At 45.1% G+C, this 57,671-nt stretch carries 47 protein-coding genes, 4 tRNA genes, 3 rRNA genes and 1 pseudogene (1 of these 55 cut by a window edge); 38 read left to right on the forward strand and 17 right to left on the reverse strand.

The window, feature by feature from the left end:
* Nucleotides 1-201 precede the first annotated feature (201 nt).
* The 5 genes from ACYRYY_RS12640 to ACYRYY_RS12660 all read left to right on the forward strand — a co-directional run bounded on the left by ACYRYY_RS12640 (nucleotide 202) and on the right by ACYRYY_RS12660 (nucleotide 7,308).
* Complete coding sequence (locus ACYRYY_RS12640; protein WP_460215963.1) at nucleotides 202-1,860, forward strand: Na/Pi cotransporter family protein; 1,659 nt, start codon at nucleotides 202-204, stop codon at nucleotides 1,858-1,860.
* 193 nt (nucleotides 1,861-2,053) lie between these two features.
* Nucleotides 2,054-3,577: a Ppx/GppA phosphatase family protein gene (locus ACYRYY_RS12645; protein WP_460215964.1), complete on the forward strand. Its 1,524-nt coding sequence runs from the start codon at nucleotides 2,054-2,056 to the stop codon at nucleotides 3,575-3,577.
* Nucleotides 3,574-5,091, forward strand: coding sequence for a Ppx/GppA phosphatase family protein (locus ACYRYY_RS12650; RefSeq protein WP_460215965.1), 1,518 nt, complete (start codon nucleotides 3,574-3,576; stop codon nucleotides 5,089-5,091). The genes ACYRYY_RS12645 and ACYRYY_RS12650 overlap by 4 nt, the downstream gene beginning before the upstream one ends.
* Nucleotides 5,084-7,096 (forward strand): polyphosphate kinase 1, encoded by a 2,013-nt coding sequence (ppk1, locus tag ACYRYY_RS12655; protein WP_460215966.1) that lies wholly within the window; start codon nucleotides 5,084-5,086, stop codon nucleotides 7,094-7,096. The genes ACYRYY_RS12650 and ppk1 overlap by 8 nt, the downstream gene beginning before the upstream one ends.
* Before the next feature lie 80 nt (nucleotides 7,097-7,176).
* On the forward strand, nucleotides 7,177-7,308 hold the full coding sequence (locus tag ACYRYY_RS12660) for a hypothetical protein (RefSeq protein ID WP_460215967.1): 132 nt from the start codon (nucleotides 7,177-7,179) through the stop codon (nucleotides 7,306-7,308).
* 54 nt (nucleotides 7,309-7,362) lie between these two features.
* On the opposite strand, the gene ACYRYY_RS12665 is transcribed toward ACYRYY_RS12660, so the two are convergent.
* From ACYRYY_RS12665 to potA, 4 genes are read right to left on the reverse strand one after another with little or no spacing between them, the layout of a single operon-like run.
* A complete protein-coding gene (locus ACYRYY_RS12665; RefSeq protein WP_460215968.1) occupies nucleotides 7,363-8,391 on the reverse strand; it encodes an extracellular solute-binding protein in 1,029 nt (342 codons plus the stop codon).
* A complete protein-coding gene (gene potC / locus ACYRYY_RS12670) occupies nucleotides 8,388-9,155 on the reverse strand; it encodes a spermidine/putrescine ABC transporter permease PotC (RefSeq protein WP_460215969.1) in 768 nt (255 codons plus the stop codon). Before potC ends, ACYRYY_RS12665 begins: the two co-directional genes overlap by 4 nt.
* Nucleotides 9,152-10,015, reverse strand: coding sequence for a spermidine/putrescine ABC transporter permease PotB (potB, locus tag ACYRYY_RS12675; RefSeq protein WP_460215970.1), 864 nt, complete (start codon nucleotides 10,013-10,015; stop codon nucleotides 9,152-9,154). The genes potC and potB overlap by 4 nt, the downstream gene beginning before the upstream one ends.
* A complete protein-coding gene (gene potA / locus ACYRYY_RS12680) occupies nucleotides 10,008-11,108 on the reverse strand; it encodes a spermidine/putrescine ABC transporter ATP-binding protein PotA (RefSeq protein WP_460215971.1) in 1,101 nt (366 codons plus the stop codon). Before potA ends, potB begins: the two co-directional genes overlap by 8 nt.
* Before the next feature lie 590 nt (nucleotides 11,109-11,698).
* Between potA and ACYRYY_RS12685 the strand changes: the two genes are divergently transcribed.
* The gene (locus ACYRYY_RS12685) at nucleotides 11,699-12,007 is read left to right on the forward strand and encodes a hypothetical protein (protein ID WP_460215972.1); all 309 of its coding nucleotides are present in this window, start codon (nucleotides 11,699-11,701) and stop codon (nucleotides 12,005-12,007) included.
* A gap of 120 nt (nucleotides 12,008-12,127) precedes the next feature.
* Here ACYRYY_RS12685 and ACYRYY_RS12690 read toward each other — a convergent pair.
* From ACYRYY_RS12690 to ACYRYY_RS12700, 3 genes are all read right to left on the reverse strand, one after another.
* A tRNA-Lys gene (locus ACYRYY_RS12690) sits at nucleotides 12,128-12,200 on the reverse strand.
* A 69-nt stretch (nucleotides 12,201-12,269) separates the two neighbouring features.
* A tRNA-Ala gene (locus ACYRYY_RS12695) sits at nucleotides 12,270-12,342 on the reverse strand.
* A 93-nt stretch (nucleotides 12,343-12,435) separates the two neighbouring features.
* Nucleotides 12,436-13,956: a sigma-54-dependent Fis family transcriptional regulator gene (locus ACYRYY_RS12700; RefSeq protein ID WP_460215973.1), complete on the reverse strand. Its 1,521-nt coding sequence runs from the start codon at nucleotides 13,954-13,956 to the stop codon at nucleotides 12,436-12,438.
* Between the two features lie 178 nt (nucleotides 13,957-14,134).
* On the opposite strand from ACYRYY_RS12700, the gene ACYRYY_RS12705 reads away from it, so the two are divergent.
* Genes ACYRYY_RS12705 through ACYRYY_RS12720 form a run of 4 tightly spaced genes read left to right on the forward strand, consistent with a single transcriptional unit; the run spans nucleotide 14,135 to nucleotide 18,950 of the window.
* The gene (locus tag ACYRYY_RS12705) at nucleotides 14,135-14,767 is read left to right on the forward strand and encodes an NAD(P)H-dependent oxidoreductase (protein ID WP_460215974.1); all 633 of its coding nucleotides are present in this window, start codon (nucleotides 14,135-14,137) and stop codon (nucleotides 14,765-14,767) included.
* 13 nt (nucleotides 14,768-14,780) lie between these two features.
* Nucleotides 14,781-16,214: an efflux transporter outer membrane subunit gene (locus tag ACYRYY_RS12710; protein WP_460215975.1), complete on the forward strand. Its 1,434-nt coding sequence runs from the start codon at nucleotides 14,781-14,783 to the stop codon at nucleotides 16,212-16,214.
* Nucleotides 16,215-16,232: 18 nt separating this feature from the next.
* Nucleotides 16,233-17,381 carry an HlyD family efflux transporter periplasmic adaptor subunit gene (locus tag ACYRYY_RS12715; protein WP_460215976.1) on the forward strand — a complete coding sequence of 383 codons (1,149 nt, stop codon included), beginning with the start codon at nucleotides 16,233-16,235 and terminating at the stop codon, nucleotides 17,379-17,381.
* An 18-nt stretch (nucleotides 17,382-17,399) separates the two neighbouring features.
* Nucleotides 17,400-18,950 (forward strand): DHA2 family efflux MFS transporter permease subunit, encoded by a 1,551-nt coding sequence (locus tag ACYRYY_RS12720; protein ID WP_460215977.1) that lies wholly within the window; start codon nucleotides 17,400-17,402, stop codon nucleotides 18,948-18,950.
* 17 nt (nucleotides 18,951-18,967) lie between these two features.
* On the opposite strand, the gene ACYRYY_RS12725 is transcribed toward ACYRYY_RS12720, so the two are convergent.
* Nucleotides 18,968-19,633 carry an ABC transporter ATP-binding protein gene (locus tag ACYRYY_RS12725; RefSeq protein ID WP_460215978.1) on the reverse strand — a complete coding sequence of 222 codons (666 nt, stop codon included), beginning with the start codon at nucleotides 19,631-19,633 and terminating at the stop codon, nucleotides 18,968-18,970.
* A 3-nt stretch (nucleotides 19,634-19,636) separates the two neighbouring features.
* Nucleotides 19,637-20,869 carry an efflux RND transporter periplasmic adaptor subunit gene (locus ACYRYY_RS12730; RefSeq protein ID WP_460215979.1) on the reverse strand — a complete coding sequence of 411 codons (1,233 nt, stop codon included), beginning with the start codon at nucleotides 20,867-20,869 and terminating at the stop codon, nucleotides 19,637-19,639.
* A gap of 178 nt (nucleotides 20,870-21,047) precedes the next feature.
* On the opposite strand from ACYRYY_RS12730, the gene thrS reads away from it, so the two are divergent.
* The 5 genes from thrS (at nucleotide 21,048) to ACYRYY_RS12755 (ending at nucleotide 25,432) form a co-directional block, all read left to right on the forward strand.
* Nucleotides 21,048-22,967, forward strand: coding sequence for a threonine--tRNA ligase (thrS, locus tag ACYRYY_RS12735; RefSeq protein WP_460215980.1), 1,920 nt, complete (start codon nucleotides 21,048-21,050; stop codon nucleotides 22,965-22,967).
* A 3-nt stretch (nucleotides 22,968-22,970) separates the two neighbouring features.
* Complete coding sequence (infC, locus tag ACYRYY_RS12740) at nucleotides 22,971-23,510, forward strand: translation initiation factor IF-3 (RefSeq protein ID WP_460216496.1); 540 nt, start codon at nucleotides 22,971-22,973, stop codon at nucleotides 23,508-23,510.
* Nucleotides 23,511-23,527: 17 nt separating this feature from the next.
* A complete protein-coding gene (gene rpmI, locus ACYRYY_RS12745; protein ID WP_460215981.1) occupies nucleotides 23,528-23,725 on the forward strand; it encodes a 50S ribosomal protein L35 in 198 nt (65 codons plus the stop codon).
* A 17-nt stretch (nucleotides 23,726-23,742) separates the two neighbouring features.
* A complete protein-coding gene (gene rplT / locus ACYRYY_RS12750; protein WP_460215982.1) occupies nucleotides 23,743-24,090 on the forward strand; it encodes a 50S ribosomal protein L20 in 348 nt (115 codons plus the stop codon).
* Nucleotides 24,091-24,655: 565 nt separating this feature from the next.
* Complete coding sequence (locus ACYRYY_RS12755; RefSeq protein ID WP_460215983.1) at nucleotides 24,656-25,432, forward strand: enoyl-CoA hydratase/isomerase family protein; 777 nt, start codon at nucleotides 24,656-24,658, stop codon at nucleotides 25,430-25,432.
* Nucleotides 25,433-25,511: 79 nt separating this feature from the next.
* Here the strand turns inward: ACYRYY_RS12755 and ACYRYY_RS12760 are convergent, their stop codons facing one another.
* Entirely contained in the window at nucleotides 25,512-27,419 is a 1,908-nt protein-coding gene (locus tag ACYRYY_RS12760; protein WP_460215984.1) for a metallophosphoesterase family protein, read from the reverse strand.
* Between the two features lie 211 nt (nucleotides 27,420-27,630).
* Here ACYRYY_RS12760 and pheS point away from each other — a divergent pair, with 211 nt between their 5' ends.
* The 8 genes and pseudogenes from pheS to ACYRYY_RS12800 all read left to right on the forward strand — a co-directional run bounded on the left by pheS (nucleotide 27,631) and on the right by ACYRYY_RS12800 (nucleotide 35,652).
* Complete coding sequence (gene pheS / locus ACYRYY_RS12765; protein ID WP_460215985.1) at nucleotides 27,631-28,644, forward strand: phenylalanine--tRNA ligase subunit alpha; 1,014 nt, start codon at nucleotides 27,631-27,633, stop codon at nucleotides 28,642-28,644.
* Nucleotides 28,645-28,653: 9 nt separating this feature from the next.
* A complete protein-coding gene (gene pheT, locus ACYRYY_RS12770; RefSeq protein ID WP_460215986.1) occupies nucleotides 28,654-31,029 on the forward strand; it encodes a phenylalanine--tRNA ligase subunit beta in 2,376 nt (791 codons plus the stop codon).
* Between the two features lie 220 nt (nucleotides 31,030-31,249).
* Nucleotides 31,250-31,441 (forward strand): MoaD/ThiS family protein, encoded by a 192-nt coding sequence (locus ACYRYY_RS12775; RefSeq protein ID WP_460215987.1) that lies wholly within the window; start codon nucleotides 31,250-31,252, stop codon nucleotides 31,439-31,441.
* Nucleotides 31,441-32,334, forward strand: coding sequence for an ATP-binding protein (locus ACYRYY_RS12780; protein WP_460215988.1), 894 nt, complete (start codon nucleotides 31,441-31,443; stop codon nucleotides 32,332-32,334). Before ACYRYY_RS12775 ends, ACYRYY_RS12780 begins: the two co-directional genes overlap by 1 nt.
* A complete protein-coding gene (locus tag ACYRYY_RS12785) occupies nucleotides 32,331-33,182 on the forward strand; it encodes a tRNA (adenine-N1)-methyltransferase (RefSeq protein ID WP_460215989.1) in 852 nt (283 codons plus the stop codon). The genes ACYRYY_RS12780 and ACYRYY_RS12785 overlap by 4 nt, the downstream gene beginning before the upstream one ends.
* Nucleotides 33,183-33,249: 67 nt before the next feature.
* Entirely contained in the window at nucleotides 33,250-34,377 is a 1,128-nt protein-coding gene (locus tag ACYRYY_RS12790; protein WP_460215990.1) for a class I SAM-dependent methyltransferase, read from the forward strand.
* A pseudogene (locus tag ACYRYY_RS12795) lies at nucleotides 34,374-35,358 on the forward strand (DUF4910 domain-containing protein); the annotation flags it as partial. The gene ACYRYY_RS12790 and the pseudogene ACYRYY_RS12795, both read left to right, overlap by 4 nt.
* Entirely contained in the window at nucleotides 35,341-35,652 is a 312-nt protein-coding gene (locus tag ACYRYY_RS12800; RefSeq protein ID WP_460216498.1) for a winged helix-turn-helix domain-containing protein, read from the forward strand. The pseudogene ACYRYY_RS12795 and the gene ACYRYY_RS12800, both read left to right, overlap by 18 nt.
* Before the next feature lie 7 nt (nucleotides 35,653-35,659).
* Here the strand turns inward: ACYRYY_RS12800 and ACYRYY_RS12805 are convergent, their stop codons facing one another.
* The 4 genes from ACYRYY_RS12805 to ACYRYY_RS12820 all read right to left on the reverse strand — a co-directional run bounded on the left by ACYRYY_RS12805 (nucleotide 35,660) and on the right by ACYRYY_RS12820 (nucleotide 39,217).
* Nucleotides 35,660-36,862: an AAC(3) family N-acetyltransferase gene (locus ACYRYY_RS12805; RefSeq protein WP_460215991.1), complete on the reverse strand. Its 1,203-nt coding sequence runs from the start codon at nucleotides 36,860-36,862 to the stop codon at nucleotides 35,660-35,662.
* Entirely contained in the window at nucleotides 36,862-37,089 is a 228-nt protein-coding gene (locus ACYRYY_RS12810) for an acyl carrier protein (protein WP_460215992.1), read from the reverse strand. The genes ACYRYY_RS12805 and ACYRYY_RS12810 overlap by 1 nt, the downstream gene beginning before the upstream one ends.
* Entirely contained in the window at nucleotides 37,082-38,887 is a 1,806-nt protein-coding gene (locus tag ACYRYY_RS12815) for an HAD-IIIC family phosphatase (RefSeq protein WP_460215993.1), read from the reverse strand. The genes ACYRYY_RS12810 and ACYRYY_RS12815 overlap by 8 nt, the downstream gene beginning before the upstream one ends.
* 75 nt (nucleotides 38,888-38,962) lie before the next feature.
* Nucleotides 38,963-39,217, reverse strand: coding sequence for a hypothetical protein (locus tag ACYRYY_RS12820; RefSeq protein WP_460215994.1), 255 nt, complete (start codon nucleotides 39,215-39,217; stop codon nucleotides 38,963-38,965).
* Nucleotides 39,218-39,305: 88 nt separating this feature from the next.
* Here ACYRYY_RS12820 and crcB point away from each other — a divergent pair, with 88 nt between their 5' ends.
* From crcB to ACYRYY_RS12865, 9 genes are all read left to right on the forward strand, one after another.
* Nucleotides 39,306-39,674: a fluoride efflux transporter CrcB gene (gene crcB / locus ACYRYY_RS12825; RefSeq protein WP_460215995.1), complete on the forward strand. Its 369-nt coding sequence runs from the start codon at nucleotides 39,306-39,308 to the stop codon at nucleotides 39,672-39,674.
* Between the two features lie 11 nt (nucleotides 39,675-39,685).
* A complete protein-coding gene (gene aroC, locus ACYRYY_RS12830) occupies nucleotides 39,686-40,747 on the forward strand; it encodes a chorismate synthase (RefSeq protein ID WP_460215996.1) in 1,062 nt (353 codons plus the stop codon).
* Nucleotides 40,748-41,172: 425 nt separating this feature from the next.
* Nucleotides 41,173-42,724, forward strand: a 16S ribosomal RNA gene (locus tag ACYRYY_RS12835).
* Between the two features lie 154 nt (nucleotides 42,725-42,878).
* Nucleotides 42,879-42,952: transfer RNA gene (locus ACYRYY_RS12840), tRNA-Ile, on the forward strand.
* A gap of 66 nt (nucleotides 42,953-43,018) precedes the next feature.
* Nucleotides 43,019-43,091: transfer RNA gene (locus tag ACYRYY_RS12845), tRNA-Ala, on the forward strand.
* Nucleotides 43,092-43,283: 192 nt separating this feature from the next.
* A 23S ribosomal RNA gene (locus ACYRYY_RS12850) occupies nucleotides 43,284-46,173 on the forward strand.
* Nucleotides 46,174-46,378: 205 nt separating this feature from the next.
* Nucleotides 46,379-46,496: ribosomal RNA gene (rrf, locus tag ACYRYY_RS12855) — 5S ribosomal RNA — on the forward strand.
* The 16S, 23S and 5S rRNA genes sit together here with 2 tRNA genes alongside, the layout of an rRNA operon.
* A 431-nt stretch (nucleotides 46,497-46,927) precedes the next feature.
* A complete protein-coding gene (locus tag ACYRYY_RS12860) occupies nucleotides 46,928-47,668 on the forward strand; it encodes a gluconate 2-dehydrogenase subunit 3 family protein (protein ID WP_460215997.1) in 741 nt (246 codons plus the stop codon).
* Nucleotides 47,669-47,688: 20 nt separating this feature from the next.
* A complete protein-coding gene (locus ACYRYY_RS12865) occupies nucleotides 47,689-49,398 on the forward strand; it encodes a GMC family oxidoreductase (RefSeq protein ID WP_460215998.1) in 1,710 nt (569 codons plus the stop codon).
* A gap of 55 nt (nucleotides 49,399-49,453) precedes the next feature.
* Here the strand turns inward: ACYRYY_RS12865 and ACYRYY_RS12870 are convergent, their stop codons facing one another.
* Nucleotides 49,454-50,065, reverse strand: a complete 612-nt coding sequence (locus ACYRYY_RS12870) for a class I SAM-dependent methyltransferase (protein ID WP_460215999.1) — start codon at nucleotides 50,063-50,065, stop codon at nucleotides 49,454-49,456.
* A 200-nt stretch (nucleotides 50,066-50,265) separates the two neighbouring features.
* Between ACYRYY_RS12870 and phnD the strand changes: the two genes are divergently transcribed.
* From phnD to phnE (ACYRYY_RS12895), 5 genes are all read left to right on the forward strand, one after another.
* A complete protein-coding gene (gene phnD, locus ACYRYY_RS12875) occupies nucleotides 50,266-51,231 on the forward strand; it encodes a phosphate/phosphite/phosphonate ABC transporter substrate-binding protein (RefSeq protein ID WP_460216000.1) in 966 nt (321 codons plus the stop codon).
* A gap of 121 nt (nucleotides 51,232-51,352) precedes the next feature.
* Entirely contained in the window at nucleotides 51,353-51,781 is a 429-nt protein-coding gene (gene tnpA, locus ACYRYY_RS12880) for an IS200/IS605 family transposase (RefSeq protein ID WP_460213496.1), read from the forward strand.
* A gap of 69 nt (nucleotides 51,782-51,850) precedes the next feature.
* A complete protein-coding gene (gene phnC, locus ACYRYY_RS12885; protein WP_460216001.1) occupies nucleotides 51,851-52,681 on the forward strand; it encodes a phosphonate ABC transporter ATP-binding protein in 831 nt (276 codons plus the stop codon).
* Between the two features lie 2 nt (nucleotides 52,682-52,683).
* A complete protein-coding gene (gene phnE, locus ACYRYY_RS12890; protein WP_460216002.1) occupies nucleotides 52,684-53,493 on the forward strand; it encodes a phosphonate ABC transporter, permease protein PhnE in 810 nt (269 codons plus the stop codon).
* Between the two features lie 2 nt (nucleotides 53,494-53,495).
* Nucleotides 53,496-54,311 (forward strand): phosphonate ABC transporter, permease protein PhnE, encoded by an 816-nt coding sequence (gene phnE / locus ACYRYY_RS12895; protein ID WP_460216003.1) that lies wholly within the window; start codon nucleotides 53,496-53,498, stop codon nucleotides 54,309-54,311.
* Here phnE (ACYRYY_RS12895) and ACYRYY_RS12900 read toward each other — a convergent pair.
* Nucleotides 54,304-55,161: an epoxyqueuosine reductase gene (locus tag ACYRYY_RS12900; RefSeq protein ID WP_460216004.1), complete on the reverse strand. Its 858-nt coding sequence runs from the start codon at nucleotides 55,159-55,161 to the stop codon at nucleotides 54,304-54,306. The genes phnE (ACYRYY_RS12895) and ACYRYY_RS12900 overlap by 8 nt on opposite strands.
* 140 nt (nucleotides 55,162-55,301) lie before the next feature.
* On the reverse strand, nucleotides 55,302-56,342 hold the full coding sequence (locus tag ACYRYY_RS12905; protein ID WP_460216005.1) for a cytochrome-c peroxidase: 1,041 nt from the start codon (nucleotides 56,340-56,342) through the stop codon (nucleotides 55,302-55,304).
* Between the two features lie 374 nt (nucleotides 56,343-56,716).
* Here ACYRYY_RS12905 and ACYRYY_RS12910 point away from each other — a divergent pair, with 374 nt between their 5' ends.
* Nucleotides 56,717-57,671: the 5' portion of a hypothetical protein gene (locus tag ACYRYY_RS12910; RefSeq protein ID WP_460216006.1), read on the forward strand. It continues 53 nt past the right edge of the window; 955 of the gene's 1,008 nt are visible here — the first part of the coding sequence; its start codon is at nucleotides 56,717-56,719; its stop codon lies off the right edge, out of view.

Raw genomic sequence — 57,671 nt, forward strand, 5'->3', positions numbered from 1 at the left:
TTTTTAATTAATAATTGATTTTCGTAAGCCTACATTGAAAATGTCAGAAATATGTCAAATCTCCTTGCGCCACTTTTTTGTTCAGGGTATATTTTCTATTAAATAAGCAAATGCTAAAAATTATAATATTTAATATGCCGGCTTATTATATATGGAAAACGGAGGCGCTGTTGCTGTTTTAAAAGGCTGAAGGAGGTTTTCATGGGAATAAAAGTTCTGCTTAATCTCACTGGCGGAGTTGCTCTTCTTTTATGGGGTCTTCATATGGTTCAGAGCGGTGTGATCAGGGCTTTTGGTGCAGATTTGAGAAGATTTTTAAGTCGTGTTCTCAGAAACAGGATCAGTGCTTTTTTTGCCGGCATAGGCGTTACGGCAGTTTTACAGAGCAGCACGGCTGTGGCAATGATGCTTGCCTCTTTCTCCGCTTTCGGACTGATTCCCCTTGCACCTGCAATCGCAGTTATGCTTGGAGCGAATGTGGGCACAACTCTTATTGTTCAGCTGCTTTCCTTTGACACTTCTGCATTTGCTCCTGTTTTTCTTGTTATCGGCGTTTTGGCATTCAAGCGCAGCACAAGGACGTTAGTGAAGGATCTGGGGCGTGTTTTTATAGGTCTGGGGCTGATGCTTCTTTCTCTTCATATGCTTTTGGATGGGTTTGCCCCTGCGGAGCATGCGCCGCTTATGAAGGAACTGCTGCACAGCGTAACGGACGAACCGGTACTTACCTTGCTCATTGGCGCTGTCATCACTTGGGCGGCTCATTCCAGTGTTGCCACTGTTCTTCTCTCAATGTCTCTGGCGTCCTCAGGTTTCATAAGCGGAGCTGCGCTTTTTGCTCTTGTGCTTGGAGCCAATCTTGGCAGTGCGCTCAACCCGCTGCTGGAGGGTGTTTCAAAGGGGAATCCCGCAGAGAGCAGGCTGCCCGCAGCCAATCTTTTTACACGTATTGCAGGCTGCGTAATTTTCCTGCCGCTGATTGAGCCCTGCATAAGCTTTTTAAGCATGCTTGATCCTGATTCTGTACGGCTTGCAGCAGATTTTCATACTTTCTTCAATGTAATGACGGCAGCTTTTTTCATCATTCCTCTCAATGGCTTTGCAAAATTAACTGAACGACTTCTGCCGGAGAAAAAGGTCAGTGCCGACCCGCATGCCCCGCTTTATCTGGACGAGGCGAGCCTGTCTATGCCTTCTGTTGCGCTGGCTTGTGCGGCAAGAGAAACACTGCGCATAGGAGATATAGTAGAGAGCATGCTGAAAAACGGCATAAAGGCACTTTTCAGCAACGACAGGAAGCTGGCGGCTGAGGTGTGCCGGACAGACAATATAGTTGACAGCCTGCACGAAGCAGTGAAGCTGTATGCTGTCCGCATAACAGGGGGAGCTCTGGAGGACGGAGAGAGCAGGCGGGCGTTTGAGATAATGACCTTTTCCGTTAATCTGGAGCATATAGGTGATATTATCGACAAAAACCTCATGGAGCTTGTTCAGAAGAAGATAAAGCACCATCTGAGATTTTCGGAGGAAGGGGCATCAGAACTGAACGAGCTTTACCGCATGGTGGCTGAAAGCCTGCGGTTGTCCTTCGGGGTTTTTCTCAACGGGGATGTGAGATCCGCCGAAAAGCTTCTTGAAGAAAAAATAAAGGTCAAAGAGCTTGAAATATCCGCTTCCGAGAATCATATGCGCAGGCTGAGAGAGGGAAGGCAGGAAAGCATAGAAACAAGCTCTCTCCATCTTGATGTTCTGCGGGATCTGAGGCGCATCCATTCACATATATGCGCTGCCGCTTATCCTGCCCTTGAGGCTGCGGGAAGACCGTTTAAACAGGCGCACCAAGAAGATGCCACTGTTTGAATGGGTTAACCTTCCTTGCGGATAAAAGCTCAAAGGTTATAATTTGTTATGAGAGGTATGTCTTCTCTTTGTGCGGTTGCAAAGAATTTGTCAAATTGTGCTTTGAGGTATTACAAACTTTTCAGTTGTGTTGTAGACTCAAAATTGACCGGAAGGATGACAGCACGTCTCCCCGGAAACACGGAGTATTTTGATGCTGGGGAACGGAATAAACATAGCCGTGGTGGATATAGGAAGCAACACTGTCCGCCTTCAGGTTTCACAGGTTAAAGATAAAAGCTACAGAGTTCTTGAGGAATATAAGGAGTCTGTCCGCCTTGGTGACGAGGTTTTTGAATACGGCATGATCACAGAACCTGCGCTGAACAGGCTTTTGCAGAGTCTTAAAGAGGTGCGGGCAATCATTGATAACTGGAAAGTTCATCAGGTGAGGGCTGTTGCTACAGCGTCTTTCAGGGGCGCATCCAACTACAGTGAAGTGATTCAAAAGGTGACGGATGTCTGCGGTTTCGGCGTTGAGATGATTAGCGGCGAGGAAGAAGCCCGCTACACATTCATAGCCGCTTCGGCAAATTTTCAGATAAGCAAGTATCATGCTCTGGTGCTTGATATAGGCGGAGGAAGTGCCGAGTATTCCGTTGTGAACAAAGGCAGACTTGAAAAGGCGCACAGTGTTGAGCTGGGCTGCAACAGGCTTACCAAAAAGTTTATCAAAAGTGACCCTGTGACAAACACTGAGTATCAGACCCTCAAAGACTTTCTGGTGAAAGAAGTCCGGAAGCTGAAGCTCCCTAGAACAATAGATCTCCTGATCTGTACCGGCGGTTCAATGGGCAACCTTTCGACTATACATTATCTTGCCTGCGGACAGAGGGCTGACAGAACAGTAAAATATCTTGAACGCAAACATCTGAAAAAACTGATAAATGACATACGCAACAAAACCATAGCAGAACGCATACAGATTCCCGGCATGGAAGAGAAAAGGGCGGATATAATTCTTGCTGCTGCCATGCAGGTCGATGCGGTGCTTGAGGAAACAGACGGCGAAGGTCTTTACACCCTGAGCGGCGGTCTGCGAAGCGGACTTACTATCGATACTATCAACAAAATGGGGCTCGAGCTTCCTTTCCAGTCGAATATGGATAATGTGCGCCATTCACGCTTAATTGAGATCGGCAACAAGTTTTCTTTTGAAGAACGTCACGCAAGGCAGGTGACAAAACTTGCCCGCAAACTGTTTGACGGCCTTCACGCAGAGCTTGGGCTTGATAAAGCCGACTGGGCAGTGCTGGAAGCTGCGTCCCTTCTGCACGATATAGGTAACTATATTTCCTACTCAAGCCACCATAAGCATTCCCAGTATCTTATAATGAACTCTGACCTCATGGGATACAGCCATGACGAGATAATAATGATAGGCAATATAGCCAGATACCACCGCAAAAGCCCGCCGAGGCAATCTCACAGGTATTTCAGAATGATGACCGGAGACGGGCAGAGAAAGATAGCCGCCATGAGTGCTGTTCTTCGTGCAGCAGACGGTCTGGACAGATCCCATAAGTCTCTTGTTCGTGATTTAGAAGTTCTTGTAAAACCAAAGAAAATTGAAATAAAGCTTATTTCCGACCATAATCTCTCTCTGGAGAAAAAGAAGTTTGAAATGAAAAAAGATCTTCTGGAGGAGATAAGCGGGAAGGAGCTTATTATTTTATGAAAAACGGTCTTTTTGCCACGATCAACATAGGCGCAAGTGCGTTCAGAATGCAGATCTCTGAATTTAATGACGGGCATGAGCGGATTATGGAGACCCTTGTGAAGCCTCTGGGTCTGGGTAAGGATACTTTTACGAAAGGCTATATAACGCTGGACAGTGTGTACAAAGCAACAAACATTCTCCAGATGTTTCGTCATAAGCTTGATGAATACGGTATAAAAAAGAACTATAAATGCGTCTGCACCAGCGGGGTCAGGGAAGCCAGAAACCGCTATTTTCTCATAGATCATGTGATGAACAAAACGGGGCTGAAGCTTGAAATTATAGATCCGTCAGATGAGATATACATCAAATACATAGGCGTAAAGAACGATATAAAAGGCTTTGAAAGCTATGAAAAGAAAGGTGTTCTCTTTGCTAATATATCAAGCGGAAACGTGTCCATAAACATACTCAAGGACGACACCAGCATATTTTCCGGCTCTCTTCCCTACGGCAGTCTCCGTCTTCGTCAGCTTTTCAAAGGAATACCTATACACAGCCGCTACAAGGCATACAATCAGTATGTGGAGACTATGTTCAACACAATAAACTCCTCCCTTGGGGGAGCTTCAAAAATAAAGTATCTGGTTTGCTCCGGCAGCTCTGTAAATACATTGCAGTTTATTTTCAGCCCGAAGGTAAACTACTTTCACCGCACAGAGCTTGAGGAGCTTTATGAAAGAGTGAAGGACAAAACCTCACAGGAGAATATGACAGCACTGGGCATAAGGATAAGTGAGGCAAAGGTGCTTGTGCCGATGCTTGAAACATACCTGCGTCTGATGCAGTTTGTCGGGACAGATAAGGTGCAGTTCAGCCGTAAATCGTTCCCGAACGTGCTTACAAGGTATTATTCAAACAATATACGTGACAACGGCTTCCGCAACAGGCTCCGCAACACCCTCTACTATCTTGGCAGACGTTATAACTTTGATGAACCACATTCAAAGGTGGTTACTGATTACTCCGTGCAGATATTTGACGCATTGGGTGATCTGCACAATCTCGGAATGAACGAGCGGATGCTTCTTGAGGCGGCGGCTATTCTGCATGACATAGGCTATTATATTGATGCCAGAATGCACCACGAGCATTCCTACTACATTGCCAAAGCCTTTGATATGCCAGGACTTGATCAGGAGCAGATAAAGATAATAGCTTTCCTTGTGCTTATGCACAGGGTGGGAACAGATGAAAGCACAGAAACCAGACTTTCTTATCTGAATATGGAAACACAGCTTACCATCAGGAAGCTGGTGAGTATACTCCGCATTGCAGATGCGCTTGATACAAGCCATATGCAGCTTGTGGAGACTGTGGATGTGGACGTGCAGAGCAGTAAAATAATAATCAAGGCACGCACAAGAAAACATGCCTACCTTGAGAAACTTGGATTTGACCAGAAAAAAGATATGTTTCTGGAAACATTCGGCATACCTGTCGAGCTGGAAATGAAGGTGCTTTATGAGTGATTATAAATTTATTAACAGGGAGATAAGCTGGCTTCAGTTTAATGAGCGGGTTTTAAGAGAGGCTGAGGACAGCAGTGTGCCCCTCCTTGAAAAGCTGAAATTTCTGGCAATTTTCTCATCCAATCTGGATGAGTTTTTTATGATTCGTGTCGCAGGCATATATGACCAGATAGATGCGAAATACAGCATAAAAGATGCCTCCGGACACACCCCTAAAGAGCTTCTCGGAAAGATTTCCGAAACAGCACACAGGCTTGTGAAGGATCAGCAGAAGATATTCAGAAAAACCATAAAAGAATGTGCCAAACACCATATAGTGATTCAGCCGGAGATAGACGGAGAACTTTCGGATATTGTTGACTCAATATTTAATGACGAGATTCAGCCGTTGATCTCTCCTGTCACTCTGAGTGCTGCAAATCCTTTTCCGTTTATATATAACCTCCGTCAGTGTATTTTTGTTAAGCTGGAAAAGGGCGGAGAAACCCACTATTCGATCATTATTATTCCTGAAAATCTGCAAAGGGTGTTTAAAATCCGTCTCCACAGAACCTACTGTGTCACCAGTGAGGAGATAATAGCCCGCTCTCTGCCGCAGGTGTACCCCGGATACACCGTTGTGGACAGTTATATGCTGCGCCTTACCAGAAATGCCGACCTCACTGTTGAAGAGGACGAGGCGCAGGATCTGCTTAAGCTGATCGAGAAAAAGCTTCCTTCCCGCAAGAAGGGGAATGTTGTGAGAGTTGAGCTTGATAAAACAGCACCGGATGAGGTGCTTAAGTTTCTTCAGGCGCATATAGGTTTTGATAATGAGGATGTGTATATCGTTGATAAACCGTTGGATCTCACGTTTCTTTTCTCCGTTGCTGACAGTAACCCGGAACTTTTATATCCCGAACACAAGCCTTTTGTACCTTACGGGCTCACCGCAGATGAAAATATATTCGACAAGCTGAAAGAGCGGGACTATGTGTTCTACCGTCCTTACCATGATTTCGGCTTCAATTCTGCTCTGATACGCCGTGCGGCACAGGATGACAGCGTTCTTGCCATCAAAATGACCCTCTACAGGGCAAACAGAGGCTCAAGCATAGTGGAATCACTGGCAGAAGCTGCAAGGAGAGGCAAGCAGGTCTGTGTGGTTATAGAGCTTAAGGCGCGTTTTGATGAGGAACGTAATGTCGGCTGGGCAAAAAAGCTTGAGGATGCGGGCTGTATAGTCACATACGGGATACCGGGTCTGAAGATTCACTCCAAGAACCTTTTGATAATCAGGAAGGAGCCGCAGGGGATAGTCCGTTACAGCTATCTTTCAACAGGTAATTTTAATGAAGCCACTGCGAAAATTTATACTGATATAGACTACATAACGTCAGATGAAAAAGTGGGGCAGGAATGCTCAAATCTCTTTAATCTGCTGATGGGATATACCGACTATGCTGACTGGAACCGCATCAGTGTTGCACCCACCGGGCTTAAAAGCAAGCTTTTGTCTCTTATTGATTATGAAATAGAGAATGCCCTTGCAGGGAAAAAAGCTGAGATGATTATTAAGATAAACTCCCTGATAGATAAAGAGCTTATCATGAAACTTCATGACGCTTCCCGTGCAGGGGTCAAGATAGAGATGATTATAAGAGGCATCTGCGGCATGACTGCGGGTGTGAAGGGGTTAACGGAGAATATCAGTATCCGCAGTATCATAGGGCGCTTCCTTGAACACCCCAGAATCATCTACTTTTACCATGGCGGCAAAAAACGTCTCTTCATATCCACTGCGGACTGGATGGAGCGTAATATGCACTCAAGGGTTGAGCAGCTTTTTGAGATAACAGACAGCAATGCGAAAGACTTCATGATGACTATCCTTTCAAGCAACCTGAAGGACAATACTAAGGCGTGGGTTCTGGAAGGGGAGATATACAGAAAACTCAAGCCGGAAGCAGGAGAAGCCCATCACAATACACAGGAATTTTTCATAGGGAAGCAGATAGGGCATTGACGGTCTTCAAATTCTGTTGTCTTTTAATCGGGTGTAGTATATCTTAATAAGAGTAAAAATACCTTATTAAGGTTGCGGCTATGGCAAAGATGTGCAAGCTTTCAAAACAGGAACGAATGGAAAAACTGGACGGCGAAAAACCCAAGTTTATCTGCAAATGCGGCAAAGAAGCAGCGAAGGAAAAGCATTTGTGCAAGCCAGAAAGAAAGTAGAATCTCTGCAAAATAAAAGGGGCTTGATAACCAAGCCCCTTGATGTCATTTAAATTATTTGCCTGTTTTAAGCATTTCCCAATATTTTTCATAGATGAGTATAGCGTCACCCACATCTTCCTGAAATTCGCCTTTTGCAACAATAGCATCTGATGGGTAGGAGGTGGGGTTGTTTCTTACCTCTTCATCAAGGAGCTTTTTACCTTCCCTGTTGGGGATGGCGTAGCCTATCTCTTCACTGATTATTTTTGATATCTCAGGTCTGAGGACAAAGTTGATGAAGGTGTGAGCCTCATTTATATTCTGGGCGTTTTTGGGTATTGCAAAGTTGTCCATCCAGAGTATTACGCCTTCTTTAGGGTAAACGTATCTCATGGAGGGCATCTCTTCCTGTGCGAGGAATGCTTCGCCGTTCCAGTTCATTCCGATGGTAACTTCACCGTTGATGTAGGGCACTTTCGGTGATTCGGAGTTGAATGTGCGGACAGCAGGCATAAGCTTTTTAAGAAGTTCATATGCCTCTTTTATTTCGGATTCCTTTATAGTGTTGCCGGAGTAGCCGAGCTGAACAAGCGCCATCTGAAATACCTCTCTCACGTCATCAGTGAGGAGTATCTTGCCTTTGTAAGCCGATTTCCAGAGTATGCTCCAGCTATCAACTTTTTCCTTAACCTTATCAGCGTTGTAAGAAAGCCCTGTGCTGCCCCAGAGGTAGGGAATGCTGTAGTCATTGTTTGGGTCATAGGGTTTGTTAAGCAAGCTTTTTTCAAGGTTTTTGAAGTTTGGTATCTTGTTTTTGTCAATCTTAGTGAGGAGGTTTTCCTTCCTCATTTTGCTCACATAGTAGGTGGAGGGGACAATCAAATCGTATCCCTTGCCGCTTATGAGCTTAACTTTGGCGTACATCGCCTCGTTGCTGTCGTAGGTGTTGTAGATAACCTTGATCCCTGTCTCTTTCTGAAACTTCTGAAGAACCTCTTCAGGCATATACTCCGACCAGTTGTACAGGTAGAGTTCCTTTGCCGATGCCGCAAGGGGCATACACATTACAAGAAGAAGCGCAATAGTCTGAAAAATTCTCATTTTCTCTCCCTCATCAAGAATTGCGACGTCATTACCATGACGAGCGAAAACAGTAATATAATCGCACAGAGTGCGTTTATTTCAGGCTTAACGCCCAACCTAACCATTGAGAAGATACGAAGCGGCAAAACCTCGTACCCCGGACCCGTTACGAAGAAGGAAACAATCACATCATCAAGGGAAAGGGTGAAGCTAAGTAGCCACCCGGCGGCGACAGCAGGCAAGGACATGGGCAGGATTACGGATTTGAATATCCGCATCTCGTCCGCTCCCAGATCCTTTGCAGCCTCTATTACATTTTTGTCGAATCCGCTGAGGCGTGAGTAGACAGTTACAACCACAAAGGGGATCGAAAATGTTATATGCGATACAAGAAGTGTCCAGAAACCGAGTTCAATTTTTATGGAGGCAAACAACACCAGCAGAGAGATACCCATGACAATATCCGGAGACATAATCACAACGTATACCAGAGCATAAAGAAGCTTTTTGCCGAAAAAACTGTATCTGTAGAGTGTAACTGCGGTCAGTGTGCCGAGAACTGTTGCGGCGCTTGCCGAAAGAAACGCCACAGTAAAGGAGTTTATCGCAGCGTCAATCAGCATGGTATTAGAGGCAAGCTTACTGTACCAGTCAAGGGTGAAGCCCTTCCACCCCGTCATATACTTTGATGAGTTGAATGAGTTTACCACAAGGATAATGACGGGAATATAGAGAAACAGGTACACCATCAGCATGTACATGCTTTTGAATAATCTGTTCATATGCCGCCCCTCTCGCCTGATTTCTGCACAAGCTTTGTACTCTTGTAGTACACAAGGAGCAGAACAGCCATTATACCGGACAGAACAACACTCACTGCTGAACCGAAAGGCCAGTCACGGGCTGAGAGGAACTGATTTTTAATCAGGTTGCCTATCAGCAGCTCCTTTGCACCGCCCATAAGGTCCGGTATGTAGAAGAGGCAGAATGACGGAAGGAAAACCAGAATACATCCGGCAATTATACCGGGCATAGTCAGGGGGATTATAACTTTAATAAAAGTCTGTATTTTATTTGCGCCGAGGTCTCCCGCTGCTTCAATATACACCTTGTCCAGTTTTTCTATACTGGCGTACAGAGGAAGAATCATAAACGGAAGCAGGGAGTAAACCATGCCGATTGTCACCGCTGTTCCGGTGTAGAGCAGTTCCAGCGGCTCGCTGATTATACCTGTTGCAAGCAGAGTCTTGTTGAGAAGACCGTTGGTTTTCAGCACTATCATAATTGCATAGGTACGTATAAGCGAGCTTGTCCAGAAGGGGATTATGATCAGCATAAAAAGTATATGCTTCACCCTGCCTTTAAGCCTTGCCAGCCTGTAGGCGAACGGATAGCCCACTAAAAGGCAGATCAGCATTGAGATGAAGGCAAGCCTGAAAGACTCTGCAAATACTGTGAAATAGACACTTGTGAAGATTCTCTGGTAGTTCTCAAGGGTAAAGGAGAAAGTGACAAAATTGTTTTCATGCCTCTCCAGAAAGCTGACAGCGAATACAAGGATATTGGGAACGAAAACAAATATAAGAAACCACAATGAGATTATGGATATAACAATTGTTTTAAAGAGGCTTCTTTCATTCATTGACCAGAACCACCTCCCATCCGTCAACCCAGCTTATGGCAACATCCTGCCCGAGTTTATAGTCAAATTCTTCATATTCCTCGTCAAAAAACTCGCTAGCCAGAAGCTTCTTACCGGAGGGAAGCACTATGATCGATTCAAGGGTGGCTCCCTTGTATGTTGTTTCTTCCACACGCCCGAAAATGGAGCCTGCTTCGGGTTTTTCAGCCTTGGCGAGTTCCTCTACACGGAGATCCTCCGGACGGAGCAGAATGCTGACTTTAGAGCCCTCAGCAGGGCGTTTTTTTGAATGGATCTCGCAGGAGAATCCTTCTATTTTACAGGCAAATCCGTTATCAGTATGTTTTTCCACAACAGTATCAAGCACATTTATTTCACCCACAAAGCGGGCAACAAAAAGATTCGCCGGCTGTTCATATACCTGTTTCGGAGTACCTGACTGCTGAATTACCCCTTCCTCCATGACTATCACACGGTCAGACATACTGAGTGCTTCTTCCTGATCGTGGGTTACGAATATGAAAGTGATTCCCAGCCTGCGCTGAAGCTGTTTAAGCTCCACCTGCATCTGCTTGCGGAGTTTGAAGTCAAGAGCAGAAAGAGGCTCATCAAGAAGCAGTATCCGGGGCTTTTTCACCACCGCACGGGCTATAGCCACCCTCTGCTGCTGTCCGCCTGAAAGCTGGCTCGGTTTCCTGTCTGCGTAATCAGACATCTTCACCATACGCAGTGCGTCATTGACCTGGGCTTTTATTTCAGATTTCGGCATTTTGTCCATATTCAGCCCGAAAGCCACATTTTCAAAAACTGTCATGTGGGGGAAGAGGGCATAGCTCTGAAAAACAGTGTTAACGTGTCTTTTATTGGAAGGTTGATCTGTAATATCACTTCCTGCTAGCAGTATCCGCCCTTCATCGGGCTGCTCAAAGCCCGCAATTAAACGGAGTATGGTAGTTTTCCCGCATCCGGACGGACCAAGAAGTGTAACAAATTCCCCATCGGATATGGAGAGATTGAGATTCTTCAGAATGGTATTCTCGCCGAACGATTTTGTTATGTTGGTCAGTTCTATTACTGGTGAGTTCTGTTTCATTCCGCAGTATTTACAGGAAATGTATAAACTATGTCAAGTTTTTCAGTTGAGTCATTGTAACATATTGCAGTTTCTTGACAAAAACAGCGTGCAAAAATCCTGTTTCATGTGTGAAAAACTGCATTTAAGACTCCTTTATGAAGGTGGTTTTGTTGGAAAATGCTGTATTTTTAAAAATGATATGGTAAAATGAAGGCTAAATAGTGGAAAAATACAAAAATATTTAAAAATAATATTTTTAGAAGCAAGGGATTTTTAAAGAAAAAGCGCTGACCGAATATTTTCTTCAACCTGCGGTTAACTTTTGTCTGAAAATATTTAAAACATCGTTAATCTTTTTTGATGTTTCTGTATGACTGTGATTGATTTGGTGTTCAATAATGATTATAGGTGTTTTTAATAGTGTTTTTATTCTTTCTTTATCAGTTATTTAACAAAAATAAAACTGTTCTGTTTTTTGTATGATTTTATTGTTAAATTATACACCCATTATTAAATGGTAAGTGATTGTTTTAGTGATGAAAAAGTTTTAATTCTGTCTTGAAATGCCGTTGGAATGGTGTATTGTGAAGAACAAGAGGTGATGCAATATGGAACAGAAAACCCGTTACGGTGTGGGTGATATTTTCAGGATTTATGACAGAGCGCTGGAATCCTACAGAAATGTCATTCTTGTCAGGATAATTATTACGGAAGAACACTTTTATCTTCTGAGCATGCACTCTTTCGAGCCGTGGAGCGAAAGGGTTCTCAGTACAAAAGACATTTTTAAGAAGACTTCACTTACCATAGATGAAGTCAGCTACCTTGCCGATTCAGTGGATATTACATACCTCGGCAATGCTTATGAGCTTAAAGATGAGTTTGACAGCATGCTTCTGAATAAGGTTGCAAAGTAAAAAAATAAAACAATTTTTTTGAAGAATAAATAGCGGTTAAAAAAGCTGTCCCATGGGGTGGCTTTTTTGTTTTTATGCACAAAAAAAGGACTTAGGTACGTACCTAAGTCCTTTTTTAAATGGGATATGTAGGGCTCGAACCTACGACCTACTGATTAAGAGTCAGCTGCTCTACCAACTGAGCTAATATCCCGTAAAAACTCTTCACGTAAATGAAAAAAGGAAACTGTCGTTATGAAAACAGTTCCCTCTCAACATCTTATGGAGGTAATCGGGATCGAACCGATGACCTCGACACTGCCAGCGTCGCGCTCTCCCAGCTGAGCTATACCCCCGTTACGAGATTGGGATTATATTAAATTTTCATGGATTTGCAACAAAAAATATTCCCATGAAGGCAAAAAAACTTTTCAAGCTGCTCTCTGTCCTCAGAAATCTTCTCTTGCTATGCCCAGCTTTTCCATCTTGCTGCGAAGTGTGCTGGGCTTCAGACCCATTATTTCCGCCGCTCCTTTTTTGCCGTTTATGCGCCCGTTGGTGAATTTAAGTACTCTTCTTATGTAGGATGCTGTATTTTTATCCATTGTTTCCGGCTGGTTCTGTTCAGGTAAATGCTGGGTTTCAGGTTCGGAGTGTCCGCCTGTTATAGAGTCAAATGTGAGAACACCCCCCTTGAAACGGATGATCTCCCGCTCTATAACGTTGGAAAGCTCCCTGATATTGCCGGGCCATGGGTAGGAAGTGAGCTTATCCAGAGCGCCTACTGCTATGGCAGGCGGTGTGTGAAGACCTATTTCTCTGCTTGTTTTGTTCACAAGGTATCTTGTCAGAGCAGGTATGTCCTCTCTTCTGCTTCGCAGAGGTGGGATGTTGATTGGGAATACATTGAGCCTGAACCACAGATCTTCCCTGAAAGTTTTTTCTTCCACCATTTTTTCAAGATTTCTGTGTGTAGCGGCAATTATGCGAATATCCAGAGGGATTTGCTTTGAACCTCCCACACGTTCAAGCTCTTTATGCTGAAGGATTCTAAGCAGGCGCACCTGAGCCTGAAGGGGCAGTTCACCTATTTCGTCAAGGAAGATTGTTCCCCCGTTTGAGCGTTCAAAACGTCCTCTTTTGATGGCTGACGCACCTGTGAAAGCGCCTTTTTCATGTCCGAACAGTTCACTGTCTATGAGAGATTCGGGTATGGCTCCGCAGTTTACTTTGATAAAAGGTCCTCCGCTTCGCGGTGAGCCGTAATGTATGGCGTTTGCGATAACCTCTTTGCCTGCGCCGGTTTCTCCAAGGAGAAGCACTGTATTATTCAAAGGAGCGACCGAGCGCACCTGCTCCATTACATCCCGCAACCCGCTTAGGCTTCCTATTATATCGTCCGAAAACTGCGGGCTGAGTTCTTTTTGAAGAAATCTGTTGTCGTCTATTAGCCTGTCTCTGTAGCTGAGAATTTCCTGATGAGCCAGAAAATTGGCAAGGGCAATTGTAAAAGGTTCAATTATGCTTTCCACAAGCTCAAGGTGGTTTTTATTGTATATTCCGTCACCCAGTGAGCGCAGAGCGAGGGAGCCTATTTTCTTTCCGTCTATATGCAGAGGAATAGGCAGAGTGGACTTGCCTTTGTTATTTGTGATTGATGCCATTTTAACTGTCATCGGGTTGTGGTTTTTTGAATCAGCCAGAAGAGGGTTGAAAAGTGTCAGTTGCCATTCCCATATGTCTTTAGGCAGAGGGACAATTTCGTTTACTTCCTTTCGGGCGCTTTCCGGTTCGCAGGCGATAAGCCTGAGCGCTCCCATGCTTTCATCAATTGAGCTTAAAAAAAGAAAATCAAGAGGGAGGTATTCCTTCATATAATTATAGCAGCTTTTGAGTGCTGCTTTGATATCCAGACTGCTGCATATCCGAAGTGTCACTTCCCTGAAAAATTCATCTTTGCTGATGTTCATAACATCCTCTTTTTCTCTCGATATTTCGACACATTAGCATAGGTGTCGGTATTTAGATAGCAGAGTGTCGCTATTTCGTGACTATTTTTTGTCTGCCACCACCTAATTGCCTGATATCAAAGATTATGTTATTTACGGCACAATGATTGCATATATAACTCTGTAATGGAGGTATCCTATGGCAACTCTTCTCTATGTCACATGCAGTATAAAACCAAAAGGAAAGTCCAGAAGCATGATGCTGGGAGACTGGTTTTTAGAGAAATATTTGGAACTTAATCCGGATGATAGAATAGAAATAATTGATACTTATAAGGACCCTGTTCAGAAGTTTGACTGCGATGTAATGAATGGAATATGCAGAATGAGGGAAGGGGAGGCGCTGGGTTTTCTCTCTGATAACGAGCAGAACAAAATTGCAAAGATATATGAATCAGCTGATAAATTTGCCGCAGCTGATAAATATGTGTTTGTCACCCCTATGTGGAATCTGGGTTTTCCGCCTGAGCTTAAAATGTATCTGGACACTGTCTGTATACCGGGGAAAACATTTGTCCACACTGAAAACGGTCCGGCAGGACTTTTAAGGGGAAAAGGCAGAAGGTGTCTGAGCATACATTCCAGTGGATGGTACCACCACGGTAAAGAAAGTGATCACTCAGTACCTTACCTTAAATCAATAATGAGTTTTATGGGTGTGGAAGATTTCAGGACTGTGCTGCTTGAGGGTTTGGACGCAGAACCTCATATGGCAGAAATATATTTCGCAAATGCCATGAAGGCAGCAACAAAAGCGGCTGCGGAATTTTAGGAGAAATAGAATTATGATAAAAAACATCAAAGGATTTCATGTGCCTGCACTCGTACTGATGCTTATGCTCTTGGGCGGATGTGCCGGATACAAAGGAATCAGCACCTCTTCAAACATCAATGATGCTCCTGAACTACCGGAAATTTCATCGGAGAAAGGTATATGGCCGGATGAAAAATGGTGGGAGAAATATAACGACTCTCAGCTTAACAGACTGGTGGAAGAAACTCTGAACAATAACCCCACTCTTGGTGAAGCACAGGCGAGAATAAGAGAAGCCCGTGCCGCTGCGGGCATTGTGGATTCTGACAGATTTATTCAAGTAAACCTCGGAGCTGAGAGTATGTTTCAGAGGTTTACAGGCAACGGAAGTGTTTCGCCCGAATTTGCTGAAAAGACTGACACTGTGAACAGTCTGAAGCTTAATGCCGCATATGAGTTTGATCTCTGGGGAAAAAACAAAGCTGATTATGCAGCAGCGATGGGTATGGTGAAAGTTGCTGAAATAGACGCAGAAACTGCAAGACTTGCCCTCGCAGCAGAGGTTGTGCAGTCATACCTGCATCTGGATCTTGTTTGCCGTCAGGAGGCAATAAGCGTTGAGATACTTGGTATCAGCGAAAGGCTGACAGAACTCAGATCAAAGAGATACGCCGCCGGACTTGACTCCGAGCAGAGGGTAAAGTATTCGCAGAGGGATTCAGCAGCTGTTAAGGCAGACATCAGAGCATTGCAGGAGACTCAGGCTCTGCTGAAAAATAAACTGGGTGCCTTAACGGGAAAAGGACCTGCTGCAAGCGTTGATATTCATGCACCGGCAGTGTCCTATGACAAGGGTTTTTCTCTTCCTGCTTTTCTGCCTGTTGAGTTGATAGCAAGGAGACCGGATATAGCGGCACAGAAATGGCGCATTGAAGCTATGGAGAAGCGGATAGAATCAGCGAAGACCGATTTTTACCCGAATCTGAACCTGAATGCTTTTGCGGGCTTTGACTCAATAGGGCTGGAAAACCTGCTTAACAGGGGCAGCGGTGTGTTCGGCATAGGTCCGGCAATAACCCTTCCTCTGTTTAACGGAGGCAGACTTAAGAGCAGTCTGGCGGCAAGAAATGCAGAGTATGACACTGCTGTTGAAAGGTATAACACTCTTATAATAAACGCCGTGCAGGAAATAGCAGACTCAATTGCCTCGTGGAAATCCGCAGAAAGCAGGATCAGTGAATATGAGAATATTACTGAGAAACTGGCAGAAATCAAAAAACTTGCTGAAATAAGCTATCAGGGCGGACTTTCCAGCAATATCCCCGTGCTGGAAGCGGAGAGCGGGCTGCTGGCGGAAATGCTTTTTATGGAAAATATAAAAATACAGAAGGCTAATGCCGGTGTTGCTCTGATTACTGCTTTAGGCGGTGGTCTGACTCCTGCTGTACCTTCTGAAAACAAATAAACAAAACAGGTAATGATTATGGAAAAAACAGAAAAAAGTACATCAAACGGCAAAAGAACAAAGATGCTCATAATATTCACACTGGTTTTTCTGCTCATAGGGGGAGGATACGGGGTATATTGGGCACTTGTGGCAAGATATATTGAAAAAACAGACAACGCTTATGTTGCGGGAAATATTGTTCAGATAACTCCGCTGACTTCAGGAAAGGTCATCTCTGTTGAGGTGAATGACACTGACTATGTGGCAGAAGGCACAGTGCTTGCGAGGCTTGACAAGGCTGACGCTGAAATCTCCCTGAGAGAGGCCGAAGCGGTTCTGGCACAGACAGTTCGTCAGGTGACAACGCTTTATACTAATGACGGCGCTTTAAAGTCCGTGGTTGCCCAGCGTGAGACAGATTTAAGAAAAGCGGAGAAAGACCTCAGCAGGCGTCAGAGTCTCGCCGGAACTGGTGCGATATCCAATGAAGAGATAGAACACGCTAAAGATGCTGTCGCATCTGCGAGGAAGGCTCTTCTCACTGCGAAAGAACAGATGAAGGTTAACAGAAACCTGATCGAGAATACAGACCCTGATAAGCACCCGGAAGTGGAAAAGGCTGCAGCACGTCTCCGCGAAGCGCATCTGGCATGGGAGAGAACAGTAATAAAAGCGCCTGTATCCGGCTATATAGCAAAAAGAAATGTTCAGCTTGGTCAGTGGGTTAATACCGGTGAGCCGCTGATGGCGCTTGTACCTCTGGATCAGGTTTGGGTTGATGCCAACTTTAAAGAGACTCAGCTCAGGAATATGCGTATTGGTCAGCCTGTGGAGCTTGTAAGCGATATGCTGGGCAGCAGGGTGAAATATCACGGAACTATAGAAGGTTTTTCAGCGGGAACAGGTGCTGTCTTCTCTCTCATACCCGCACAGAACGCCACAGGCAACTGGATAAAGGTTGTTCAGAGGCTTGCAGTGAGAATCACTCTGGATAAAGAACAGCTTGCGGACAACCCGCTTCAGATAGGTCTCTCCATGGAAGCAGAGGTAAATACGGAAAATCTGGGCGGCAAGAGACTGACAGGGACAGAAACGGAACATTCCGGTAATTCCGGTACACAGACCGAAGAGGACATAAGCAGTGTCATAGGGCGGATTATAACGGCAAATACGGACAGACAGTAGTCTGCCGGAGGTTAAAATATGCAGAATAACACAGTTCAGCAGCATATTCCTTATACGGGTATGCGTCTGTTTCTTGCCACGGCTTCCCTTGGTCTTGCCACCTTCATGCAGGTTCTGGATACAACAATAGCCAATGTGTCTATCCCCGCAATATCAGGTGATCTGGGGGTGAGTACCACTCAGGGAACGTGGGTTATTACATCATTTGCCGTTTCCAACGCTGTGGCTGTTCCGCTCACAGGGTGGCTTACAAGGCGCATAGGGCAGATGAAGCTGTTCCTCGGAGCGCTTTTGCTTTTTGTTATTTCATCATTTCTCTGCGGGATTTCGTGGAACATTGAAATGCTCATTGGCTTCAGAATCATGCAGGGTTTTGTGGCAGGTCCGATGATTCCCCTTTCAATGTCGCTTCTGCTCCAGTGCTTCCCCAGAGAAAGGGCGGGGATGGCGCTTGCACTCTGGTCCATGACGGTGACTGTTGCACCCATAGCCGGGCCCATTCTCGGCGGCTGGCTTACCGATAACGTTTCATGGCCTTGGATATTTTATATAAATATTCCCATAGGGATAGCTTCGGCAGCGCTTACATGGGCAGTGATGAGGGAAAAAGAGACTCAGGCAGTGAAGCTCCCTGTTGATAAGGTGGGGCTTATTCTTCTCGCCGTGTGGGTGGGTTGTTTCCAGATTATGCTTGATAAGGGTAAAGAACTTGACTGGTTCAGTTCTCCTGCAATCATTGCTCTGCTGGTAATAAGCATAATAGCTTTTACGTACTTCATGATATGGGAGCTGACGGAGAAACATCCTATAATAGATTTAAGCCTTTTCAAGAACAGAAATTTCTCATCGGCGACCCTGACATTAAGCCTCGGTTACGGTGTGTTTTTCACAAATATAGTGCTTACTCCGCTCTGGCTTCAGACGAACATGGGTTACACAGCCACATGGGCAGGGCTTGTTACTGCGCCGTTCGGTCTGTTCGCCATAATTCTTTCGCCTGTTATAGGCAGAAATATGAACAGGGTGGATCCCAGATTATTTGTAACAGGAGCTTTCATATTTTTTGCATATGCTTTTTATATGAGATCAGGCTTTTCCACCTCAGTGGATGCACGGACAGTGGCGCTGAATCATCTTATTCAGGGTATAGGCATGGCAGCTTTTATGGCTCCTCTTAATGCAATAGCTGTTTCGGGGCTTACGCCGGACAGAATAGCATCAGCATCAGGACTCATGAACTTTGCCAGAATAATGCTTGGCGCTTTCGGTGCGTCCATCGGGACTACTGTGTGGGAAAACAGGGCGGCTATGCACCACTCTAATATAGCTGAAAGGATAACTCCCTACACCGATGCGGTGAAGATACCTCTTCACAGGCTTTCAGAAGCTGGGATCAACACTGATACCGCTGTGGGGATAATAAACTCAGAAGTTACCAGGCAGTCGTTCATGCTGTCTGTTGCGGAGATATATAAAATATCTGCATTTCTGTTTATCGTTCTGATAGGTGTGGTCTGGTTTGCCAGACCAAAGAAAATGCAAGCGAAAGCACCCGCAGCAGGACACTAAGGCTCACAGGGCGGGCATCAGCCCAGAAGCCCGTCCAGAACCTTTATCTCCCGCCTGGCGTATGCTGCCGTGGCGGGGTCATGGGTTACTACTATTATATTTTTCCCGCCATTGTTCAGCTCTGTTATCAGCTCCATTATGGATGCGGATGTTTCGCTGTCGAGCTGTCCGGTGGGTTCATCTGCAAGGATTATCTGCGGGTCGCTTATTAATGCACGGGCTATGGCTACTCGCTGCTGCTGACCGCCGGAAAGCTGGTTAGGACGGTTTTTTCTTTTATCTGCAAGCCCAACCCTGTCCAGAAGTTCCAAGGCTCTTTTTTCCATCATCTTCATGCTTTCTCCGCTGTAATAGGCTGGCAGAAGCACATTTTCAAAAACATTTGCGTGCTGGATGAGGTGGAAACTCTGGAAAACAAAGCCCACTGTGCGGTTGCGTATATGAGAGAGGGCGTCATCGTCAAGCCCTGCCACATCCTCGCCGTTAAGCAGATACTGACCGGAGGAAGGGGAATCAAGGAGACCGAGAATGTTCATAAGAGTGGTTTTCCCTGAACCTGAAGGACCTGTGACGGCTATGAACTCTCCTTTTTCGATCTCAAGGCTTATTCCTTTAAGCACCTCAAGTTCCAGCCCTTCCAGAATGTATTTCTTGCGTATATCAACAAGTTTTGCCAGTGCCATTAACTAAAACCCCTGTCTTTTTTCAGGAAGTATTATCTTAAGGGCAACCTCGTCGCCTTCGTTCAGTCCTTCTGTAATCTCAGTATTATTTTCGTCTTTAACGCCTGTTTTAACACTTACACGTTCTGCCGGATTTTTTTTATTTCCTGTTATTTTGTAGACAACACTTTCGGCTCCGTCCCACTTGACGGCACCGTTTTTTACGGCGAGAACATTCTCTTTCACTTCCTTGACTATGCGGACATGGGTGGTCATGTCTGTTTTAAGGAGAAGAGCGTCTTCCGGCGTTATACTTATCACAGCAGTGTAATAAACTATTCCTTCCTTGGTTTCGGGCTCAAGATATATCCGGCTTATTTTGCCCTGAAATCGTTTTTTGGGGTATGTATCCACAGTGTAGAACACATCCATGCCTTCGGAGATTTTCCCTATATCTGTTTCATCCACGTAGATCCACATCTCAAGCTTTTCCGGCTGAAGGATCGTTATCAGGTTTGCCACCTGCAAGCCCGCCACTATGGTTTCACCCTCGTCAGCGGCAACCTGTGTCACAACACCGGATATGGGAGCGTGTATTTCATAATAGGATCTTTGTACGAGAAGCTCCTGTAACCTGCCTTCCGTTTCTTTGATCTGATTTTCCAAAACCTGAACATCATTGACATGAGACGTTTTTATTTTGATTAATTCGGTCTTTGCGCTCTCAAGTTCCGCTTTGGCAAGTCTAAGCTCGTGGAGAGACTGATCAAGCTTTTCATCCGTGGATGCGTCCTGATCGTAAAGCTTTTTCTGTCTGTCATAATTACGCTGTGCCAGATGCAGATCCGCTTCACGCTTTTCTATATTTTTATTCTGAAGATCTGTGTTGACAGGGAAGAGGCTGACTTCTTTTTCCAGATTCGCCTTCATCGTTTTCAGACTGATGCGCATTGTTTCTATGTTTCGTTCAATCTCACGGCTGTCGATCTTGGCGATAAGCTGCCCCTGCTCGACTTTGTCACCAACCTTTACAGGCAGAGAGCTGATTAGTCCTGTAGCTCTGGCGCCGACCTCAATTTTAGCTCCCACCACAGGTTTGACTATACCCGTTGCCAGAAGCTGATCCTGAATAGTAGCTGTCTCTGCTTTAACTGTTTCAAGTATCTGAATCTTGCTTCCGCCACGCTTGGAGAAAAAAGCAAAGGCTCCTGCTCCAAGCAGTGTACAGGCAAGAATAATGGCAAAAGTTTTTTTCATCCCGTCAACCTCTTTTATGTAAACCATGAATATACAATTCTTCCGACAGTTCATAAACCTAAAAGTTTGTTTTCATAAATAATAATCTTTTGCTCCTTTTTTGAGCGCTATTGACAAGCCGGCTTTATCGTCATAATCTTAAAGGTTATATTATATAGGCACAAGACAGGAGACATATATGAATATTGTACTTGCGGACGGCAGTCAGAGGGTTCTGGACGAGGGCAGCAGTGTTCTTGACGCAGCCAAAAACATAAGCCTCGGACTTGCCAAAAAAGCTGTAGCAGGCGAAGTAAACGGCAAAGCAGTCGATCTCGGATATATTTTAAATGAAGGCGATAAGGTTAAAATAATAACGGAAAGCGATGCCGAAGGGCTGGAAATTCTCCGCCATTCCACTGCTCACCTTATGGCTCAGGCTGTGCAGAGGATTTATCCCGATGTGAAAGTGACCATAGGTCCTGTTATTAAAGACGGTTTCTATTATGACTTTGACACAGGCGAAATGAAATTCACCCCTGACGATCTTCAAAAAATTGAGAAGGAAATGGCTAAAATAGCCGCTGAAAAAATTGAAGTGCATAGAAAAGTCCTTACCAAGGAAGAGGCGAAGAAAGTCTTTAATGACATGGGTGAGAACTATAAAATCGAACTCATAGACTCCATAGAAGACCCCACAGTTTCCCTCTACGAACAGGGAGACTTTATGGATCTCTGCCGTGGACCGCACATGGACAACACTTCAAAGATCAAACATTACAAGCTTCTTTCCGTTGCCGGCGCATACTGGAGAGGGGACGAAAAAAATCCTCAGCTTCAGCGTATATACGGTACAAGCTGGTTTAAAAAGGACGAGCTTGAATCGTACCTCAATATGCTTGAGGAAGCGAAAAAACGTGACCACCGTAAGATTGGCAAGGAACTTAAGCTGTTCATGGTTGAGGATGAAATCGGAGCAGGATTCCCCATTTATCTCCCCAAGGGGGGCATACTTCGTGCTGTTCTTGAGGAATATGAGAGACAGGAACATTTAAAAAGAGGCTATGATATAGTCTATGGTCCTGCAATTCTTAAATCTGATATGTGGAAACGCTCCGGTCATTATGACAACTACGGCGAAAATATGTATTTCACCAAAATTGATGATGTTGAGTTCGGAATAAAACCTATGAACTGCGTCAATCATATTATGGTGTACAAGTCTGACCTGAGAAGCTACCGTGATCTTCCTCTTAAGCTTTTTGAGCTGGGAACTGTTCACAGGCATGAAAAATCCGGCGTACTCCACGGGCTTATGCGTGTCCGTGCATTCACTCAGGATGATGCACATGTTTTCTGTACACCGGAGCAGCTTAACGGGGAAATTGTTAAGATTATCGACTTCGTTACGGATGTAATGAATGTTTTCGGCTTTGAATTTGAGATAGAGGTCTCAACCAAGCCCGAAAAATATATTGGCAGTGACGATAACTGGGAAAAAGCAACAGAAGCTCTTTTTGAGGCTCTTAAAATTAAAGGTCTGCCCTATGAGATCAATGAAGGGGACGGAGCTTTCTACGGACCAAAGATTGACATCAAGCTGAAAGACGCCATCGGACGTTTCTGGCAGTGTGCCACAATTCAGGCTGATTTTAACCTTCCCGAACGTTTTGATCTCACATATATTGGCGAGGACGGACAAAAGCACAGACCAATTATGCTTCACAGAGTTATTCTCGGTTCTGTTGACAGATTTATCGGAGTTCTCACAGAACACTTTGCAGGAAGCTTCCCTCTCTGGATTGCTCCTGTGCAGATTAAGGTTATGAACATTACCGATGATTCTCTCGCAAGATGCAAAGAGATAGAAACTGCTCTCAGAGCTGAAGGTTTCCGTGTTCAGGGCGATTACAGAAACGAAAAAATCAACCTGAAAATCCGTGAGGCCCAGCTTGAAAAGATCCCTCATATGATCATTCTCGGCAAAAATGAGGTTGAAAACGGCACAATAACTGTTAGATTAAGGGACGGATCAAATAAAAATAATCTTGATCTTTCCGATTATATTAGTGTATTAAGAGGGCTTGACATTAATAAGTCACTCGAATTATGGAGGTGAGTCATACGCGGCAGACAGCAGCAATCGCTCGACAGAGAAAGGATCAACGAGGAAATAACATCCTCTGAAGTAAGGCTTATTCTTGATGACGGCAGTCAAAGAGGAGTGGTATCGATAAAGGAGGCTCTGGCATTAGCAGCCGAAGCCGGACTTGATCTCGTCGAGGTATCCGCAAGTGCGACACCTCCCGTTTGCCGTGTAATGGACTTCAGCAAATACAAATTTGAGAAGAATAAGAAGGATCGTGAGGCACGTAAAAAACAACGCCAGAATCAGATTGAGACAAAGGAGATAAAGTTCCGTCCAAAGATCGAAGATCATGACTACCAGACGAAACTGAGACACATCAGACGTTTCCTTGAAGAAGGAGACAAGGTCAAGCTTGTGATCCGTTTCAGAGGCAGGGAAATGATGTTTCAGGACAGCGGTACAGAACTTTTGAATAGAGTGACGCAGGACGTCACAGGCTTAGGAGTCGTTGAAAAGACACCTGAGATGCAGGGTCGTCAGCAGGTGATGATCATCTCGCCTGTTAACAACTAATTTTCGGAGGTAGGCTAATGCCTAAGATGAAAACCCATAAGGGCGCTGCCAAAAGATTTAAAGTTACCGGCAGTGGGAAAGTTAAGTACAAAAAAGGCTTTTTGAGGCACATCCTCACCTCAAAGAGCAGCGGAAGAAAGCGCGCATTGCGCCACCCTGGCATCCTTGAAGGACAAGACGCAGCAAACGTTAAAAAATTGCTGCCGTACGCTTAATGTAAGGAGGACGAACAGTGCCAAGAGCGAAAGGCGGGGTTAAAGCCCGCAAACGTCACAAAAAATGGCTTGAGGTCTCCAAAGGCTTTCAAGGCGCAGCGAACAATGTCTACAAAAAAAGCCGTGAGCAGGGCGAACGCGCACTTGCTGAGGCTTACAGAGGCAGAAAACGCAGAAAACGCGACTTCAGAACTCTTTGGATCATAAGGATCGGAGCCGCCGTAAGACAATACGGTCTCAGCTACAGCGCATTTATAGGTAAGCTGAAAGAAAAGAACATCACCCTCGACAGGAAATCGCTTTCTGAAATGGCTATCACAAGCCCCGAACAGTTTGAGCAGCTTGTTAAACAGGTAAATTCTTAAGAAAATTAAGAAAATTTATCTGTAGAAGGATACGAAAAAGGGAAATCTTAAAGAGGTTTCCCTTTTTTTATGCCCAAAACACAGGATGTGTTTTCGCCGTGCGTAGCGAAGGTTTGCTTTGCAAACCGCGAGCGTGTGCAAAAATCTGACAGGACGTGCGGATTTTTGCAGTAAGGTCAGATACGAAAAAGGGAAATCTTAAAGAGGTTTCCCTTTTTTTATGCCCAAAACACAGGATGTGTTTTCGCCGTGCGTAGCGAAGGTTTGCTTTGCAAACCGCGAGCGTGTGCAAAAAATCCGACAGGATGTGCGGATTTTTGCTGTAAAGTCAGATACGAAAAAGGGAAATCTTAAAGAGGTTTCCCTTTTTTTATGTCCAAAACACAGGATGTGTTTTCGCCGTGCGCAGCGAAGGTTTGCTTTGCAAACTGCGAGCGTGTGCAAAAATCCGACAGGACGTGCGGTTTTTTGCTGTAAGGTCAGATACGCAGCGAAGGTTCATCATTTCTGTTGTCATCAAATTAGAATGACTGTATCATAACATAGTTCTAATTGGAGGGCGTTTATGGATATGCTGGAAATTATCGCTGAAAAAGATGGGCACAAGGGCTATATAACTCTTAACCGCCCGGCAGAAAACAATACTTTTAATATAGAATTTGCATTACAGCTAAATAAAACACTGATTGATTTCGAGAAAGACGGCGATATTCGTGTAATCATCATAAGTAACAATGGAAAGCATTTTTCCGTGGGCATAGATCTTCATGTTCTTGAACAGATTACGGATGAACAGCTGTTTGAGTTTATTTCTTTGATGGATATGCATAATCACACAATAGCGAATATGAGTAAGCCCGTTGTATCTTCTGTGAAAGGATATTGCGTGGCAAACGGTGCAGGCTTAAGTTTCGCATGCGACCTAACCGTAGCGGCGGAATCTGCGGTATTCGGAACGACCGCAGTGAATGTGGGGCTTATATGCACAGGTCCCGGTATTCCTCTGACCAGAAATGTAGGCAGAAAGAAAGCTATGGAAATGGTGCTTCTCGGTGAGAGGTTTACGGCGCAGCAGATGTACGAACTCGGGCTGGTTAACTGGGTTGTGCCTGATGATGAACTTGAAAAGAAAACAGAAGAAATTGCCGATGCTTTGGCGCTGAAAAGCCCCCTTGCTGTTTCTGCCGGAAAACGTGGACTAAGCAAGTCTTATGATATGGGCTATCACGCTGCTGTAGACAATGGAACGAGGATTTTTGCAGAACTCTGCGCCACGGAGGATGCAGCTGAAGGTGTCAGAGCATTTCTTGAAAAAAGAAAAGCAGAGTGGAAGCTCTGCTGAGTCACATTATAACAGGCACATGCCTCCGCTGTTATGCGGAGGTACATGCTTGCTTTTTACACCTCTGTCGGTACAGGTGTTAGTCCATTCCTTTTACAGCTGCAAAATAACCGTTATAGTTTATTACTGCCCATACAGTGTTTGTGCTTGTGTCAACTCCCCAAGTGCCGAGCTTGTCATCTTCATGCCATGCTCTCTGAACAAATGTACTACCGCCGCCGAAATTCTGGTTTACTGCGTTAATCCATGTTCCGTCTTCATCGTTGGTTGCCAGACCGAACTTTCCGCCTGCAATTTCGTCTGAAGTCACTTTTGAGGGGTCGTAGCTCATTGAAAGAGTGAAAACATCCGTCTGCTCGCTCCCCATTGAATAAGTCATACCGTTAAGAAAAAAGATGCTGCCTAATGAATCCTGCGGCTCAAGCCATCCGGTATTAACGTGCATATTGAAACTTCTTCCGGAAGCGGGTTCTTTCTGGATGTTACCGTTTTTGCCGTTGATTATTTTTGCGTTTGTTCCGTCCGTTGCTGTGGAATCAACAACTGTGAGATCTCCGTTCTGGGCGATAATGTAGGATTCGCCGTTGAGGCTGTAGCCGAAGGTTTCTCTTTTGGAAAAGTTAAGTGTCGGAGTAGTGTTGAAGCTGTTGTCAGAGTATGCGGGAGCTGAATAGAAGTCCACTGTGACAACGGGACCATCGATAGTAAAGATATAGTAACCTATCGTATAAAGTTCCTGCGCTACCAGTTCCTGACGCTGTCCCTGCCATAACAGAGCGTCGTTGGATTTGTTTATAAGTGTAATACCGTAATCTGCGGCAGTATCCTCAACATCACTTGCCGGGGTATAAAATTTTGAGCTGTCAGAAGCAGTGACGATCTGCATTACCTTTGATTCGGAACCGTCCAATGATTTTACAAGGCTGCGGTCGTGCATGTGATCGTGCCCGTTTATGTGGTAGCGGACGCCGTTGTTTGCGAGGCTGGTAATATATTCATCAAGCCCCGGTGCGGCAAATGTGCTGAAATCTGGTGCAAGAACATTGTCAACAGTGTAGCCGAACATAACATCAGAGTGATCCTGCGTGAGCAGACCTTTGTGAGCAAAACAGAAAGCATGGGTGTTTGAGGCACGTCCGGAGAGTCTTCCGTCTATCCAGCTCTGCTGGTGCATAATCGGGTTTGCTGTTCTCTCAACTGCATTTGCATCCGGTGTTGTATCGTACGAGAGTCCGTCCTCAGCGGTGAAGTGATCAAGCATTACAAAGCGTGCGTTGTTGTAGTCAAAAGAATACGTAAGACCTGTCATGTCTCCGGTGTTCGGTGATGAGGGGCTTGAAAAAGCTGAACCCATTGAGAAAGACGATGTGTTTGTTCTGGGGATTTCAGGAAGCCACTGTGTATCAGGGTTCTGTACTGAGTATGCCGTTGACTGTATAGCCGGATTGTTCTGTTCGCCTGTCTGTGTCTGGGGGAAGAAACGGAGGAACTGGGTTGCCGCATCTGCGGAGTCGTCATGATTTCCTCTTAAGGGGAAGAAACCTATTCCTTCATTATAAAGTCTCTGTGCGTAGCGGGCTCTTATTCCGAAACCGTCTTCAGGAGTATAGCTGATCACGGAGCCGGTGGGTGTATGGTTTGCAGTGAAGTTATTTCTGGCGTCATCAGTGAGGTCGCCCACTGCCACAACGAATTTAACACCGTGGCTCACAAACTCTTCATTGACATTGTTGATTATGTCTATTGCTGTTGAGGCAGGGTTTTCACCGTCATCGTCTTTTGTCCACTGAGTGTCTGAGATAACACCGAATTTCCATGCCGAAGAAGTGGGCAGAACCGCCTTAGGTGTGGGATTTTCCTGAGTGTTATCAGAGCTGCTTGAACTTCCGCAGCCCACAGTCATACCGACTGCAGCCGCACTCATTGCCGTTGCTGAAAGTTTCAGGAACTGGCGTCTTCCCAGTTTAGTCTTATTTTCTTTTGACATTTAAATATCCTCCGAAAAGTTTTTGCAGAGGAAGAATGAACCCAAAATATGAAGAAAATATTATGTTAATTGATAATAACAGTCATATTCATGTTAAGTTTGTCAGATATCTTAAAATCAGCTTTTTTCAAATAATCCCTTGCCATTTTGCACCAGTTTTTAATATCATGTTTGCTTAACTGAATTTTTGAAATAAAGCGGAGAACGATAAATGCAGCTCGACATAAGCGGACTCGAAAGCTACAAGGCGGAGATTGCGGAAAGCAGCAGTCTTGATGCCCTGTATCAGGTGAAAGTTAAATATCTCGGTAAAAACGGGCTTATCAGTAATCTGAACAGACAGCTGAAAGATATTCCCAACGACCAGAAAAAAGAAGCGGGGATGAAGATAGGCTCCCTTCGTGCGGATTTTGAAACCCTGCACGATGCCAAGGAACTGGAACTTAAAAATGCGGAGAAAGACGCCAAACTTACTGGTGAGTCTCTGGATATTACCCTTCCCGGTCTTCCTTTTGCTGCTGGCAGCATCCACCCTGTGACCAAGGTTTTTGACGAGATAGTTGACATTTTCAGCGCCATGGGTTTTGAGGTTGCTATAGGTCCGGAAGTTGAACACGACTTTTATAATTTCGAGGCGCTCAATATTCCCAAAGAACATCCCGCAAGAGATATGCAGGACACGTTTTATATAACTGACGAAATACTTATGCGTACCCATACTTCTCCGGTTCAGGTGCGCACAATGCTCAAAAACAAACCTCCTGTAAAAATTATTGCTCCCGGAAAGGTTTACCGCTGTGACAGCGATATAACACATACGCCTATGTTTCATCAGGTTGAGGGGCTTCTTGTTGACGAAAGAACCACTTTCGGTGACCTGAAAGGTATTCTCACGGTGTTTATACAGAAAATGTTCGGTGACAATGTTCCTGTGCGTTTCCGCCCCAGCTTTTTCCCTTTCACAGAACCCAGCGCAGAGGTTGATATGGGCTGTGTAATCTGCGGAAGCAAAGGCTGCCGTGTGTGTAAGCAGACAGGCTGGCTTGAGATTCTCGGCTGTGGAATGGTAGACCCCGCTGTGTTTAAACATGTGGATTACGATTCCGAAAAATACAGAGGCTATGCCTTCGGTATGGGTATTGAACGCATCGCCATGCTGAAATACGGCATAGACGACCTTCGTCTGTTCTTTGAGAATCACCTTAAATTTCTGAAACAGTTTTAGGAGTACGCAATGAAGATCTGTATTAGCTGGTTAAACGAATTTGTAGATATATCAGGTATAGAAATAGACGACCTTTGCCACAGGCTCACAATGGCTGGGCTTGAGATTGAAGGAGTAGATAAACTGGAGAGAGCGGAAAACACTGTGGTTGCTAAAGTAATCCACAGAGAAAAGCATCCCGATGCTGACAAGCTCTCTCTTTGCAGGGTGACAGACGGCACTGAGGAATATCAGGTTGTGTGCGGAGCGCCCAATGTTGAGGCAGGGCTTACTGTTCCTTTTGCAAAGGTTGACGCTGTTCTGCCCGGTAACTTTAAGATAAAAAAGGCAAAAATCAGAGGGATTGAATCCTTCGGTATGATATGCTCCGAAGCGGAACTCGGCATAGCGGAAAAGTCAGACGGCATAATGCCTCTGCCGGCGGAGCTTCCCCTCGGTAAAGATATTAATGAGGTTCTCGGGCTCGGTGATACAGTGCTTGAAGTCTCCATCACACCTAACAGGTCCGACTGCCTAAGCGTTATAGGCATAGCCCGTGAGGTTGCGGCGATTTACGGACGTGAACTGAAAACCAAGGATTTTAAACTCGAAGAAACGGCAGACGCCGCTTCAAACTACTCATATGTTAAAGTTCATGATGAAGAGAAATGCCCTGTCTATTTAGGCAGAGTGATAAAAGGGGTTAAGATAGCTCCTTCACCTCTCTGGGTGCAGAACAGGCTGAGAGCTGTGGGTGTGCGCCCCATAAACAATGTGGTGGATGTTACAAACTATGTAATGTTTGAATACGGTCAGCCGCTCCACACATTTGACCTTCGCATGATAAAAAACGGAATAATTGTCCGCAACGCCGCAGAAGGCGAAAAACTCCTCACCCTTGATGAAAAGGAAAGAACGCTGAAAGACTACATGCTCCTAATATGCGATGAGGAGAAACCCCTTGCAGTTGCGGGAGTTATGGGCGGCGAGCATTCAGGTATAAGTGACGACACAACAGATGTTTTCCTTGAGTGCGCCTACTTTAAGCCGGAAAGCACACGCCTCACCGCCAGAAGGCTCGGCATGCAGACCGACTCATCCTACAGATATGAAAGAGGGATCGACTCTGTAAACACCATTCGTATGGTTGACTATGCGGCAAGCCTCCTTGCCTCATTCGCAGGCGGTTCGGTTTGCAGGGGTGTTCTCTCCAACGATTATAAAAAGGTAAGCCAGCCCGAAGTCGTGTTCAGTCCTGAAAAGGTGAATGAACTCCTTGGAACAGATATAAGCACTGAAGAGATGCTGAAAATACTTGCATCTGTCGGCATGGACGCTGAAAAATGTGCCGACGGCTATAAGGTAGCCTCTCCGTCATGGCGAGTGGATATAGAAAGATGGCAGGACATTGCAGAAGAGGTTGCAAGGCTTTACGGCTATGACAACATCAAAGCGACTGTGCCTCTGATCCCCGCTGACAGTGACAGGCTTATGCCTCTGCTTACTCACAAAAGGCTGCTCCAGAACAAGCTTGCCTCCCTCGGATTCTCAGAGGCGGTGAACTATTCATTCATGAGCGATAAGTATTTGAGCATATTTGACGACAAAGAACGCTTTGTAATCCTCAAGAACCCCATTTCAGAAGACATGAACGCTCTGCGTACCTATGTTTTTCCCGGTGTTGTATCCACAATACTGTATAACGTGAACCGTGGTGCAAAGGCAGCGAATATTTTTGAAACATCATCAGTTTATATAAAAGAAGGCGAGGGCATTCCATATCAGGAAACAAGACTTGCTTTCGGTATATACGGCGGCTACTGGGGTCTCTCATGGAACACCAAGCCCGTTGAGGAAACTTTCTACGCTGTCAAGGGCGTGGTGGAGAATATACTCGCCGGTTATAACCTCGGCAAATTGAGTTATGCTCATTCCGAAAGATCGTTCATGCACCCCGGAAAATCCGCTGAAATAATGCTGGAAGGCGAATCTCTCGGCTTCTTCGGTGAACTTCACCCTGATACCCTTGAGGCGGTGGACTCTGATCAGCCGATATGTGTTTGTGAAATCTTCCTTGAGAAGCTCCTTGAAAAGGGTCTGGAAAAAAGAAAATACTCCAAATTCTCAAAACTGCCTACAGTGTTTAAGGATTTTTCCATAGCTGTTTCCAAATCCGTACGTTCTTCGGATATTACGGATATGGTGTCAAAGGAAAGCAAACTGATTGAGAATGTTGCTCTTTTTGATACATATTCAGGGAAAGGGCTGGCAGATGACGAGATAAGCCTTGCGTTCAGAATTTTCTTCTCAGACCCTGAAAAAACACTTACCGATGAAGAAACCAATTCTGTTCTCCGCAGTGCCATAGCAAAACTGGAGAAAGAATTCGGCGCACGCCTGCGTTAAAATTTTCTTATCAGGATTCTTAATATTAAGAGAACCCTTTCTTTTACCGTAAAGAAAGGGTTCTCTCAAACTCTCTCCCTAAGAAACTGAATTTCTGTTATGCTGAACAAGTCCATGGATGGACTTGCGCCGTGCGTAGTGAAGCCTTGCTCTGCAAGGTGCGAACGGTTACAGCCGAACCACAGGATGTAGGTTCGGCGAAAGTAGTTCGGAGGTAATTTTGGTCAAAGTCGAATTCACTGACGGAAAGGTCGAGGAGATATCTCCTGCACCTGTGAAGGATATATTGAGAAAACTTAATCTGAAGGAATCCACAACTCTTGTCACCAGAGACGGCGAGCTGCTGACCCATGACATTTACGTGTATGACGGACAGAGCATAAAAATCATAAATGTGGTGAGCGGCGGCTGATGAAGTGTGTAAAATGCAAGGGTGATGCAGTTATAAACATCCGCCGTGCGAATGCTGCCTTCTGCAAGGAGCATTTCAACGAATATTTCACCGAACAGACGCTGAAAGCGATCAAACATTTCCGCATGTTCCGCAAAACAGATAAGATAATGGTATGTGTCTCCGGCGGGAAGGACAGCCTTGTGCTGTGGCATGTTCTGCATAAACTCGGCTGTGATGTCACCGGAATGTATATTGATCTGGGCATAAACGGATATTCCGACCGTTCAAAGGATAAGGTTAACAGCTTTGCCGAAAGATTCGGACTGAAAACAATCATAGTTGACCTCCGTGAGAAGGGGCATCCCATCCCGTTTGTAGCCAGAAAGGCAAAAAGGGAGGACTGCGCCGTCTGCGGTACAATCAAGAGATATTACTTCAACAAAACAGCCTATGACGGCGGGTTTGATGTTGTTGCTACAGGGCATAATCTGGATGATGAAGCCTCAAGGCTTCTGGCTAATATCATGCACTGGGACGACGAGTACATGAACAACACTTACCCTGTTCTGCCCGCAGGGGGGAAGATGCTAAAAAAGAAGGTGAAGCCTCTCGTCAGGCTCACCGAAAGAGAAACAGCGGCGTTTGCCATCCTCAACGGAATAGACTATGTGATGGAGGAGTGCCCCATGAGTAAAGGGGCGACAAGCCTTGTTTTTAAGGATGCCCTCAGTACAATCGAAGAAAATATGCCCGGAAGTGAGATTTTCTTTTATACTAAATTTCTCGAACGGGTTAAAGATATAGACCGCTCAAAAACAGATTCGGACGAAATGAAAATATGTCAGACCTGCGGAATGGAATCTTTCATGGATAAATGCACCTTCTGCCGTCTTGTGGAGAAAGTTAAATGAATACAATAAGCTACGGAACCAACGTTATACTGACTGACGAGGAAAGGGGCAAGCGCCACATGACCCGTCTCCGTGAGGGAATACGCTTTACCACGCAGTACGGCTTTATAGAGCATGATGAGATAGTTAAGGTGCTTGACGGAGGAATAATCACATCCTCCAAGGGTGTGCGCTACAGAGTGCTGAAGCCAACTTATATTGATTACGTAATGAATATAAAACGCCGGGCACAGATTATCTATCCCAAGGACACTGCTGCTATGCTTATGGAAGGCGACATATACCCCGGGCTTAATGTTCTTGAGGCGGGAGTGGGGCAGGGAGCTTTATCCATAGCAATCCTACGTGCCCTCGGCGGGAAAGGAACTCTCACAAGCTATGAACTTCGTGAGGATTTCGCCGGAGACGCAGCAGGGTTTATAGCCGAATTTTACGGCGATGCTGAAAATCATGATATTCAGGTTCGTAATATATATGAAGGAATAGACGGCGAGTATGACCGTGTGATGCTTGATCTCCCTGAACCTTGGCAGGTGGTTCCCCACCTTGAGACAGGTCTCCGTCAGGGCGGGCTGCTGGTTTGCTATCTTCCCACAATATTGCAGGTTAAATCATGCGTTGATGCACTGCGTGAGGCAGGCACTTTTGACGACATCAACTCCTTTGAACTCATAAAACGTCCGTGGAAGGTAGACGGCAGATCCGTAAGACCGGAGATGTGGACATTCAACCACAGCGCATTCATTATAACATGCCGCAAGGTTGAAAAAATGCTGCCGAAGGTAAAACCCGCTGATGCGGAAGAAACAGAAGAAACTGACGAAATGCCGGACGATGCTGACATTTAAAAAATTTGTTTTATAAGCCTCCATGCCGATAGTATAAATACTATGAGTTAAAGTTGCGGTGGTTTCTATGAAATGTCCATATTGCGGAAGCGAAGACGTTTTTACTTTTTATGAAATGGTTTATCCTGTGCATCTTTATGCTGTGCCGAAAGAAGTTGCAGCCAAGACACCTCTGATGCCTATTGTCCTTGATGTATGCAGGGGATGCGGGCTCGGTTATAATACCACACCTCCGGACAATGACACTTTGGAGGAGATATATAAAAATTATGTTTATATCAAACCCTCCCAGGGAATAGGCAGTACAAAGAATATTAATATTATTAATACAATAAAAAAATATGTGAAACCGGATGAGCGTCTTGTGGATATAGGATGCTCAGAAGGCTTTATTCTTAAAAACCTTAAGAACGAGGGCTTTACAAACCTGAACGGAGTTGAGCCCTCCGCAATGGCTGACAATATAAAAGACAGTGATATAAATGTCATACGAGGCTTCTTTTCGGCCGAAACATTTCCGGAAAAATCTGTTGATGTGTTTACGTTAAGTCATGTATTTGAACATTTCCCCGACCCCTTTCAGATATTTAAAGACATGCTTAAGTGTCTGAAGGATGACGGCAGAATAATTATACAAGTTCCTGATTTTGAAGGCTACCACCACCAGCATCTTTTTTATTATTCTCCTGAATTTTTTATGCGTTTTGCAGATGATCTGGGAGTAGCAGTAAGGGAGATTGCCGATTATTCCACAGGTCTGATGGCTGTATTTACCAAGAGTAAAACAGAGCCGGCCGAAATCAAATATACCTATGATCCTGTTAAAAAAGCACAGGAAACTGAAAAAAGGCTTAAATCAGCGTTTGAGAAGCTTTGCGCTTTCTTTGATAAGCATAAAGGAAAAACTGTGTACTGGTGGGGCTCTGGTTCATTATCCATAATGGCTCTTGCTTATCTTAAAGAGCTTAAACCCGAAGCCTCTGTACAGGTCATAGACAACGACCTTTCCCGTCAGGGCAATTTCATTCCGGGAACTGATTTGCAGGTGGCATCATCGGAAAATCTTGCCGGAAAAAATCTTGATGCTGTGGTCATTGCATCATCCTTTGTTAAGGAAATTATTGATGGCAACAAAAAGAAAGGGATTATTATAAACGACTTTTTTCCTATCTATGATTACTGGACCGGTAAATGACAGAAACCGGAGAAAAGATATACAATCTTGCGGCTGAATTGTTCCCCATCCCACGAAGCCTCACCGGAGAAGGAGTCAGGGAAACTCTGAATATTCTCCGCCGTGAACTGCCCGGACTGCAGATAAAAAGCGTGCCGAGCGGAACCAAATGCTTCGACTGGACTGTGCCAAAGGAATGGAACATCAGGGATGCATACATAAAAGCTCCGGACGGCAGTATCCTGTGTGATTTTAAAAAACACAATCTTCATGTTGTCGGTTATTCTGTTCCTGTGGATATGGAGATTAGCCTGGAAGAGCTTCAGGAGCATCTATATTCAATGCCCGAACTGCCGGAGGCTATCCCCTATATTACATCCTACTACAAGGAAAGGTGGGGGTTCTGCATCAAGGACAGTGAAAGAAAAAAGCTGAAGCCCGGCATGTATCACGTCAAAATAGACAGCAGCCTGACTGACGGTGTTCTTAATTACGGCGAACTCCTGATAAAAGGGAAAAGCGACAGGGAGATTCTTGTATCGACTTATATCTGCCACCCTTCCATGGCGAATAACGAAGTATCCGGACCAGCGGTTTCTGTTTATACGGCTAAATCAGTTCTGGAAAACGCAGAACGAAACTACTCATACCGTTTTGTTTTCATCCCCGAAACTTGGTTCAATTGTCTACTTATCCATGCACTATAAAGAGATGAAGGAAAAGACGGCGGCAGGTTTCATCCTGACCTGTATCGGAGACGACAGAGTCTACTCCATGCTCGCCAGCAGAGACGGAGACACTATGGCAGATGCTGCTGCCCGCCATGTGTTAAAAAATATCGACCGTAACTACAAAGAATATTCCTTTCTTGAAAGGGGCAGTGATGAAAGACAATACTGCAGCCCCGGTATAGATCTTCCGGTAGTTAATATTATGCGGTCGAAATATAATGAGTATCCCGAGTATCATTCTTCTTTGGACGACATGAGTGTTATAAGTCCGCAGGGTTTGTCCGGCGGGCTGAATGCGGTTCTGAAATGTATTGAGGCTGTTGAAAAAGATTGCCGTCCGAGAATTACCGTTCTTTGCGAACCTCAGTTAGGTAAAAGAGGGCTTTATCCGACACTCTGCTCAAAAGACAGCGGGCTGCGTGTCCGCAATATGATGAACTTTATTGCTTACAGCGATGGCAAAAGAAGCCTCATAGAGATAGCAGAAAAGATCGGTACGCCGGTATGGGAGCTTTACGGCTATATAGACTCACTGACAGATGCAGGGCTTATGGAGCTTGACTAATCTGCGTTTATACCGGCTCTTTGAGAAAAGAAAAGATATTCTCATCCAGCATTTTCATGCCCGTTTCAAAAGCATCCCTTGCTGAAACAGTTTTTATAGTACCCGCCCCAAGACCAATTTCTGTCATTTTTCCTTCCCTTAGGAGTCTTTCCTCAAAGAGAGCAGTATCAAGAACAACACTTTTATCCAGATAACGTACAAGGAAAGTCGATTCAGCGGGTGATACCTGACCTTTTTGAATTATATTTCCGCTGAAGGTTTTCATATATCTGTATGGTATGCCGTGCATTTGTTCAATATGGTGGATAAAAGTGATAGAGTGAACGCTTGCGCCGAAGAAAACCAGCTTGCCGTCAAGTTTTACAAGATTAGCAAACGAAGATTTTACCCCGAAGGAATCCATATCCGTATCGATCATTTCAGATGCTTTCGGACCCTCGGCTGCTACAGAAAATATCGGGTGAGAGGAACGTATGGTTTCCGGCTGCTTCCTGAAATGTTCTGTAAGTATGCCAACGGTTGAGGGTGTTTTCTCTGTCTCAAAATCCTCGCCTTTACAAAAGCTGTATGTGAATGCAGGCATTACAATAGTTCCTTCAGGTCCTGCTGCTTTGCGTATGCTGTTTAGTATCCCGTCAAGAAGAAGTCCTCTGTCTCTGCATTTCAGTTTACCGAAAACAGCTATATCTGAATGGATGAACAAAGTATCTCCTTCTCTTATTCCGCTTTTTCGGAGTGCTTCAGTTATATCTGCCCCGTATATATCGCTTTCATGCTGAAAAAGAGGCGTGGTTTCGTGTTTTTGGAATACAGCCATAACCGTTCCTGTTCCGGTAAACACTTTTTTACCGGAGTCGTTTTTAATTTCAGTCTTTATTTCCACAAACTTTGTTGCTTCGGATTTTGAGAGAACTTCGGAATACACCGTGAGGGTTTCCCCTATGTAAAACGGATTCGGGTAAGAGGCACTCTGCTTTATGCAAACTGAAGTCCCGCCGGGCAGATATTCTCCGTACATGCGTGAGAGCAGGGCATGGAGAAATCCTGCGTAACCTATTTTATTTCCGAATTTTGTGGATGCTGCAAAACTTCTGCTGGTGTGGATAGCAGAATTATCTTCGCTTATCAGCCGGAATGAATCATGCAGTTCTTCCGTCAAGGTAACGGAGAATTCAGCTTTGTCACCGATTTTTATATTATTAAAATCCATTAAGACATTCCGTATATTTCTGCTAAATCTTTAAAAGAATTGATTTTTTCCACATCAGACGATTTGATGGACTTCCCAAAAGTGCTTTCAATCTCTGAAATGATCAGCAGATGGTTAAACGAATCCCAGCCTTCACATTCGGAGCGCTGCAGATTGTCATTAATTTCCGGCACATCAGTTCCTGTTATTTCTGCAAAAATATTTATAAGTTTTTCCCTGTCAGTCATTCTGATTCTCCCGTATTACTGTCAGAATATCCGGAAATACCGGTGCTTTTTCATATACCCATTCCCAGAGTATTCCACTTTCTGTTTCAGTTCTTCTGCCATTCATTTTTGAATAAAAATCCTTCGCAGGGGCGTTCTTTGCCGATGGAATAAATTCAGCAGATAATTTATGTATGCCCTTCTGCACTGCGTCACTAACCAAGGCGACAAAAAGTGCATCTTCAACAGAACGCCCGATTATCCGGCAGCTAAGGAGAAAAGTATCAATACGCCTTGTATCTGTACTGTCTCTAACTATTGCTGCACCTATGATGCCGTAATCGCCGAACTTATCCTGAGCCCGCACGCTGTAAGCTGTTCCGCCTTCGCTGATAATCTTTTTAATATCGTCTTCAGTGTATCTGAAACTGGTCATATTAAACTGGTTTGTTTTAAGGGTCAGCTGTGAGACCCTGGGCAGATCCATCGGAGAATTTGATGCTACCGTCAGCTTCAAATCAAGGGAACGCACAAAATCATCCTGACTGAAAGATGTGTTTTGCAGACTCTTCCTCTGTTTTTCCGTATAATACATTTCACCTTTTTTATAATCTTCTTCGGTGAGGTTAAGTGTGTTGAAATGAACCATGTTTTGCAGCACAGAAGGATAGTAGGCAGGGTCGGAGGGCATCTCCGGAACCTCAACCTCCGGCATAAGTTCCCGCACAAGCTGCCTGTTGGCAGGGTCATCATCAAAAAAAACTAGGCTGTCTGTTCCGATATTCAGCTCAGAGGCTATCTCAGCAAGATTTGAAGCCTTGTTATTCCAGTTTATTCTCATAGCAGCAAAATGTTTTTCACGTAGAATCATATACGGATGGTTCTTTATGGCGTTTAGTGCGTCTTCAGGGTTGTTTTTGCTGTTGACTGCAAGGATTATGCCTCGCTTGAACAACGCAAGAAGCATCTGCTGAAACTCGCTGAAGCATCTGCCGTCGGGACTTGGACCAAGTTTTATGCCGCTTATTCCATCTTCACCTATGATTCCTCCCCAAAGGGTGTTGTCAAGGTCAAGGACAATACATTTTTTGTTTTTTGCCGCCCTAGGCAGAATATATGCCATGTATTCAGAGCTTATTTTTAAAATTGAGTCCGGAGATATCTTCATGTCACCAAGGTAGTACCATTTAAGCGAGAACAGATTTCCCCTGCCGTACTTCATATAAAATGAGTCAGTATCGAAAACAAATACGCCTGCATTTTCGTATGCAAACGATGTCAGCCTCTCATTTATGTAATCAACAGCGGTGAAAATTCCATATTTTTGTTTCTTTTCAAGTATCCCTATAGGTGAAAACACTGGTTTCTCAAGGGAATGGACAACTATGGCAGCTTTTGATCCGTTTTCTAATCTGCTTATCAGCGTCAGAAGATTCTCAGCAGTCTCTTCCGCCCATGCCCGCCATTCGTCTGCTGATTTGTTTAATGGATTGAAATAAGAGTCACCGGCAAGGCTGTGAGTGTCCAGCCAAAGAAATACAATGTCAGGTGAAAAAGCGTACAGTCCGCTTTCGGGATTAAGTATCTCCTGCGAATATGAATTGTAAGGTGCGGAATAAACGTCTGATTTAAGTGATTCTTTTGCGCAGTAAAAGCTTATGGCGGTATCAAAACCTCTCAATGTAAAAGAACATACGGAGGCTATTTTTATATTAACGGGCAGGGGTTCGAGTTCACTGCTGATTTTTTTATATTCTGAGATGCACTGAACAAGGGTTTCCGGGTTTTTAAGCAGAATCTCTTTACGGATTGATTTCATTTTCCCTCTTAACACATCTGTAGACTTGAGGGAATTTTATACTATATTCCTGTGATCTTCAATTGGGATTAGAAGTCATTCCTTCTGCCCGATTGGAAGCCTGTGACCAATTATCTGCCCCATAATCCCCAAAGCCAGAAACAACGGAGCAAATGCCCACGGAGTGTGGGTGCTGATCCTTATGATAGCTATAAATACAATAGGTATATGAATACAGGCAAACCACGCCAGAGAAAACCTTCTGGTAAAACGCCTTAAATAACCGAACGGCAGATTCAGAATCACCGCCGCAATACATATTACAACTATTATGCCTTGAATGTCTGTCATGGTTAATATATATGTGCATAATACGGATAAGTAAACGGAAATGTTGTAAATAAATTCAGCCGCTGGAACAGGCGGCGGGCAGGGTTCGTTGAAAGTTCTTCTTATCGGATTAGGCGGTTTTTTTGGTGCTATAGCACGTTACGGAGTTTCAAGGGCTTCTCTTCTTTTATTTGGAGGCAGATTTCCCTTGGGCACTCTTTTTGTAAACGTGTCCGGTTCTTTTTTCCTCGGATGCGTAATCGGAGCGCTTTTTTTTCGCAGCACCTCCGGGGAAAATTTCCGGCTTCTTTTGGGCACAGGCTTTTTAGGAGCATTCACAACATTTTCTACATTTAGTGTTGAAACAGTTCTGCTTTTTGATGAAGGCAGGTATCTCGCCGGTTCGGCAAACGTATTCGCAAATCTTTTTCTCAGCCTGATTGCCGCCCTTATCGGAATCTGGCTGGTGAAACAATAGGAGCATATATAATGGGTGGAAGTATATTCGGCAGAAATTTCAGGATAACAACCTTCGGTGAAAGCCATGGAAAATCGGTTGGCGTTGTGCTTGACGGTTGTCCGGCTGGACTGGAACTCACAGAAGAGGACATTCAGCGTGAGCTTGACCGCCGCCGTCCGGGGCAGAGCGATGTCAGCACTCCCAGAGATGAAAAGGACAAGGTGGAGTTCCACAGCGGAATGTTTGAGGGTAAAACCACAGGACATCCCATAATGATGCTTGTATATAATGAGAACCAGAGGTCCAAAGACTACAGTGAGGTTAAAGATCTTTTCCGCCCCGGTCATGCTGATTTTACTTACACTTCAAAGTACGGCTTCCGTGATTACAGAGGAGGCGGCAGAAGCTCCGCCAGAGAAACAATAGGCAGAGTATGCGCCGGAGCAGTGGCTAAAAAGCTTCTCGCCAAAAAAGGAATAAGCATCACAGGTCATGTTAAGCAGGTTGGAGATATTAAAGCAGTGGATTTTGATGCGGATTATATTGAAAAAAATCCTGTGAGATGCGCTGACAAGAATATTGCGGAAAAGATGAGAAGTCTTATATTAAATGTTTCAGAACAAGGCGACTCCATAGGAGCGGTTGTTGAAGTTATTATAAAGGGTGTACCCGTGGGAATAGGCGAGCCTGTATTCGATCGTATCGAAGCAGAGCTTGCAAAGGCGATCCTCTCAATACCTGCTGTAAAAGGAATTGAATTCGGCAGAGGTTTTGAGTCGGCTACGCTCAGGGGAAGCGAAAATAACGATGAAATATCCAAATACGGCTTCCTTTCAAATAATGCAGGAGGTACCCTCGGCGGTATCACCACAGGGCAGGACATAGTCTTCAGATTTCCTGTTAAGCCTGCTTCATCAATAACTGTTCCCAAGAAAACAATCGATCTCTTCGGCAATGAAAAGGAGATAATCACTAAAGGAAGGCACGATCCTTGTGTCGCTCCCAGGGTTGTTCCCGTTGCCGAAGCAATGTCAGCAATGGTTCTGGTAGATATGATGATGGCTGATAATGCGGGTCGTAATCTTTTTTAAATTTTTTTTAAAAAAGATATTGACTTAGAAGGCGGTATTTCGTATAACAACTTTCCCCACGGAGACGAACTTGATTGGTTCGGTATCGCAGGGGAGAGAGTAGAAGAGTTTGTTTGACAGAAGAATAAGTCGTTTGGGTTGTTAAAAACTTTTTAAAAAAGATGTTGACTTCCTTGGCGAAATTCCTTATAACAACAATCCTTGCGCTGCGAGCCTGAACGCTGCGGGGCGCGGGAAGAAAGTTGTTTAACAGAAGGATGTTTCGTTTTGGAGATTGGTTAAAAACTTTTTAAAAAAAGTGGTTGACTTCCTCTTCGAGATTCTTTATAAAGTTCTTCCGCCGGTTGAGAGACTGGCAGCAGAAAACAGAGTAGTTGTTCGACATTAGAATAGGCCGGTCCGAGAAAAGGAATATAAAATGAGTTTGGATGGAGAGTTTGATCCTGGCTCAGAACGAACGCTGGCGGCGTGCTTAACACATGCAAGTCTAGGGGAATTCGCTTTCGGGCGATAGTACACTGGCGAACGGGTGAGTAACGCGTGAGAAACCTACCCCGGAGATTGGGACAACACAGAGAAATTTGTGCTAATACCGGATAAGCCCACGGGTTTAGTTATTTGTGGGAAAAGGCGGGGCAACCTGTCGCTTTGGGATGGTCTCGCGTGTCATTAGCTAGTTGGTAGGGTAACGGCCTACCAAGGCAACGATGACTAGGCGGCCTGAGAGGGTGGCCGCCCACACTGGAACTGAGACACGGTCCAGACTCCTACGGGAGGCAGCAGTGGGGAATTTTGCGCAATGACCGAAAGGTTGACGCAGCAACGCCGCGTGTATGATGAAGGCTTTCGGGTCGTAAAGTACTTTCAGTGGGGAAGAACTGCATAATCAGTAACTGGGTTATGATTGACGGTACCCACAGAAGCAGCCCCGGCTAACTCCGTGCCAGCAGCCGCGGTAATACGGAGGGGGCAAGCGTTGTTCGGAGTCACTGGGCGTAAAGAGCTCGTAGGCGGCAGTGTAAGTCGGGAGTTAAAGGCAACAGCTCAACTGTTGTAAGGCTTTTGAAACTACATTGCTAGAGTGCCAGAGAGGTATGCGGAATTCCCTGTGTAGCGGTGAAATGCGTAGATATAGGGAGGAACACCGGTTGCGAAGGCGGCATACTGGCTGGTAACTGACGCTGAGGAGCGAAAGCGTGGGTAGCAAACAGGATTAGATACCCTGGTAGTCCACGCTGTAAACGATGGATGCTAGGTGTTGGATGTAACCACATTCAGTGCCGAAGCTAACGCATTAAGCATCCCGCCTGGGGAGTACGGTCGCAAGACTGAAACTCAAAGGAATTGACGGGGGCCCGCACAAGCGGTGGAGCACGTGGTTTAATTCGATGCTAACCGCAGAACCTTACCCGGGTTTGACATCTTCAAAATACGATAGAGATATTGTAGTGCTTACTTTCAGTAAGAATTGAATGACAGGTGCTGCATGGCTGTCGTCAGCTCGTGCCGTGAGGTGTTGGGTTAAGTCCCGCAACGAGCGCAACCCCTGCTTTTAGTTGCCATCGGGTAATGCCGGGCACTCTAGAGGAACAGCCGTCGACAAGGCGGAGGAAGGTGGGGACGACGTCAAGTCATCATGGCCCTTATGTCCGGGGCTACACACGTGCTACAATGGCGTATACAGAGGGCAGCAAGACAGCGATGTCAAGCGAATCCCATAAAGTACGCCTCAGTTCAGATTGCAGTCTGCAACTCGACTGCATGAAGTCGGAATCGCTAGTAATCGCAGGTCAGCAAAACTGCGGTGAATACGTTCCCGGGCCTTGTACACACCGCCCGTCACACCACGGGAGTCGACCGTACCTGAAGCCGGTGGCCTAACCTTTTAGGAGGGAGCCGTCTATGGTATAGTTGGTAACTGGGGTGAAGTCGTAACAAGGTAGCCGTACCGGAAGGTGTGGCTGGATCACCTCCTTTTTAAGGAAAGAATCAAATAGAAATCCTGATACTGCTCCATTGAGTATTAGGTTTATATGATAACAATCTCGGACCGGCCTTAATTATTTATATAAGGCGTATATTAGGCCTAATTAGTTGAACGGTGTTCAGTTGAACAACTTTCAGCTAATTAGGGCCTATAGCTCAGACGGTTAGAGCGCACGCCTGATAAGCGTGAGGTCGGTGGTTCGAGTCCACCTAGGCCCATGTGATTTAAGGTTTAAAGCTAATGCTGACAGTAATTGGAGTTGGTATTAGTTGTAAGTCTTACCCGGGGGTGTAGCTCAGCTGGGAGAGCACCGCCCTTGCAAGGCGGGGGTCAGGAGTTCGAACCTCCTCACCTCCATTAGATTTCTTTTATGGATTCTGATGGCGATGGGTAGGTAGATGTTTAAAAGTTTTTTGGTAAGGTTATGAATTTGTTTCATAATCTCATCGAGTAACTTGGGTGTGTTCGGCACATCTGTATAAGTTGTTTTACAATTGAATAGGCTGTAAGAGATAAGGGAAGCTCGAGTAGACGATGCATAAATAATAAAGTTAAGCTACTAAGGGCAAATGGTGGATGCCTTGGCGATGACCGGCGAGGAAGGACGTGGCAAGCTGCGATAAGCTGCGCGAAGCCGCTAACAGGCATTGATGCGCAGATTTCCGAATGGGGAAACCCTAAACACCCTCTATGAGGGAGCGAACTCAGGGAAGTGAAACATCTCAGTACCTGAAGGAAAAGAAAGTAATAACGATTCCGTAAGTAGCGGTGAGCGAAACCGGAAGAGCCTAAACCTAGCTTTCGGGCTAGGGGTTGTGGGGCCTGCAACATGTACGCATGAATCTAGTAGAACAGTCTGGAAAGGCTGACCAAAGAGGGTGATAGTCCCGTATGCGAAAGTGAATTGCGGCTAGCGGTGTCCCCGAGTACCACGGAGAATGAGAAGCTTTGTGGGAATCTGGGAGGACCATCTCCTAAGGCTAAATACGTGTCATCGACCGATAGTGAACCAGTACCGTGAGGGAAAGGTGAAAAGAACCCTTGTTAAGGGAGTGAAATAGAACCTGAAACCATTTGCCTACAAGCCGTCAAAGCATCTTATGATGTAATGTCGTGCCTTTTGCATAATGAGCCTGCGAGTTATCGTATGCAGCAAGGTTAAGCAGTTATGCGCAGCCGTAGGGAAACCGAGTCTTAATAGGGCGCAAGTTGCATGCGGTAGACCCGAAGCCAGACGATCTATCCATGGGCAGGATGAAGTAACTGTAATAGGTTATGGAGGTCCGAACCGGTAAACGTTGAAAAGTTTTCGGATGACCTGTGGATAGGGGTGAAAGGCCAATCAAGTTTGGTGATAGCTGGTTCTCCTCGAAATGCATTTAGGTGCAGCCTTATGCGTTCCCTGTTGGGGGTAGAGCACTGTTTTGGCTAGGGGGCATACCGCTTACCGAACCTTGACAAACTCCGAATACTGACAGGTTAGAGCATGGGAGTGAGACTGCGGGTGAGAAGGTCCGTAGTCGAGAGGGTAAGAGCCCAGACCGCCGGCTAAGGTCCCGGAGTGTATGCTAAGTGGTAAAGGATGTGAGAATACTGAAACAGCCAGGAGGTTGGCTTAGAAGCAGCCATCCTTTAAAGAAAGCGTAACAGCTCACTGGTCTAGTGTTTTTGCGCCGAAGATATAGCGGGGCTAAGCATACCACCGAAGCCGCGGACTAGTATTTATACTAGTGGTAGAGGAGCATTCTGCACAGCTTTGAAGGTAATGCGGCAAGCATTGCTGGAGCGTGTTGAAGAGATAATGCAGGCATTAGTAGCGATAAAAAGGGTGAGAAACCCTTTCGCCGAAAACCTAAGGTTTCCACCGGCAGGGTAATCCGCGGTGGGTTAGTCGGCCCCTAAGGCGAGGGTGAAAACCGTAGTCGATGGGAAACAGGTCAACATTCCTGTACCTGTATATGTGCGTTTGACGATGTGGTGACGGAGAAGGTTAGGCAGTCCGGGTGTTGGACGTCCCGGTTTAAGGTTGTAGGGAGTTCCGGTAGGCAAATCCGCTGGAATAATTCTGAGAACTGATGACGAGTCTTTGTAATGAAGATGAAGCTGTTGATACCATGCTTCCGAGAAAAACCTCTAAGGAGTACATAGCAGACCGTACCGCAAACCGACACAGGTAGGTAGGGAGAGAATCCCAAGGCGTTCGAGATAACTCCAGTTAAGGAACTCGGCAAAATGCCACCGTAACTTAGGGATAAGGTGGGCTCCTAGTAATTGAATGGACTTGCTCCAGTAGGTGAAAGGAGTTGCAGATGAGAGGCCCAGGCGACTGTTTATCAAAAACACAGCACTCTGCTAACTGGCAACAGGATGTATAGGGTGTGACGCCTGCCCGGTGCTGGAAGGTTAATAGGAGATGTCAGCGCAAGCGAAGCATTGAATTGAAGCCCCAGTAAACGGCGGCCGTAACTATAACGGTCCTAAGGTAGCGAAATTCCTTGTCGGGTAAGTTCCGACCTGCACGAATGGCGTAACGATCTGGGCGCTGTCTCAACTGGAATCTCGGCGAAGTTGCATTAGCGGTGAAAATGCCGTTTACCCGCAGCAGGACGGAAAGACCCCGTGCACCTTTACTACAGCTTGGCAATGATATTTGGTATTAAATGTGTAGGATAGGTGGGAGACGTAGAGACGTGGACGCTAGTTTGCGTGGAGTCGCCCTTGAAATACCACCCTTTTGGTGCTGAATATCTAACCTGGACGGTGTGTAGCCGTAGGGACATTGTCTGGCGGGTAGTTTGACTGGGGCGGTCGCCTCCGAAAGAGTAACAGAGGCGCGCGAAGGTATCCTCAGGTTGGTCGGAAACCAACTGTCGAGTGTAAAAGTATAAGGATGCTTGACTGCGAGACCTACAAGTCGAGCAGGTGCGAAAGCAGGCTTTAGTGATCCGGTGGTTCCGCATGGAAGGGCCATCGCTCAACGGATAAAAGGTACGCCGGGGATAACAGGCTGATCTCCCCCAAGAGTTCACATCGACGGGGAGGTTTGGCACCTCGATGTCGGCTCATCACATCCTGGGGCTGAAGTAGGTCCCAAGGGTACGGCTGTTCGCCGTTTAAAGTGGTACGCGAGCTGGGTTCAGAACGTCGTGAGACAGTTCGGTCCTTATCCGCTGCGGGCGCAGGAGATTTGATGGGATCTGACCCTAGTACGAGAGGACCGGGTTGGACAGACCTCTGGTGCGTGGATTGTTCCGCCAGGAGCACGGTCCAGTAGCCAAGTCTGGAATAGATAACCGCTGAAAGCATCTAAGCGGGAAACTAACCTAAAGATAAGATCTCCCCTGAGCGCACTTGGAGACTACAAGATTGATAGGCTGGGTGTGTAAGCACTGTGAGGTGTTGAGCTAACCAGTACTAATAGCGCGATGGGCTTAGCGTAGCGTGTCGAAAGAGTTTCCCTTATATCTTACAGCCTATACAAAAAATGAAAGGACACTGGATGTGTCCCACGGAGCGGACCGTAGCAGAGAATTCTGTGAGGTTTCAGCGAAGTGAGAGCAGCAAGGAGCTATGCTCCGCAGGCTGCGAGTGAGTAAAAAGTTCAGGACGAATCTTTTTACGAACTATAAATAGAATAAGAATTCCCTGGTGGTCTTAGCGGAGGGGTTACACCTGTCCCCATTCCGAACACAGAAGTTAAGTCCTCCAGCGCCGATGATACTTTGCTAAGAGAGAGCATGGGAGAGTAGGTCACTGCCAGGGATTAAATATACGGAAAGCCCGATATCAAAAGATGTCGGGCTTTCTTGTTTCTATTATTCTTGTGACATCCTCTCCCACGTACAAGGAGTGTGCGCTTCAGGAGCGAAGCCGCATTGTATGCGGCATGAGCGTGTGCGCAAACGGAACAGGATGTTACCGTTTGCAGGGTAAGACAGACGTAGGTCACCGCCAGGGATTAAATATACGGAAAAGCCCGATATCGAAAGATGTCGGGCTTTCTTGTTTGTGTCGTTCTTCTGACATGTTCTCCCTCGCACACAAGGAGTGTGCGCTTCATTTGTAAATTTAACTCCTACTTAATATTACAATATGTTGCAATTATATTATCTTCAAGCTGTTGCTAACAGTCCTCATTAAGGTATATCCTAGTTTATGTGTATGATCTATACGCATGACATAAGGAGGCAACTATGTCAAAAAAGTCTGAAATGACTCGCAGAAGTTTTTTGAAAGCAACGGGTATTGCTGCAGGTGCGGCAGCTCTGAGCGGGGGTATTCTTAGTGCTGCCCCGGTTGAAAGCCAAGCGGCTGAAACACATCATACTGCTCCTGTTTCATCTGAAAACTCCAAGACATCACCTAAAGGCAGAATGTTTTTTACCAACGATTTGGAATTTTCAACTTTATCAGAAGCTTCCGAAAGAATTTTTCCTAAAGATGAAAACGGTCCCGGCGCAAAAGAACTTGGAGTCCCTTTTTTCATCGACAATCAGTTAGCCGGTGCGTTTGGTAATAATGCAAGAGAGTACATGTCAGGTCCATTCTCTCAGGGTGCGCCCACCCAAGGTTACCAGACTGCATTGTTTAAAAAAGATTTATTTATACAAGGGCTGCTTGCCTTAAATAAACAGTCGCAAACTGTATTCAAGAAAAACTTTCCTGATCTGTCAGACACTGAAAAAGATCAGATCCTCAAAATGTGCGAATCCGGTTCGATTCAGACAGAAGGCTTTACTTCGTCCTACTTTTTCTCAGTGCTTCGCAGTGCTGTTATAGCCGGTGTTTACGCTGATCCTATATACAGTGGTAATAACTCTATGAATGGCTGGCGTATGAAGAAGTATCCCGGGGCTCAGATGAGCTATTACGATATTATGACTAGCGGCAAATTTGAAAACATCGCACCTATGTCCCTTTCGGATATGTATTGAGCAGTCTGAGGAATATTATTATGGCTAAAATTCTTAAAAATGTAAATGTTGTTACAATTGGAGTTGGTTTTACAGGCGGTGTAGTCGCCGCAGAATGTACTAAAGCTGGTTTAAGCGTTGTCGGGCTTGAAAGAGGTGGTTACAGAACTGTTGAAGACTTTATGGAGATCCATGATGAATGGCGTTATGCTGTTAACTACGGTTTAATGCAGGATTTGTCAAAAGAAACAATCACATTCAGAAATAACAAGGATATGAAAGCGTTGCCAATGAGAAAGCTTGGCTCGTTTCTTCTTGGAGACGGACTAGGCGGAGCCGGTGTTCATTGGAATGGACTTAATTTCAGATTTTCAGCTTACGACTTTCAAATTAAGACACTCACTAAAGAGCGCTACGGGAATAAACTGTCAGAAGAGTATCTTCTTCAGGACTGGGGGCTGAGCTATGACGAACTTGAGCCCTATTTTGCTAAATTTGAAAACGTTTTGGGTGTTTCAGGTGCTTCTGTCAGCCCTTTTGACGGTAAAAGATCAACCCCTTATCCTTTGCCGCCATTGATAAAAACACCGATAATGGAAAAGTTTGAGGCAGGTGCAATGAAGTCCGGCTGCCATCCTTATGTTCTTCCGGCGGGTATTGCTTCCCAATCATACACCAATCCAGACGGTGAAGCACTCAATCCGTGTGAATACTGCGGATACTGCGAACGGTTTGGCTGTGAGTATAATGCAAAAGCCAGCCCTATAAACACTGTTATCCCCACGGCGCAGAAAACCGGCAGGTTTGATCTGCGGTGCAATTCAAACGTTGTGGAAATCCTCATGAAAGGGGACAAGGCTGTGGGTGTGAGATACATTAATACTCTCACACAGGAAGAGTTTATACAGCCTGCTGACATAGTTGTTCTTGGAAGCTATGTTATGAATAATGCCAAACTTCTCATGGTTTCAAATATCGGCGAAATGTATGATCCTTCCACAGGAAAGGGCACTCTTGGTAAAAATTACTGTTATCAGATTACACCCGGAGCGACAGGTTTCTTTGACGAAGAAATGAATATTTTTGCCGGAGCGGGGGCCCTTGCGATCGGAATTGACGATTATAACGGAGACAACTTTGATCACTCCGGTCTTAACTTTATCCATGGAGGGCTTATCTCCATGCTTCAGAGCGGTAAAAGACCGATCGAAACTAACCCTGTGCCTGCCGGGACTCCTTCGTGGGGAGCTGAATTTAAAAAGGCATCTATCCATAACTTTAACAAAGCCTTAGGAGTTGGAGCTCAGGGTGCATCTATGCCGCACAGAGATAACTATCTTTCTCTTGATGACACTTACAAAGATGCTTACGGCTTGCCGCTGCTCAGAATGACCTATAACTTTACTGAGCAGGACAGAGCGCTTTTTGCCTATTTAACAACGAAAATAGAAGAAATCGTTAAAAATATGGGGGCAAAGTCAATTAATCTCAAACCGAACGGCAAGGACTATAATATTGTTCCTTACCAGACAACGCATAATACTGGTGGAACTATTATGGGCTGTAACCCTGATGAAAGTGTTGTGAATACATATTTGCAGCATTGGGATGCTGAAAATCTTTTTGTTGTTGGTGCCGGCAACTTTCCTCATAACGGTGGATGTAACCCTACCGGAACTGTGGGAGCGCTTGCATACAGATGTGCAGAAGGCGTAATCAAGTATCACAAAAAGGGCGGTTCACTGGTTTAACCGAAGTGTATTAAAATTAAAGCCCCGTTTCCGTTCAGGATTCGGGGCTTTTTCCTTATTTCTCAGCTATAACCCAGTGTCCGGAGTCATCATCTATGATTGTGCATGTTGCTCCAAGCTTTGTGAACGATTCTGCAATACTTTCCGGCGTATGTTCCCGTGTGAACTTCTTTCGTACATTCTCCCGCCACTGAGGGTTTTCCTTACTCATTTCTTTATCAATCCGCTCAAAAATCTCTTTTGTACCGAAACCGCCGCCTATATATATTTTCCCTTTCGGGGCGAGGATGCGGAGCAGTTCAGAAAATGCCTTTTCGTGATCTTCCCAGAACCAAACGGAACCACGGCTGATCACAAGATCCACACTTGCATCATCAACAGGCATGTCCTCAGCGGAACAGACAACTCCTCTAACTCTTGATGACATCCCTTTGTCTGATGCTCTGCTGATTGCAATCTCTATTGCATCCGGATTTATATCGGCAAAAATCATCTTCATTGCTGTCTGTTCAAGGATAGAAAAACCGAGCATACCGCCTCCGCAGCCGGCATCAAGGCATGTACCCTTCGTTATTCCGCATCTTTCAACTATCTGTTGTGCAACAACAGGATAAAGCGGTGCAAAAATTTCTGTGGCTATTCTGTCGAATTCCTGTGCTTTATTCATATCCAACCTTTCAGAGTTATTTAATCGTTATATACATTTTTATATAGCGCATTCAGGCTGAATGCAAACAGAAAAGTCAAAAATATTATATCCGTGATTTTATAAATTTATAACATTGCCCTGACACAGGGAGGATAAAAATAAATATCATTATGCTGATGACTGATCAGATATCAATGTATTTCATCGGAGGAGAGTTTATGAAAAAGCTTATAACAAGAATGCTGGTGGTTGCAGCTTTAGTAATTATGTCATTTTCAGCGGGACTGGCGGAAAACTGTCCCAGAGGTCAACTTGATAAAAAGTTCTGCGATCGCAACGGTGATCTGGTTGCTGATACTCCATCTGATACAAAAGGGCTTATTGACCCTTCCGTAATAATTTTCAGCTATACTCCTGTTGAGGATCCTGAAGTGTACAGAGGAGTGTGGGACAGTTTTCTTAAGCATATGGAAAAAACGACTGGTAAAAAGGTACAGTTTTTCCCTGTGCAGTCAAATGCTGCTCAGTTAGAGGCGATGAGATCAGGCAGGCTCCATGTGGCAGGTTTTAATACTGGCTCAAACCCTATAGCAGTTAACTGTGCAGGTTTTGTACCTTTTGCAATGATGGCAGCAGCAGACAATTCCTACGGGTATGAGATGGAGATTATTACTCATGTTGACAGTGGAATCAAAAGCGTAAGCGATCTGAAAGGCAAAACCCTTGCATTTACTTCTCCCACATCAAATTCAGGCTTCAAGGCTCCTTCTGCTCTTCTTAAAAGTGAATTCGGGCTTGAGGCTGACAAGGATTTTAAAACAGCCTTCAGTGGAAAGCACGACAACTCGATTCTTGGTGCTGTTAATAAAGATTATGACGCAGCAGCCATAGCCAACTCTGTAATGAAAAGAATGATTGACAGAAAGGTTGTGGACGGAACAAAAATTCGTTCAATTTATAAATCTCAGACATTCCCCACCACAGGTTATGGTCATGTTTACAATCTTAAACCTGAACTGGCGGAAAAGATCAAACAGGCATTTTTTACTTACGACTGGACAAATTCACCTCTGAAAGCTGAATTCAAAGCTGAAGACAAGTTTCTCCCAATTACTTTCAAGGAGCATTGGGATGTAATAAGAAAGATTGATGCCGCAAACGGTGTTACTTACGACTGCAAATAAAACCTGACAGGGGAAATAGGCGGCGGAGAGTTTCTCTCTGCCGCTTGTTTTTATGCGGTCGAAGACAGAACACCACGCTTTTAAGCGTGGATGAATGAGCCTTTCGACGGTATACTTTTCTATGGAAATCATTAAGACCTCTCACAGTGCTTATTACTTGAAATATCATGTAGTTTGGGTTTGTAAATACCGTCGAAAGATCCTGAAGCCTGGTGTCTGTTCTTATATTCGTAAAACGTTGCCCAGTTTATTGAGAAGTATGCCTGGCGTTGAAATAGAAGCCATTGGCTTTGACTTAGATCATTTGCATATGGTTATAATTATTCCTCCCAAATATAGTATTTCAGATGTTATGGGTAGATTAAAAAGCCAATTGGCTTCCCGTATGCGAAAATTTTTTGATTGGTTAGAAAAAGTATACTGGAATGAAAATATAGTGTGGTCGCCAGGCTACTTCGTTAGCAGTATTGGTTTGAATGAAGACGTAATTAAAAATTACGTCGAAATGCAAGGGCAACAGGATTCAGGACAGCTCAAGATTGAGCTGTAAAAAACATGCGATAGCATGGCGAAAGCATAGAACCCCGGGTTTACCCGGGGGTATCTATATGGAAGAAAAATGCTGGTATTAGAGAATCTTATAAAGAAATATGGAAGCGGAGATCTCGCCCTGAACGGAGTCAGCCTTAGATTTGACAAAGGCGAGATTGTAGCATTAATCGGACCATCCGGTGCTGGTAAAAGCACGCTGATTCGTTGTGTAAACCGGCTCGTTGAACCTACATCAGGCAGCATTGACGTCAACGGAAAAAACATAGCATCACTTAAAGGGACTGAACTGCGTAGGGCAAGACGAAAAATAGGAATGATATTTCAGGAATATGCCCTTGTTGAGCGACTGACTGTTATGGAGAACATACTCTCTGGAAGGCTAGGATATATGGGTTTCTGGAAGAGCTGGTTCAGGAAGTTTTCATCCGGAGATGTTGCAAAGGCTCTGAACCTGCTTGAGCGTGTGGGGCTTTCGGAACATTTTGATAAAAGGGCTGCTGCCCTTTCCGGCGGTCAGAGGCAGAGGGTAGGCATAGCCAGAGCGCTGCTTCAGGAGCCTGACCTGCTCCTTGTTGATGAACCAACCGCCAGTCTTGATCCCAAGACGGCAAGGCAGATAATGAGGCTGATAAAGGAGCTTTGCTCCGAAAGAAACCTTCTGGCTGTTATTAACCTGCATGATGTGGGGCTGGCTAAGATGTTTTCCGACAGGATCATCGGTCTCCGTAAGGGGAGAGTTGTTTTTGACGATACGCCTGATGAGCTGAATGATACAATCCTCACGGAAATATATGGTGAGGAGGACTGGAGCGGCAATGCTGATAAAAAGAAAGTGTCTGCTCAGGTGCGTGAACACAAGCATATGGAGAGCATGGATTATGCTCTGGCAAACGATTAGCGATGCCTCTTGTTCAGTCTGCCGGCGGTGTACGCTGGGAAAAAAGGAAAATTATTGAAAATACACCTCTCCGCATAACCTTGATCCTTGCGGGGGTTATTTATATAGCTTTGGCGCTGTCGTCAGTTGATGTCAACTGGGTCAGGGTACAGGAGGGAATGGGCAGAGGGCTTGCCTTTCTCGGCTCGTTTCTTCAGCCTGATTTCTTCTCAAGATCCGCAGAAATTTTTGAAGGAATATTGGAAAGCATCGCAATGACAGTTGTGGCGACTGCTGTCGGAATAATTCTTTCCATCCCTGTTGGTGTGGGAGCGGCGGGAAACATAGCTCCTTTTCCGGTTTACTTCATTTGCAGGAGCATAATCACTGTTTCCAGAACTTTTCCTGAAGTGATAATAGCGATTTTTTTTGTTGCGATGTTCGGCTTCGGGGTGCTTGCCGGAATGCTCACTCTTACATTTGCAACAGTGGGCTTTCTTGCGAAGCTTCTGGCTGATGATATTGAGGATATAGATCCCGTACAGACAGAAGCCATACGCTCCACAGGGGCGGGCTTTTTCCAGATTCTCACATGGAGTGTTCAGCCGCAGGTTATGCCGAGGCTCATAGGGCTTTCGGTTTACAGGTTAGATATAAACTTCAGAGAGTCTGCCGTTATAGGCATAGTTGGTGCGGGCGGAATAGGGGCAACTTTGAATACATCCATTGACAGATACGAGTATGACACAACGGCGGCGATACTTATAATAATCATTGTCATTGTTATGTGTGCCGAATATGTCTCCGGAATAATAAGAAAGAGGCTTCAATAGATATGCCGCTGATGAAAAAAAACGGGGCAGTGTGCTGGGTTCCTCGTGATTCAAAAAAACAGCTCGTTATCTGGTTCGGCTGGTTTATAGCCGTCATGATTGTTTTTTTCTGCTGGCAGAGTATATCAGCGAAAACCATGTGGGTCTTTGCAGCAGATGCACCCGAACAGCTTCGTCTGATGCTGATGAGGATGTTCCCGCCGAAGCTTGAGTATATGGACAAGCTTTGGAAGCCTCTGTGGGATACATTGAATATCGCCACTCTGGGTACTCTGCTTGGGGTAATTATTGCAGTGCCCGTGGCTTTTGCCGCTGCACTGAACACCACACCAAGCAAAAGGCTTGTCCGCCCGCTTGCTATGGTGATTCTTGTCTCAAGCAGATCTGTTAATTCTCTGATATGGGCGATTCTTTTGGTAACAATAGTCGGACCGGGGATACTGGCGGGCATCATAGCCATTGCCCTCCGTTCAATAGGCTTTGTAGGGAAGCTTCTTTATGAGGCGATTGAAGAGATAGATAAAACACAGGTGGAAGCTGTGACTGCTACGGGAGCAGCTCCGGCGCAGGTTTTTTCATACGGCATTGTACCGCAGATTATGCCTGCTTTTGCGGGGATAAGCCTTTACAGATGGGATATTAATATAAGGGAGTCAACGATTCTCGGATATGTAGGGGCAGGGGGAATAGGGCTGAACCTCAGCTCATCTCTGAGCATACTGGCTTGGTCTCAGGTATCCCTGATTCTGATAGCTGTGCTTATTACTGTTGTTGCGAGTGAGTGGATCTCCGCCAAGATAAGGAGCAGGCTTATTTAGGTTTCATGGGGTTGCGGCTTTCGCACGGCACACCCGCCTGACAAAGACCGCAGGCATTGACTTTGAATCCTGTGACCTTTTCAGTATATCTGACAGTTATTTCCCTGATATACTTCATGCAGATTTCTTTATCATGCCCTTCTTCGGTAATTGCTCCGGCGGGGCATCGTTTTATGCACGCCTTGCATTTTCCTTTGGCATGAAACAGGCAGTTGCCTAAATGGTGGTCGTATAACCTCACATCAGGCTCAAGTTTGGCTTCAATTATCACAGAGCCTATGCGGACGGCAATGCCGACATCGGTTATAAAACCGTCAGAGAGGCTGAATGTACCAAGTCCCGCTGCGTAGGCGGCGTGTCTTTCAGACCAGTTGGAGCAGATTCCGGCGGAGTCTGACTGCTGGTATGCCCATTCTTCTGCAATTGTGGGGGAGACAGCTCTGATTCCCTGCCCTTGAAAGAATTTCTGAATATCATCTCTTAACTGGTTATTGAAGTTTTCACCGTGGAGCCTCGAAAAAATCCATCTTCTCGATGGAAGGAGAGTGGCTTTTTTCTGCTCTTCAATTGTTTCATCAGTCTGCGGGAGAACCCAGCAGACCACAGTGAGGTTGTCAGGGTTAAAATCCGAATCAGGGTAGGCGGTTTTCATGGCATCAGCAGGAGTCCAGTAGAATTCACCTATCATTTCTCGGTATTTATCAAAAAGCGGATCCGCACCGGAAGCAAATCCCACAAGGGGAGATGCCCACGCTTTTTCGTTAATGGCGTGAAGATGATTTTCACCGGATGTTTCGGTGTATCTATGTATAAATTTAATAATACTGTTTTTAAGATCCGCATTTGCCATTTGTATTTCCTGCCTGCGAATATATTAATACAGCAATCTATTTAAGTCAAACAGCCTGTTTTCTGCCGTCAGTAAAACGGACAAAAAAAACCGCCCCCAGCAGGAGCGGTTTTTCAGATTGGTTCTTCTTCAGTCAGGTCTTATTTCCATTCAGGCTTCGGAGTGGCATCCGTTGAAGGAGGAAGCACGGGGTAATCCACTTTGGGCTGAACACCTGTAAGTGTTTTGAGGAAAGCAGTTATAAGCTTGCTATCGGAATCTGTGAGGGAAATGCCGAGCTGGGCAGAACCCATTATTGCCACAGCTTCTTCAAGGCTCCATACTTTACCGGAGTGGAAGTAGGGTGCTGTGTACTCTATGTTTCTGAGGCTGGGTGATTTGAAAACATATTCATCTGACGCTGTATTAGTAACAGAGAATCTTCCCTTGTCACCTGAAACTATTTTTGAGTCGGGTCTTTCAACAACGCCGAATGTGTAGTAGTCTTCTCCGCCCATGTTAACGCCGGCGTGACAGTCAGCACAGCCTTTGTTTATGAAAAGTTCAAGACCTTTTTTCTCGTCTTTGTTGAGGGCGTTTTTATCGCCTTTGAGGTAAAGGTCAAACTTTGAATCGGGAGTAAGGAGTGTTGCTTCAAAGGCTTCTATGGCTTTTGCCATATTGTCGAAGCTTACGGGGTCTTTATCGCCGGGGAAAGCTTTTTTGAAAAGTTCAGTATATTCGGGCATGCTTTTGAGAACAACAACAACTCTGTCGGGGGTGCTGTTCATTTCCACAGACGCCTGAACCGGTCCTTTTGCCTGTTCTTTAAGGTCAGCCGCTCTTCCGTCCCAGAACTGGGCAAGGTTGAAAACAGAGTTAAGAACAGTGGGAGCGTTTCTGGGTCCTTTCTGCCAGCCGTGACCTATGGAAGTTTCCTGATAGTCATCACCGCCGAAGCTGAGGTTATGACAGGTGTTACAGCTGAGAAGACTGCTTTTTGAAAGTCTGGGTTCAAAGAAAAGCATTTTGCCCAGTTCAACCTTGTCAAGAGTCATAGGGTTATCTTTAAGCGCAGGGGGCGCATAAGGAATGGGTTTGAAAATTCCGTTGGCATCTTCCTGAAGTTTTTCCGCAAACGCAGGACCGGATACAACGAGTGCCGCCATTAACACAAGCATAGATAAGAGTTTTTTTCTCATATAAATAAACCTCCTTAGTTGATGTTCGGACTATAACACAAAAATTTTTAAATGATAATATTTATTTTACGAAAAAAAATTTCGACTAAAATTGTGTTAATTTTAATTATTAATAGTGAAGAAGGAATCCTCTGAAAAAATTTTAACACTTTTTATAACTATATATGTATATTTTTTGCATAAAATTAATATGAACTGATTTTGTCAGTAATTTTCAGATACTTATGTGAACATTATGCTAACTTGAATTTTTCCGTGGTGGGAAACCAGTGCAGGCTGTATATTAATGATTCTGTGTTCGGGCGACACTCTTTTCCGGGGGTATGGGAATGTTTTCAGTAAAATTTTCTTCCGCTTGTTTTTTGCGGAGGTGCTTGCTTGCGGTTTTAATTCTGGCTGCTGCTTCCGGCTGCGGCGAGATGAAGAAACTATACAGCGGTAATATACCCATAGCCGAAGGAAGATTCACGTTCAAAGCCGCAGGAACAGATGTCACGATACCATATGAGGGAAATCTTAACGCTGAAAACACAGATGTACTCCTTATAATGATACATGATGATTCACTCAACCCTGTTTCATTCATGAGCAAGGGTCATTATGCTGCGGATGTGGCAGGAAACGGCAGAACTGCCGTAGTTGCGCCGCAGTTTCTGGAAAGGCGTGTGGTTGACAGAGAAAAGGGCATGCTGTTCTGGGACAGACGGTGGAGAGGCGGCGGCTATTCTCTCAGCAGCGGATTAAACAAAAATTTCCCATCAGTAACCTCCTTCAGCGTGCTTGAGATGATGATTGATTACTTTTACAGTAAAAATTCCGATACTCTGAAAAAAGTTATAATCGCAGGTCACGGCGGCGGGGCGCAGTTTGTAATTCAGTTTGCCGCTATGAATATGATAGAAAACCGGCTGGGTGCAAGGGGTGTCAAGTTTACTTATGTTGCGGCTAATCCTTCCAGCTATCTTTATCTTAACAAAGAACGTTTCAAAGATGAAAACGGACGTATAACCACACTGGCACAGTCACAGATAACCGGTTGTTTTTCTTATAATTCATATAAATACGGACTTGACGGTATATACGGCTATGGTGACGGAATACAGCAGCAGGACATAAGAAGCAATCTGCTGCACAGGCATATGGTATTCGTAGTCGGAAGACAGAATATCGGCAGGTCACTCTCTCTGGACAACTCATGCGGAGCAGAGATTCAGGGGAAAAACAGGTTTGAGCGGGCGCTGCTGTTCCGCCATCACCTTGAAAAAGTAAATGGCGGAGCATGTCCCAGCCACAAATGGCTGCTGCTTGACAGAGTGGGGCATAACCCTG

Source organism: Geovibrio sp. ADMFC3 (assembly GCF_054687035.1).

Coding starts and splice junctions, on each gene's coding strand:
- ACYRYY_RS12640 (WP_460215963.1), top strand. CDS start 202: ATGGGAATAAAAGTTCTGCTTAATCTCACTGGCGGAGTTGCTCTTCTT.
- ACYRYY_RS12645 (WP_460215964.1), top strand. CDS start 2,054: ATGCTGGGGAACGGAATAAACATAGCCGTGGTGGATATAGGAAGCAAC.
- ACYRYY_RS12650 (WP_460215965.1), top strand. CDS start 3,574: ATGAAAAACGGTCTTTTTGCCACGATCAACATAGGCGCAAGTGCGTTC.
- ppk1 (WP_460215966.1), top strand. CDS start 5,084: ATGAGTGATTATAAATTTATTAACAGGGAGATAAGCTGGCTTCAGTTT.
- ACYRYY_RS12660 (WP_460215967.1), top strand. CDS start 7,177: ATGGCAAAGATGTGCAAGCTTTCAAAACAGGAACGAATGGAAAAACTG.
- ACYRYY_RS12665 (WP_460215968.1), bottom strand. CDS start 8,391: ATGAGAATTTTTCAGACTATTGCGCTTCTTCTTGTAATGTGTATGCCC.
- potC (WP_460215969.1), bottom strand. CDS start 9,155: ATGAACAGATTATTCAAAAGCATGTACATGCTGATGGTGTACCTGTTT.
- potB (WP_460215970.1), bottom strand. CDS start 10,015: ATGAATGAAAGAAGCCTCTTTAAAACAATTGTTATATCCATAATCTCA.
- potA (WP_460215971.1), bottom strand. CDS start 11,108: ATGAAACAGAACTCACCAGTAATAGAACTGACCAACATAACAAAATCG.
- ACYRYY_RS12685 (WP_460215972.1), top strand. CDS start 11,699: ATGGAACAGAAAACCCGTTACGGTGTGGGTGATATTTTCAGGATTTAT.
- ACYRYY_RS12700 (WP_460215973.1), bottom strand. CDS start 13,956: ATGAACATCAGCAAAGATGAATTTTTCAGGGAAGTGACACTTCGGATA.
- ACYRYY_RS12705 (WP_460215974.1), top strand. CDS start 14,135: ATGGCAACTCTTCTCTATGTCACATGCAGTATAAAACCAAAAGGAAAG.
- ACYRYY_RS12710 (WP_460215975.1), top strand. CDS start 14,781: ATGATAAAAAACATCAAAGGATTTCATGTGCCTGCACTCGTACTGATG.
- ACYRYY_RS12715 (WP_460215976.1), top strand. CDS start 16,233: ATGGAAAAAACAGAAAAAAGTACATCAAACGGCAAAAGAACAAAGATG.
- ACYRYY_RS12720 (WP_460215977.1), top strand. CDS start 17,400: ATGCAGAATAACACAGTTCAGCAGCATATTCCTTATACGGGTATGCGT.
- ACYRYY_RS12725 (WP_460215978.1), bottom strand. CDS start 19,633: ATGGCACTGGCAAAACTTGTTGATATACGCAAGAAATACATTCTGGAA.
- ACYRYY_RS12730 (WP_460215979.1), bottom strand. CDS start 20,869: ATGAAAAAAACTTTTGCCATTATTCTTGCCTGTACACTGCTTGGAGCA.
- thrS (WP_460215980.1), top strand. CDS start 21,048: ATGAATATTGTACTTGCGGACGGCAGTCAGAGGGTTCTGGACGAGGGC.
- rpmI (WP_460215981.1), top strand. CDS start 23,528: ATGCCTAAGATGAAAACCCATAAGGGCGCTGCCAAAAGATTTAAAGTT.
- ACYRYY_RS12755 (WP_460215983.1), top strand. CDS start 24,656: ATGGATATGCTGGAAATTATCGCTGAAAAAGATGGGCACAAGGGCTAT.
- ACYRYY_RS12760 (WP_460215984.1), bottom strand. CDS start 27,419: ATGTCAAAAGAAAATAAGACTAAACTGGGAAGACGCCAGTTCCTGAAA.
- pheS (WP_460215985.1), top strand. CDS start 27,631: ATGCAGCTCGACATAAGCGGACTCGAAAGCTACAAGGCGGAGATTGCG.
- pheT (WP_460215986.1), top strand. CDS start 28,654: ATGAAGATCTGTATTAGCTGGTTAAACGAATTTGTAGATATATCAGGT.
- ACYRYY_RS12780 (WP_460215988.1), top strand. CDS start 31,441: ATGAAGTGTGTAAAATGCAAGGGTGATGCAGTTATAAACATCCGCCGT.
- ACYRYY_RS12785 (WP_460215989.1), top strand. CDS start 32,331: ATGAATACAATAAGCTACGGAACCAACGTTATACTGACTGACGAGGAA.
- ACYRYY_RS12790 (WP_460215990.1), top strand. CDS start 33,250: ATGAAATGTCCATATTGCGGAAGCGAAGACGTTTTTACTTTTTATGAA.
- ACYRYY_RS12800 (WP_460216498.1), top strand. CDS start 35,341: ATGAGTGTTATAAGTCCGCAGGGTTTGTCCGGCGGGCTGAATGCGGTT.
- ACYRYY_RS12805 (WP_460215991.1), bottom strand. CDS start 36,862: ATGGATTTTAATAATATAAAAATCGGTGACAAAGCTGAATTCTCCGTT.
- ACYRYY_RS12810 (WP_460215992.1), bottom strand. CDS start 37,089: ATGACTGACAGGGAAAAACTTATAAATATTTTTGCAGAAATAACAGGA.
- ACYRYY_RS12815 (WP_460215993.1), bottom strand. CDS start 38,887: ATGAAATCAATCCGTAAAGAGATTCTGCTTAAAAACCCGGAAACCCTT.
- ACYRYY_RS12820 (WP_460215994.1), bottom strand. CDS start 39,217: ATGACAGACATTCAAGGCATAATAGTTGTAATATGTATTGCGGCGGTG.
- aroC (WP_460215996.1), top strand. CDS start 39,686: ATGGGTGGAAGTATATTCGGCAGAAATTTCAGGATAACAACCTTCGGT.
- ACYRYY_RS12860 (WP_460215997.1), top strand. CDS start 46,928: ATGTCAAAAAAGTCTGAAATGACTCGCAGAAGTTTTTTGAAAGCAACG.
- ACYRYY_RS12865 (WP_460215998.1), top strand. CDS start 47,689: ATGGCTAAAATTCTTAAAAATGTAAATGTTGTTACAATTGGAGTTGGT.
- ACYRYY_RS12870 (WP_460215999.1), bottom strand. CDS start 50,065: ATGAATAAAGCACAGGAATTCGACAGAATAGCCACAGAAATTTTTGCA.
- phnD (WP_460216000.1), top strand. CDS start 50,266: ATGAAAAAGCTTATAACAAGAATGCTGGTGGTTGCAGCTTTAGTAATT.
- tnpA (WP_460213496.1), top strand. CDS start 51,353: ATGGAAATCATTAAGACCTCTCACAGTGCTTATTACTTGAAATATCAT.
- phnC (WP_460216001.1), top strand. CDS start 51,851: ATGCTGGTATTAGAGAATCTTATAAAGAAATATGGAAGCGGAGATCTC.
- phnE (WP_460216002.1), top strand. CDS start 52,684: ATGCCTCTTGTTCAGTCTGCCGGCGGTGTACGCTGGGAAAAAAGGAAA.
- phnE (WP_460216003.1), top strand. CDS start 53,496: ATGCCGCTGATGAAAAAAAACGGGGCAGTGTGCTGGGTTCCTCGTGAT.
- ACYRYY_RS12900 (WP_460216004.1), bottom strand. CDS start 55,161: ATGGCAAATGCGGATCTTAAAAACAGTATTATTAAATTTATACATAGA.
- ACYRYY_RS12905 (WP_460216005.1), bottom strand. CDS start 56,342: ATGAGAAAAAAACTCTTATCTATGCTTGTGTTAATGGCGGCACTCGTT.